Below are 51,949 nucleotides of genomic sequence, written 5' to 3' on the forward strand. Positions count from 1 at the left end.
CCCAATTGCCGTTGCACAATCGGCTGAAAAAGCAGCTGGAATCGTCATCAGGGCGGCTCAGGTCGGATCTTTTCAGCATCGATTTTTTTCCAGGCGGCCGGAAACCGAAGGTGAAGGCGGAATTTTCAACACCCTGCTAGCGCTGGCAGTTGGAAGCACAGCGACTTTCCGCCACCGGTCGGCAGGATCGCGAGCGTCGGCCGGCCGGCGAAGCCGTTTTCAACGATCGCCTGCTGCAGTGAGCGGCCATCGGCAGTGGTCGGTGTACTGCGGAAGCGGGTAATGCCCGGGAAGTAGCGTGGCAGCAAGGTTTCGAGGTCGTGCTGCTCCCGGCACCATGCGCAGCCCGGATCCGAGCAGGGCAGGTCACGCAGGGCGGCTATCGCTTCGCGCGCCTTGGGGAAGCTCAGGCTCACCCAAGGCGGAAGCACCGAATTGCCACCGGCCACGCGCAGCCATGCCAGCGCATAGGCCAGCGATTTGTGCCAAGCGGGATCGGGCAAGCAGTGTTCGATGAGCCAGCGTTCCCCGGTGATGCAGACCTTGCCCGCGGTCGCGCGCTGCCAAGCGGCGGCGGCTTCCAGGAGCGAAGGCTTCAGGGCACGACGCAGGGTTGCGAAGAAGTTCGCCACACCCTTGCCGTTCACTGGCGCCAGCAGGAAATGCAGGCACAGCACTTCGTCGGGATGCTCTGCCACACGCTGCAGCAAGGCTTCGTTCTGGTCGACGAAGAGCTCGTAGGCGAGCTCGGCGTCCCTCACCGGGTCGTTACGCGTGGTCGTGCATAGCTTGTAGTCCTTCACCAGCCGGTGATACGGGTTCTGCGGGAAGGCGACGGGCGAGAGTTCGAGCGTGTCGATGAGCGGCAGACGGTGCAGCGCAAGCTCGGGATGCAGCGCGGCCAACGCGGGCTGGTCGAAGGCGACGACGTTGTGACCGAGGACGAAGGCGGCACCTTCGGTCAGCGCATCGAGCCGGGAAACAAGCTTGGAATCCTTGCCGGAAAGCCTCAGCCGCGCGTCGAGATCGGGCCGGAACACGCCCAGCTCGCGCAGGGCCATGCGGTCCTGGCGAGCGGTTTCGATGTCGAGACACAGGCACCGCGCGCGCGGCGCGGCGGGCGGAACGGCCATGAGCAAATGGTTTGACGGAAATCGATGGGACCAATTTTGTCCGGATGTAAGCACATCGACGTCCGCATATGACATGAGCGGTCGAGGCCCGGGCAGAACGCAACGCGGTGGGTCACAGGATGAGCAGCGAACCGATCCCTTGGTCAAGCTCCATCGGACATGAATTCGCGTCCCGTCCGCTGCGGGAGCGGGCTCAAGCAGTACCTACATCACCGATTAATGATTTAGGATCCCGTCCAGCTTGCATCCGGCACCGGCGCGTGTCGACGTGCATACGGTCCGCCCTTTCCGGAGATCACACCTTGTCCGCCCTGTTCAGCAGCTTCAATCTGAAAGATGTCACCCTGCGCAATCGCATCGCCATTCCTCCCATGTGCCAGTACAGCGCCGTCGACGGCGTCGGCAACGACTGGCACTGGGGCCATTACAGCAGCCTCGGACGCGGCGGCGCCGGCCTCGTGATCGTCGAGGCGACCGCGGTGGCACCGGAAGGCCGGATCACCCCGGCGTGCCTCGGCCTCTGGAACGACGAACAGGCGCAAAGCCTCGCCCGCATCGCGGCCGCAATCAAGGCGGGCGGCGCCGTTCCCGGCATCCAGATCGGCCACGCGGGCCGCAAGGCGAGCGCGAACCGCCCGTGGGAAGGTGACGACCACATCCCCGATGGCGACGCCCGCGCATGGACGCCGCTGGCCCCCTCGGCCCTCGCCTTCGGCGCCCACCTGCCGAAGGTGCCGCGCGCGATGAGCGTTGACGATATCGCCCGCGTCCAAAGCGATTTCGTCGCTGCGGCACGGCGCGCGCGGGATGCCGGCTTCGAATGGCTCGAACTGCACTTTGCCCACGGTTACCTCGCGCAAAGCTTCTTCTCCGTCCACGCCAACCAGCGGACCGATCGATACGGCGGCGACTTCGCCGGACGCAGCCGTTTCCTGCTCGAAACGCTGGACGCAGTCCGCAAGGTGTGGCCGGAACGCCTGCCCCTCACGGCCCGCTTCGGCGTCATCGAATACGACGGCCGCGACGAGGAGACGCTGGCGGAGTCGATCGAACTCACTCGCGCCTTCCGCCGCGGCGGCCTTGACCTGCTCAACGTCAGCGTCGGGTTCTCCACGCCGGAGGCGCAGGTCCCGTGGGGTCCGGCCTTCCTCGCGCCGATTGCCGAACGCGTCCGCCGCGAGGCCGAACTGCCCGTCGCCGGGTCCTGGGGCATCGACGCGCCGGCCACGGCCAACCGGGTCGTTGCCGACCAGCAGATGGATCTCGTGATGATCGGCCGCGCGCATCTCGCCAATCCGCACTGGAGCTACCAGGCGGCCCTGCAACTGAAGGAAGAGAAACCGTCCTGGGTGCTGCCCGCCCCGTACGCGCACTGGCTGGCGAACTACCGCCCGAGCAACTGACCAATGTCCGGGTCAGCGCCAGCGTCATTCGCTTGCCCGGGCCTCTTCACGCAACGTCGAAACGCAAGCCAGAATCGGCGGGTGATCGGAGCCCAAATCCGGGCCGACGGCATGATCGATAATCGAGGGCAACGGTTCGCGGAGGCGGCTCGAGAAGGACGTCGTCATAGACACCTGCCACTGCCCCCATGGGAAGCGGGCGAAGCGGTTGCGGGAACACCCGGCCGGACCTGACCGATGAGTGGAGCGATGAGCAAGGCTTTCGACAGCGTCAAGCGGGGCTTCCGCCGCCATTGCCCTTGCAAGAGGCGAGAACCGGGCGTGAAGATGTATCGCCCTATTGCCCTCCCGCGGCCGACGTAAAAGCGTTACGGCAACGCGTTCATAAGTTCTGGACGACACACAGTAAGCAAGAGCACAGATTCGTCCGGCCCGAGGATATGAAAAAAGCCCTGATTTCATAAGAAAATCAGGGCTTTTTAGTATCTGGCGCGCCCGAGACGATTCGAACGTCCGACCCCTGCCTTCGGAGGGCAGTACTCTATCCAGCTGAGCTACGGGCGCCTTGGGAGATTGACGGGACCGACCCGCAATCGAGCGCGCAAGTCTATACCGGTTCGTACGCGAAGTCCATGCGTCACCGGTGTTGCTAGAACCGAGGCAGAGTGCCGATCTGCCGCGCGTGGATAACGCGCGGCAGCCTTAAGACGGGATGCGCAGTACCTGGCCGGGGTAGATCTTGTCGGGGTGCGTGAGCATCGGCTTGTTCGCTTCGAAGATCGCGTTGTACTTGTTCGCGTCGCCGTAGTACTTCTTCGCGATCGCCGACAGCGTGTCGCCGCTCGCGACCGTATGGAAGCGGCCTTCGGGTTCCTGGCTCGTCATGGTCATCCGGTCTTCGACCCGCTCGACGCCGCGCACGTTGCCGGCAGCGAGCAGGATCTTTTCCTTCGTCGCCTGGTCGGGTGCGGTTCCCGAGACGGTGACGACCGACGACGCGCCGTCGAAGCTCACGGCGAGATCGCCCGGGGCGAGGCCGAGGCTCGTGATGTATTTCTTGATCGCATCGGACGCTTTCGCGTTTGCATCGCCACCGCCGCCCGCGGTGCCTGCCGGCGCTGATGAAGGTTCGGACGCCTTCACGTCGCCGCCGCCGAAAAGCTTTTCCCCTGCATCCTTCACGAACGAAAAGATACCCATGCCTTCCTCCTGTCGTCTGAACGGATCCCGCTGAGCATAGTTCAGCCGCTTCGCGGCGCCGTCGCGCACGGACAACTGTTACAACACCGCCAGCTCGCCGCCACGGGACGATGGCAAATGTGGGAGCGCCGGCCGAGGGTATACTCGCCGCTCAACCCCCAACAAGAAAGGACATGGAAATGTCGAACCACCTCGTCAGCGCGAATCGGCAGCCGCGCATCCTGCCCCTCGTCGCGATCCTCGCGGTCGCAGCGATCGCGGGCTGCGGCAAGAAGGAGGCTGTCGATCCCGAGACGACCGCGACGCTGATCCAACCCGTCGCCAGGCTCGAATTGAAGGTCGTGAAGGTCGCGCCGGGCAGCCGCACGGGCGAGCAGATCTATACCAGCGTGTGCTCGAGCTGCCACGGCGCCGGGGTGCTGGGCGCACCGAAAACCGGCGACAGCGCAGCCTGGGCGCCGCGCATCGCGCAGGGCTTCGAGACGCTGGCGCACAATGCGATCAACGGCATCCGCGGCATGCCCCCGCGTGGTGGCGGCGCCGACCTGACCGATACCGAAGTGCAGCGGGCGGTCGCGTACCTCGCGAACAGCGCCGGCGCGAACTTCACCGAACCCCCGGTCCAGCAATAAATCTCGCCGACGGCGATGAGACGACAATGACGTTCGTCCCCTCAGCGGGATGAGGTTCCGATTGTCGCTGTCCGCATTCATCCTCCGTGTTGCGTTCGGCGCGGTCGTCGCGCTTGCGGCGGGCGCCCAGGCCGCGGAAGCGCCGGTGCGCATCGGCGTGCTCGCGTTTCTCGGCGACGACGCCGCAACGGCGGAGTGGTCGCCGGTCGTCGAGCGGCTCGCGGAGGCGCTGCCGGGACGCAGCGTCGAACTGCTCCAGTTCGATCACCTCGGGCTCGCGGCGTCGGCCGCGGCGGGGTCGATCGATTTCATCATCACGAACCCCGGCCACTACGTCGAACTCGAAGCCGCGATCGGCGCGAGCCGCATCCTGACGCTTGACGCCGCGCCGACGGGTTCGCCCGACCGCGCCATCGGCTCGGCCGTCATCGCATCGTCCGCACGCAGCGACTTGCGCACGCTCGAAGACCTGCGCGGCAAACGCGTCGCGATCGTCGCACGCGAGGGCTTCGGGGGCTATCAGACGGTGCAACGCGAGCTTGCCGCGCTCGGGATCGAGCCGGAGCGCGACTTTGCCGCGCTGACGGTCGTCGGCCTGCCGATGAGTCGGGTGTTCGACGCGGTGACCAATGGCGAAGCCGATGCGGGCATCGTCCGCGCCTGCCTCGTCGAAGAGCAGCCCGCCGGGCTCGAACGGTTCAAGGTCGTCGGCGCGCGCGACGAGCCGGATTTCGCCTGCGCGACGTCGACCCGGCTGTACCCCGATTGGCCGATCGCGACGCTGCGACACACGCCCCCGGCGCTCGCGAAAGACGTCGCGATCGCGCTGCTCGGGATGTCGCGCGACGGGCACGGCATGGCGTGGGCGGTGCCGGCCGACTATCAGGCGGTACATGAGATGTTCCGCGAGTTGCGAATCGGGCCGTACGCGACGCTGCACGAGCCGACGCTGATGATGCTCGCCGAGCGCTACTGGCCATGGGTCGCGGCCTTGGCGCTGCTGCTGTGCGCTTGGATCCTCTACACGGTACGCGTCGAGCATCTCGTCCATGCGCGCACGGCGGCGCTGCGGGCGGCGCTCGACGCACGCGATGCGCTCGAGGCGCGGATGCGCGCGGGGCAGGAGCAGGCGGACCACATGGCGCGCCTGTCGGTGCTCGGCGAGCTCGCCGGCACGCTCGCGCACGAGCTGAACCAGCCGCTCGCGGCGATCGGCAATTACGCGCAGAGCCTGCGCCGCCGCGTCGACAACGCGCGCCTCACCGACGACGCGGTGCGTGAGGCGTCGGGCGAGATCGCCGCGCAGGCCGAACGTGCGGCAGGCATCCTCGGACGCATCCGCGGTTTTGCGAAGAAGCGCGCCGCGGTGCGCGAGAAGGTCGCACCGCGCGAAGTCGTCGCGGAGGCGATCGCGCTGTTTCGCGGCATGCTCGCGAACGCGCCCGACGTCGAACTGGGCGATACGCTGGGAGGCGCGGCGTCGATTGAAGTCGATCCGCCGCAAATCCAGCAGGTGATCCTGAACCTGCTGAAGAACGGCTACGACGCGGCCCGCGGCCTACCGTCGTCGCGCCAACGGCTCGCGGTGACGATCGCGACAAGTGGCGACGGCAACGTCCGCGTTGCCGTGCGCGACTTCGGCGTCGGGCTCGACGACGCCGCGCGCGACCGCTTGTTCGAACCCTTCTTCACGACGAAGCCAGACGGGCTCGGCCTCGGCTTGTCGATCTGCCGCACGATCGCCGAGGCGCACGGCGGTCGACTCGCGGCCGTGCCAGTCGAAGGACCCGGCTCGGAATTCGTCCTGACGCTGCCGCTCGCAACGGCGCCTCCGATTCCCGCGACCATTGCAAGCCCCCATGACCCGCACCGATGACCTCGTGATCCACGTCGTCGACGACGACGCTGCGTTCCGCCGCTCGCTCGTCTTTCTGCTCGAATCCGTCGGCTGGCGGGTCGAGAGCCACGCGTCGGCCGAAGACTTTCTCGCGGCCCGTCCACCGCCGATGGCGGATCTCGGCTGCCTCGTGCTCGACATCCGCATGCCGACGATGAGCGGGCTCGAACTCCAGCAGGCGCTGCACGCGCGCGGTATTCAGCCGCCGATCGTATTCATCACCGGGCATGGCGACGTCGAACTCGCGGTGCAGGCGATGAAGCACGGCGCGAGCGACTTCCTGCAGAAACCGTTCCGCGATCAGGCGCTGCTCGATGCGGTCGCCGCGGCGGTGCGGCGCGGTGCCGAGGAACGGGCGCGCGGGGCACTGCGCAACAACGCGCTCGCGCTGCTCGTCCGCCTGTCGCCGCGGGAACGCGAGGTCGCGCGACTCGTCGCGCAGGGACTGCCGAACAAGGTCGTTGCGCGCGAGCTCGGCATCAGCGAAAAGACGGTGCATGTGCACCGTCAGCACATCATGGAAAAGGTCGAAGTCGGCAGCGCTGCCGAACTCGCCCGCGTGATGCTGCGCGCGGATCCGGCCGCGCTCGACTGAGCAGGCCTCGTACGGATCCGGGCGGCGACGGTCCGCCGTCCCGGCTGTCGCGGGCCTATGGCTTCGACCTTCGGCTGCCGCTCACCCGGTCGACGCTCAACTGGCCGAACGTAACAAGGTCCGAGACGCCGCGCGGACCGGATAATGCGCTCCAGCTTCGAACGCACCCGCATCCGGCATCGGCGCCGCAGGCAGCACGCCGGCCATCGCGGCGCTCGTGCCGTCCCATCGACAGCGCGCAAGTGGATATGCGCGCCGGACAGGGACGGCTGTTGCGGCTCAGCGTCCGCCACCCCCGGTACCTGGGCCCGTGCCGCCCCCCGGCCCCATGCCGCCGCCTCCGGGACCCATACCGCCACCTCCCGGCCCCATACCACCTCCCGGACCCATGCCACCCCCCGGGCCCATACCACCTCCGGGCCCCATCATCCTGCCCGGGCGCATCGGCGGTTCATCGGGGAGTGTGACGCCGCGCTCCTTCGCGCGTGTCACCATCCGCTCGTGATGCTCGGCGCGGATCTGCTCGCGTTCCTCGGGCGTCTTCGCGGCGCGCATCCGGTCGCGGTGTTCGGCGCGCTCCTGCGGCGTCATCAGCTGCGAGCCGTAAATCGGCGTGCTGTCGTCCACCGGCGGCATGCCCCCCGCCGGCTGCGCGAGCACGCCTCCGGAAAGCAGCGCGGCCGCGACTGCGGCGATCAAGGTCTTGCGTTTCATCTGAACCTCCGTCGTCCGATTGGTCGAAGCGATTTCCCGGCGAACCGCCGCGGCGGCGGCCGGGATCCGCTTTCAATATAGATCGCCGGCCTCGCGTTCGTCATCGCGTTACATTCCGTTTTCCTATTTTCGGGCGCAGCGCAAAGTATGGGTTTCCGCGCCGAGTCCTGAGAGTTTCCACCTTCCGATAGGCGCGGTCCGTCGTGGCGTGGCCAAGGTTTCAGATCTTCACGAGTTTCGCCGGCAGGCCGTTGCGCACCGACGTACCCGCTACCGCATCGACCCACACGGCTTCCCCGCTGCGGGTCGGATCGACGAGGCCGAGGTCGTTCAAGCACACGCCCGCGGCGAGGTCGCGCCGCTCGGGCTGGCGCATGTCGCCGATGCGGTGCGCGCGTGCGCCGAGCTCGCGGTGCCCGTAGCCATGCTCGAACGCGAGCACGCCGCGCATCACCCCTTCATGCACGATGACGCGGCAGGTCGCGTCCCCGCCCGGGGTCGAGACGCGCGCGAGGTCGCCGGTCGCAAGGCCGAGCCGCTCGGCATCGGCGGGATGGACGATCACCGGGTTGTCCGGATGCAGCGACGTGATCCTCGTCGCGATGCTGTACGAGTTCTGCAGCGCGGACTTGTAGCTCACCGCGAGCAGCGGCCAGTCGGCCTCGCGATGGACCTCGCGCATCGGCGTACCGTCCGCGAAGGCCGGCGGCTGCCACGTCGCGCAGCCGGAGAAGCGCTTGCCGGTGAGGCTGTTCTTCGCGCCGCCGACGTTGTCGTTCCACAGCCACAGCGCCTTGCCGAAGCGGTTGGTCTGCCACTCGGCGTTTGCCTCGTCCTGCGCCTCCTTCGCGGGCTGGTAACGGCCGCCGCGCGTGTACACGAAGGCAACCTTGCGCCACTCGTCTTCCTTCAACGTCGCCTCGAGCAGCGGGCGCAGGCGTTCGACGCCCGACAGCGCGAGGTCGTCGTCCGTCGCGTCGCCGACCGGCGCCTTGCCGGCGAAGGCGATGTTCGCGCCGCCGCGCAGGTACCAGTGCTCGGGCCGCTCGAGCGGAAAGCGGTTACCGTCCATGTCGGCGAGCCCATCGGGCCCGAAGCCGGGCAGGTTCATCGCCTTCGCGAGCGCGATGAAGAAGGTTTCCATGCCGATCGCTTGGCCGTCGGGCGCGTCGGTGGTTTTGGCGGCCTTCGGCTCGACGACGGGCCAGCGTGCGGTCGTCGCCTTCGTGGGGACGCCGTTCCACGGCGCGGTCCAGCCCCAGCTCTCGTACATCAGCGAGTCCGGCACGATGTAGTCGGCGAACGCGTTGCTCTCGTTGATCAGCGGATCGACCGACACGATCAGCGGCAGCTTCTTCGTGTCGCGCAGGGCCTCCTCGACGAGCGGACGCACGCCGGGGATGCCGTACACGGGGTTCGCGCTCCACAGCACCAGCGCCTTGAGCCCGTACGGGTAGCCGCGCAGCATTGCCGGGAACCATTCGGTGCCGAGCCCCGGCGCGTTTGGGAACCACGCGTCGCGCGCCGGATAGGGCTTGCCTTCGGCCTTGCGCTGCGCGAATTCGGCGGACTTCTCGTAAGGCACGTTGCGGCCGAGCGGCGTGCCTTTCGGCTTGATCGCGCCGGGGAAGGATTCCAGGTCGTAGCGCGGTCCGGCGGCGGCGTCCTTGAAGCCGCCGCCATTGACGACGAAGCCGCCCTTCCAGTTGAGATTGCCGATCAGCGCATTGAGCGTGACGACGGAGTACGCGTTGTAGAAACCGTTGCCGGCCATCATGCCGCCATGCGCAACCGCGCTCGCCTTGCGGCCGTGACGGGTGAACTCGTCGGCGAGGCCGGTGATGACGGCCTCGGGCACGCCGCAGATTTCCGCGTATTCGGCGAGCGTCGCCTTCAGCGCGGACTCGCGCAGGAGTTCGAACGAGGTCTTCACGACGACCGTCCGGTCGCCGGCCGTGACCGTCGCACCGCCCGCTTCGAGTGGCGCGGCACCCGTCGCCGTTGCGGCCGGAACCGGTCCGCCGTCCGCGCCGAGCACGAAATACGGGTCGGCATCCTGGTACTTGTCAGCTTCGGCGATCGGCATACCGATGTCCGAGCCGCGCAGGAAACGGCCTTCGCGCGGGTGGCCCTTCTCGGTGATCACGAGCCAGCTCGCGTTCGTGAAGGACGGCTCACCCGCGGCCTCGGCAGCCGCGACGTTGGGGTTCGCAAGATACGCCGTATTCACGCGCCCGTTCTCGAACATCCAGCGCATCATCCCCATCACCAACGCGCCGTCGGTGCCGGGGCGGATCGGCACCCAGCGGCCCCGCTCTCCTGCGGCGCGGTTGTCGGCGTTGGTCAGCACCGGATCGACGACGACGTACTCGAGCCGGCCTTCCGTGCGGCCCTTCGCGAGCAGCGTGCCGGTGCGCTTGAACGGGTTGCCCGCATTGCCCGGCGCGGTGCCGATGAAGATCACGAACTCGGCGTTCGCGAGGTCTGGCTTCGCGTGCGGCATCTTCTTCAGGTCGCCGAACAACGCCCCCGAGCCCGAGCGGTAGGCGCCACCGCAGTACGAGCCGTGGCCGATGAAGTTGAGCGTGCCGTAGGCCTGATTCCAGAAGCGGCGCGCGAAGGCCTCGCGACCGTCGTTCACGCTGGTCCACACCGCGACCTGGTTGACCTTGGGCCCGAGCTGGGGTGCGGCGGCGTCGATCGGTGCGGAGAGTTCGCGCAGCGCGCCGAAGCCCTCGACATGCCCTTCGCCGAAGAGGTCGCCGCCGTCGACGAGCTCGCGCACGAGCTGCTCGAACGGAATCGGCTGCCACTGGCCGGAGTTGCGCGGGCCGACGCGCTTTAGCGGCGTCAGCACGCGGAACGGCGAATTCATCTGGTCCATCGCCGCGTTGCCGCGGCCGCAAGCGGTCGAGCGACCGGCGAGCCCCTTGTCCTGGTAGCGCGACAGCGCGACGAGGCTTTCGCGCACCGACGCCTTCATCGGCAGCTGCGGCTCGGTCGACAGCGGGCTGTAGGGGTTGCCGGCGACCCGGATCACCTTGCCGCTCGCCTTGTCGATGCGCAGGCGCACGCCACACTGCGTCGTGCAACCGAGGCAGCCGGTGTAGCTGACCTGCTGCTTCGGGTTCGGGTGCAGCTCGCCGGTGGCGGGGTCGACACTGAACTCCGGCTCGGCCGAGCGGCCGTGGATGTTGTGCGCCTTCGGCTCGTCCCCGACGAGACCGGAGACCATGCGGCCCAGCGTCTGGGAGAAGCCGGCGGCAAAGGCGGCAAGCCCGCCGGCGGCGATCAGTTCTCGACGTTCGATTTTCATGATCAGTTCCCTTATGGGGGCGTGGCAATCAAGGACCTCCGTTCGCCCGGAGCTTGTCGAAGGGCAATCGCAGGGCTTCGACAGGCTCAGCCCGAACGGTATTTCGGTATCGGGTTAATCGCTCGAATCACGCGCCGGCGCCGTCCGCCCGGCCGAGCCGGTCGAGCGGCAGCAGGGTCGTCAGCGCGACGAAGAGGAAGATCCACAGGCCGGCGGTGCCGACGATGCCCATCAGGCCTTCGGGCCCGAGCGAAAGCTGGTAGCTGTAATAGCCAGCGCCGGTCTTCGGCACCTCCTGACCGCCGATGAAGATCGTCCAGCGCATCATCCACGCCGAATGCAGCGCGAGCAGGCCGATCAGCAGGCCCGAGCCGGGTCGTCTCCATGCGATGGCGAGCGTGACCACGGTCGCCGCGACCGCCCAGATCGCTGAAACCTGCCAGTTCGCCGACGGCGCGACCTGCGCGAGCGCCTCGGCATGGGTCGGCGACAGGCCGGACAGCCCGAGCGCGAGCCACACCGCGCCGACGACGAGTGCGCCGAACTGCGTCGCCGCCAACGCCGAGGCCATGCGCCGGGTCGCCTGCGCGTCGCCGTGTCCGGGCAGGAAGCGGTTGAACAGCAGCGCGAGGCCGATGCCGCCCGCCAGCGCGGTCACGAAGAACTGCAGCGGCAGCAGCGGCGTGTGCCACAGCGGACGCGCCCGCACGAGCATCACCTCGACGCCGGTGTACAGCGCGACCAGCGCGGCGCCGACGAAGGCGAGCAGCGCCGCGGCGACCAGCGCATTGCGGCTTTCGTGCCCGCCGTACGCGAGGCGCCGCGCCAGTCCGGCGAGCTTGCCTCCCTCGTCGGCATGGCGCGCGAGCAGCGGCCGGAACGCGAGCCATGCGTAGAGGATCAGCCCGGTGAGATACACCGGGATGAAGAACGCGCCCCAGGACATCCACGAGCTCGGCGTGAAATACGCGTAGAAATGCCAGAAGCGGCCGGGCTGATGCAGGTCCGCGAGCAGCGCGACGGGCGCGGTCAGTCCGCACACCAGCGCCGCGAGCAGCGCCAGCCGCGAGATGCCGAGCCAGCCTTCGCGGCGGAACACGAGGCCCGGCAGCGACACCAGGAAGGCGCCGTACGACAGGCCGATGAGGAAGAAGTACTGGACCGCCCACGGCAGCCACGCGACTTCGCGCGCGACGTTGACGGTTTCGACGATGTCCGGATTCATGATCGATCTCCTGTTGCCGCGTCAGCCGTGCGCCTTGCGCGGCTGCCACAGCGTGCCCTGGCCCTCGACCTTGCCTTGGAAGCGCGGGTCGAGCCCGACATAGAACACGCGCGGTTCAGTCCCGAGTTCGGGCTTGAGCACCTTGAGCTCGTCCTTGGCCGCGGTCAGGCGCCGCCGCAACTCGCCGTCGGGATCGTTCAGGTCACCGAAGATGCGCGCGCCACCGACGCAGGTCTCGACGCATGCGGGCAGCAGACCGGCGTCGACGCGATGCGCGCAGAACGTGCATTTGTCGGCCTTGTTGGTCGCGTGGTTGATGAAGCGCGCGTCGTACGGGCACGCCTGCACGCAGTAAGCACAGCCGACGCAACGGTCTCCGTCGACGACGACGATGCCATCCTCGCGCTTGAAGGTCGCGCCGACCGGACACACCGGAATGCACGGCGGCTGGTCGCAGTGATTGCACAGGCGCGGCAGCTGGTACGTGCCGGCCGGCTGGTCGGCGTCCGTCAGCTTGACGCTGTAGGTCGACACGATGGTGCGAAAACTGCCTTCGGGGACGGCGTTTTCCTGGATGCACGACACCGTGCAGGCCTGGCAGCCGATGCATTTGCGCGCATCGACGAGCATCGCCCAGTGGTGCTTGCCGTCGGCCGCGAGCGCGGGCGCCGGGGCGAGCGCGGCGGCGGCCGTGATGACCGGAATACCGCGAAGAAATGACCGCCGCGATGCGCACGCGGCGGACGAGCCAGGGTCTTTCATGACAACGCTCCTGATCGTGGGGAGTCGTCGTCACTGTAGGCCGGTAAAGACCCTTACTGAATCGGGTGTATCGGGCAGGCGGCTAGATGAATCTACCTATTGCCGCGCGTGGGGCTCTGCGTCCCTGCGCGCGGCCGTCGGGTCAACGCCTTACACAGACCTGACCGGAATATTGCATTTCGACCGCGCCCGCACAGTTGACCGTGCCGTCGATGACGAGACGCCCGCCGCCGGTCGGCGAAAAGCGGCCGCGGCCGGACTGCGGGTACGAGACCTCGCGAAACGAGCCGAAGTCAGGGTCGACGCCGGGGACGCCGCAAGACCGAAATGCCGGCGGGCTTTCGAAGACACTCAGGGTGTCGATCTGCGAATGAACAGTGTTGCCGTCAGCGAGCTTGTAGCGGTCGGCGCAGACTATGATGTGGTTGAAGCCGCCGAACGAACGATCTTCGTTGAAGAAAGCCCGACCGTGAAGGCTGCAGTTGAAGGAGCCGCTGCGCGAAAGCACCGCGCTTCCGACGCCCAGCGTCTCGCCGGGCGAAAGCTGGTTGCTGAAAATCTTGCCCGAGACTCCGATCAATTCGGCCGGCGCCTCGCAGGGCCGCTCCTGCGCCTGCGCGCTGCCGAGCGCGAGCGCCATCGCCGCGGCAGCGATCGAGCCTGCAAGGGTCGAACGCTGGCGTCGCCCGGTCATTCCGTATCTGTCGTTTCGTCCCATTTCCATTCCTCCAACCCCCAAAATGGGGCGAACACGCCCCGAGCGGCGTGCCAAGCAATCGCCGCGCCAAGACGTTACATTTCGAATCGAATCATCCAGGTAGCTGAAATCCGCGTGAAGCGGACGGGCGAAACTGTAAATTATTTCGACAATCGCGTCGCTACCGCCTTCCGGGGAAGCGGTTGCAGAAGGACGGGAGTTCGAGTGCGGTGCGGCGGGCGCCGGCGCCGCCGCGGGGCATCCGGCCGTGCGGCGATGGGATTGGGACGAGCGATACGGCGACCGGAAAGAGACGCGGGCCCGCGCCACGCGGGCACTTCAGCGCCCTTCGAGCATCGCCATCAGGTTCGCGATCCGCGCCCGGCCTTCTTCCTTCGACACCGGCGCATTCGACTTGCGGTCGTTGAGTTTCACGTCGCCGCCCATCTCCTCGATGAAGCGCGACGGCTCGCAGGTGCGCGTTTCCTTGCCGGCCTTGCGCCGCTCGCACCACGTGATGTTGAGGCTGCGCTGCGCGCGCGTGATGCCGACGTACATCAGGCGGCGTTCTTCCTCGATCTTGTCCTCGTCGATCGACGACTGGTGCGGCAGCAGCCCTTCCTCGACGCCGATCAGGAACACGTGCTTGAACTCGAGGCCTTTCGACGCGTGCAGCGTCGCGAGCTGCACGCCGTCGAACTCGGCGTCTTCCTTGTCGAGCATCGAGATCAGCGCGATCGTCTGCGTCAGCTCGACGAGATTCTTGCCGTCCTCCTCGCCCTTCCTGCCCAGCCAACCGACGAAGTCGCGCACGTTGCTCCATTTCGACTCCGCCTCGCGCGTGTCGAGATGTTCGAACAGCCACGCCTCGTAGCGGATCGCCGCGAGGAGATCCTCGAGCACGCGCCCGGCCGGTTCGCGGTGCGCGCGGTACTGGATGCGGTTGATGAAGTTCGCGAACTCCTGCACCTGTTCGAGCTGGCGCGCGTTCAGCGCATGCCCCGCGCCTTCCTCGAAGCACGCGGCGAACAGGCTCACGTGGCGGCGGCCGGCGTAGTTGCCGAGCGCCTCGATCGTGACCGCGCCGACGCCGCGGCGGGGCGTCGTGATCGCGCGGATGAACGCGAGGTCGTCGTCCTCGTTCATCAGAAGGCGCAGATACGAGATCAGGTCGCGGATCTCGGCCTTGTCGAAGAACGACTGCCCGCCCGAAATCACGTACGGGATCTTCTGGTTCCGCAGCTGCTGCTCGATCACCCGCGCCTGATGGTTGCCGCGGTACAGGATCGCGTAGTCGCCGAACTTCGTACGGTGCTCGAACTTGTGCGCGCTGATCTTCGACGCGACCCACTCCGCTTCGTGGTCGGCGTCACGGCATGCGGTCACGGCGATCTGCTCACCATCGCCGTGCTCGGACCACAGGCGCTTCTCGAACAGCTTCTCGTTGTTCGAGATCACCGTGTTCGCCGCGGTCAGGATGCGTCGCGACGAGCGGTAATTCTGCTCGAGCTTGATGACCTTCAGCTTCGGATAGTCCTGCTGCAGGAGCTTCAGGTTCTCGACGTCGGCGCCACGCCACGCGTAGATCGCCTGGTCGTCGTCGCCGACCGCGGTGAAGGCGCCGCGCACGCCGGCCAACTGGCGCAGCAGCCGGTACTGCGCGCGGTTCGTGTCCTGGTATTCGTCGACGAGGAGATAGCGCAGCTTGTTCTGCCAGCGCTCGCGCACGTCCGGGTGTTCTTCGAAGAGCCGCACCGGCAGCGAGATCAGATCGTCGAAATCGACCCCCTGGTACGCGCGCAGCGTGCGTTCGTATTCCGAATACAGCAAGGCCGCCGCCGACGCGAGCTCGTCGTCGGCGAGCTGCGCCGCTTCCTCGGGCGTCACCATCGCGTTCTTCCAGCCCGAGATCTGCCACTGCATCGCTTTCGCGCGCGCCTTGTCGGATTCGCGCGAGAGCTCGGCGACGATCTGCACCGTGTCGGACGCGTCGAGGATCGAGAACTGGGGCTTCAGCCCGCAGTGCTTCGCCTCCTGGCGGACGATCTTCACGCCGAGCGCGTGGAAGGTGCACACCGTGAGCCCGCCCGGCGCGCGGCCGCCCATCAACCCGGCGACCCGCTCCTGCATCTCCTTCGCCGCCTTGTTCGTGAAGGTGATCGCGGCGATGTTGGCCGGATTGAGCCCGCACTCGTTGATCAGGTGCGCGATCTTGTGCGTGATGACCCGCGTCTTGCCGCTGCCGGCGCCGGCCAGCACGAGGCTCGGGCCGTCGAGATAGCGGATCGCTTCGCGCTGCGGGACATTCAGGAGGGCGGACATGGCAGAGGCTGCGGGCGGAAAAAAGAGCGCCGTCGGCGAGGGCGGCGCCGGCGGATTTTACCGTATCGCCCGCGCCCGGCCGCCGACGTTACAACCGGCGACGGGCGCGAGCGGCTATCGGCCGAGCGCGCCGAAAACCTTCTTCGCGAGCGCGCCGCCGGCGGAGAGCGGATCCGCACGGATGGCGCGCTCCTCTTCCGCGATCATCAGATAGAGCCCGTCGAGCGCCTTGCGCGTGACGTAGTTCTCGATCTGCGCGTCCTCCGGCTTCATGACGCCGAAACTGGCGACTTGCGAGGCGAGCCGGTTGTACTGGCCGGCGAGCGCGAGCTGCTCGGTGTGCTTCTTGACGATAGGCAGGAAGCGGTCGGTCAGCGCCGCCTGGGTCTTGTCGCGGAAATATGCGGTCACCGAATCGTCGCCGCCGGTGAGCACGCGCTTCGCGTCCTCGACGCCCATCTGCCGCACCGCGCCGACGAGCAGCGTCTTCGCTTCGGGCACCGCGGCCTCGGCGGCGCGGTTCATCGACGTCACGAGCGCGTCGAGGTCCTTGCCGCGCCCGGCCATGCGGATCAGCGGCTCGGCCTGCTCGAGCGCGGACGGCAGCGGGATCCTGACCTTCGGATTGCCGAGGAAGCCACCGTCGCGGCCGAGCAGCTCGACCGCGCGCGACGCGCCTTGCGTCAGCGCCTCCTTCAGACCCCCTGCCGCTTCGGTGGTGGTGAGGTTGTCCAGACCTGCGGCCCACGCGGGCACGCAAACGGCAAACATGAGGACGGCGCGCAAGATCGAACGCATGGAATCCCTCCGGCACGGTGACGACGGAAAAACCAACGCAAGCATACTCGCGCGACGCCATCGCGGACACGAAACCATCACCGGGTCCGCCGACAAGCGGCAGGGGTCACACCGGCGGCGCCCCGGCACTATCCCCTCCGGAGCGGATCACATACAGTGTCCCCTGTGGCTGCCGGCGCGCAACGCTGCGCGCACCGGCAGCGGACTTCGGGGAGAACGCGATGAATGCCAGAGCAGCACGAAACGGCCAGCTCGACGAAACGGACCTGCTCGCGATGCCGGCCGACGAATACATGAACGACGAGCAGCTCGCCTTCTTCCGCGCGCGCCTGCTCGCCCTGCAGGCCGAACTGCGCGAGAACAGCGAACAGACGCGTTCGAATCTGCGCGAGACCGTCGCCACCCCGGACGAAGCGGACCGCGCGACGCAGGAAGAGGAACAGGTCCTCGAACAGCGGATCCGCGACCGCGAGCTCAAGCTGCTGCACAAGGTCGAAGCGGCGTTGCGCCGCATCGACGACGGAACCTACGGCTACTGCGAGGCGACCGGCGAGCCGATCGGCGTCGGCCGGCTGCTCGCCCGTCCGACCGCGACCCTGAGCCTCGAGGAGCAGGAGCGCCACGAGCGCGAGGAACGTTTCTACCGTTGATCAGGCCGGCTCGTCGTTCCCGGGGACCTGTCGGTCGATCAGCATCGCGACGACCCGGGCGACGACCGGCGCCACCGTTTCCCGGTCGATCGTCGGATTGCGCAGGCTGCGCAGCATCAGGCCGTCGAACAGCGCCATCAGGACTTCGACGCGCGCCTGCACTTCCTCCGGCTCGCGGTACAGGTTCCGCTGCGCGAGCGCCGCCCCGAGCAGACTCCCGAGCTTTTCGCGCCCCTGCACGTCGGCATTGCGCACCACCATGGCAAGCTTCGGATTGCGCCCGGCCTCGGCGAGAATCTCCATGCGCAGCGCCGTATCCGACCCCGCGAGCTGACTCTCGACGCCGCACGCGACCTGGTCGAGCATCGCCTGCACGACGTCGTCCGCGCGCTGCATCGCGTCCACTTTCGCGAGCAACTCCGCCTGCTCGCGCTCGACGATCATGCCGATGACGTCTTCCTTGTTCTCGAACAGGTTGTAGATGTGCCCCGGGCTGATTCCCGCGGTCTTCGCGATCTGCGCCATGCTCGCGCCGTGGAAGCCGCTCTTGTGGAAACACTCGGCGGCCGCATCGAGCACCTGCTGACGCCGCGCTTCGAGGCGGTCGGAGTCGGCGAGGCTCATTGCGCTTCGCGTCCCAGCGCGCCGACGACCGGTGTCGAAGCGGAGGTTCCCGCGTCGAGGCCACCGCCGAGCGCGCGGTACAAGGTGACGAGGTTGAGCTGCTGCTCGAGTTCCGCCCCGATGCGCCCCTGGCGCGCGGCATACAGCGCGCGCTGGGCGTCGAGGACGCCGAGGTAGTCGTCGACGCCGCTTTGGTAGCGCGCTTCGGACAGGCGATGCGCCTGCTCGGCCGCGCCGACGAGGTCGGTCTGCGCCTGCAGCTGCTCGCCGAGCGTCATGCGGAAGCCGAGCGCGTCCGAGACTTCGCGGAACCCGACCTGGATCGCCTGTTCGTACTCGGCGACGCGGATGTCGCGTTCCGCCTCCGCGACCTGCAGCCCCGAGCGGTTGCGCCCGTGGTCGAAGATCGGCAGCGTGATCTGCGGCATGAACGCCCAGGTGCCGGAGCCGGCGCCGAACAGATCGGACAGCGCGGCGCTCGCGGTGCCGGCCGACGCAGTCAGCGAGATGCGCGGATAGAACGCGGCGCGCGCGGCGCCGATGTTGGCATTCGCCGCCAGCAGCTGCCGTTCGGCCTGAACGACGTCGGGTCGTTGCAGCAGGACTTCGGACGGCAATCCGGCCGGCAGTTCGGTCAAGGTCGGCGCGACGAGGACGTCGCCGGGCAACCATTCGTCGCGTAGCGGGACGCCGGCAAGCAGCGCGAGCGCGTTGCGGTCGGCGGTGACGAAGCCGGTAAAGCGCGCGACGTCCGCCCGCGCGGCGTCAACCGTCGTCTGCGCCTGCCGCACGTCGAGGTCGGACGATACGCCGAGTTCGAAGCGGCGCCGGATCAGGTCGTACGACGAGCGCTGGCTCGCGAGCGTCGCCTGCGCGAGTTCGAGCCGGCGCTGGTCCGCGGCGAGCTGCAGGTAGGCGCGCGCGACTTCGGCGACGAGGCCGATCTGCGTCGCACGTCGCGCGTCTTCGGACGCGAGGTATTCCTGCAGTGCGGCGTCGCGCAGGCTGCGCACGCGCCCGAAGAGGTCGAGCTCGTAGGCGCTGACGCCGAGTGTGACGCTGTATTGGCGACTGACGCCGGTGCGGCCGCTGGTGGACAGGGTCTCCGGAATTCGCTGCGCCGTCTCGCTCGCACCGGCAGAGACCGTCGGCAGCACGTCGGCCTCGCGGACGCCGTAAAGGCCGCGCGCGCGCTCGATGTTGAGCGCCGCGATGCGCAGGTCACGGTTGCTGCCGAGGGCGGCGTCGATGACGTCGCGCAGCTTCGGATCGGTGAAGAACTCGCGCCAGCCGATCTCGCGCGTCGGAACCGCAGCCGCCGGCCCGGCGTCTGCAACGGCGAAACGGTCCGGCACCGGAAGGGCGGGGCGCTGGTAGTCGGGCGCCATGCTCGCGCACGCGGAGAGCACCGCGGCGCAAAGTGTCGCAAGCAGCAGGTTGGCAGGACGGCTGGCCGGCTTATGCATTGGTGTTCCCCTCGGGAATCGTGTTCGACGCCGCCGCGGGCGCGGCGGGCGTTTCCGTCCGCGTCGCCGGGAACACGCGGCGCACGACGACGAAGAACAGCGGGATGAAGAAGATGCCGAGAAGCATCGCGCTGATCACGCCGCCGAGCACGCCGGTGCCGATCGCATTCTGACTGCCGGAGCCGGCCCCGCTCGAAATCGCGAGCGGCAGCACGCCGAGGCCGAACGCGAGCGACGTCATCAGGATCGGCCGCAAGCGCAGGCGCACCGCTTCGAGCGTCGCGTCCATGAGGCTCTTGCCGTACTGCTCCATCTGCTCCTTCGCGAACTCGACGATCAGGATCGCGTTCTTCGCCGACAGGCCGATCGTCGTCAGCAGGCCGACCTGGAAATACACGTCGTTCGACATTCCGCGCAGGCTCGCCGCGACCAGTGCGCCGAGGACGCCGAGTGGCACGACGAGCATCACCGAGAACGGGATCGACCAGCTCTCGTACAGCGCAGCGAGACAGAGGAACACGACGAGCATCGAAATCGCGTACAGCGCAGGCGCTTGCGAACCCGACAGCCGCTCCTGGTACGACAGCCCGGTCCAGGCGACGCGTACACCTTCGGGGAGCTGTTCGGCGAGCTTCTCGATCGCATCCATCGCCTCGCCGGTGCTGCGGCCCGGCGCCGCCTGGCCGAGGATCTGCACCGCGGACACGCCGTTGTAGCGCTCGAGCCGCGGCGAGCCGCTGTCCCAGCCGACGGTCGCGAACGCCGAGAACGGCACCATCTCGCCCTGGTCGTTGCGAACGCGCCAGTCCTTCAGATCCGCCGGCATCATCCGGAACGGCGCGTCGGCCTGTATGTAGACTTTCTTCACCCGACCGCGATCGATGAAATCGTCGACGTACGAACCGCCCCATGCGCTCGACAACAACTCATTGATCGACGCGACCGATACGCCGAGCGCTCCGGCCTTGGCCTGGTCCACATCGACGCGCAACTGCGCCGTGTCGTCGAGACCGTTCGGGCGCATGCCGACGAGTATCGGGTTTTGCGCGGCGAGCCCGAGGAGCTGGTTGCGCGCCTCCATCAGCCGTTCGTGGCCGATCCCGGCGGCGTCCTGGAGATAGAAGTCGAAGCCGGTCGCGTTGCCCAGCTCGATGATCGCCGGCGGCGCAAACGCGAACGCCAGCGCGTCGCGGTATTGCGAAAACGCGCCCATCGCACGTGCCGCGATCGCCGCAACGCCGTGTTCGTGGCCGGGGCGCTCAGCCCAGTCCTTCAGGCGCACGAACGCGATCGCCATGTTTTCGCCGCGGCCGGCGAAGCTGAAGCCGGCGACCGAAAACACCGATTGGACGGTCTCCTTCTCGCCCTCGAGGAAATGCTGCTCCATGCGCTTGACCACCTCGAGCGTGCGCTGCTGGGTCGCGCCAGCCGGCAACTGGACCTGCGCGAACATCAGGCCCTGATCCTCGTCCGGCAGGAAGGATTGCGGCATGCGCATGAAGAGCACGCCGAGGCCGACGACGATCAGCGCGTAGATGACGAGATAGCGCCCACGCTTGCCGAGCATCCGCCCGACGACGCCTTGATAGCGCGTCGTCGTGCGGTCGAAGCTGTCGTTGAACCACCTGAAGAAACGGCCTTCGCTGTAGTGATGCCCCTTCTCCACCGGCTTCAGTATCGTCGCCGTCAGCGCCGGCGTCAGGATCAACGCGACAAGCACCGACAGCGCCATCGCGGACACGATCGTGATCGAGAATTGCCGGTAGATCACGCCGACCGAACCGCCGAAAAACGCCATCGGCACGAGCACCGCGGACAGCACCAGACCGATCCCGACCAGCGCGCCGGTGATCTGGTCCATCGATTTCCGCGTCGCCTCTTTCGGCGACAGCCCTTCCTCGGTCATCACGCGTTCGACGTTCTCGACGACGACGATCGCGTCATCGACGAGCAGGCCGATCGCGAGCACGATGCCGAACATCGTCAGCGTGTTGATCGTGAAGCCGAGCGCCGCCATCACGGCGAAGGTGCCGAGCAGCACGACCGGCACCGCGATCGTCGGGATCAGCGTCGCACGGAAGTTCTGCAGGAACAGGTACATCACGAGGAAAACGAGGATCACCGCCTCGATCAGCGTTTCCACGACGCCTTTGATCGACACTTCGACGAAGGGCGTGGTGTCGAACGCAATGACGGGCCGCATGCCCTCGGGCATGTTCTCGGCGAGGCGGTCGAGTTCGGCGCGGACCCGGTCTGCGGTGTCGAGCGCGTTCGCGCCGGTCGCGAGCTTGACCCCCAGACCGCCCGCAGCCTTGCCGTTGTACCGCGCGTCGATCGCGTAGCTCTCGGCGCCGATTTCGACCCGTGCCACGTCGCGCAGGTAGACGACGCCGCCTTCCGGCGCCGTGCGCAGCAGGATCGCCTCGAACTGCTGCGGCGTCTGCAGCCGGGTCTGCGCGGTGATCGTCGCGTTGATCTGCTGGCCTCGTTCGGCGGGCGACGCGCCGAGCTGACCGGCCGAGACCTGCGCGTTCTGGGCGCGAATCGCGGCCGCGACGTCCGACGGCGTGAGGTTGTACTGGTTCAGCTTGTTCGGATCCAGCCACACCCGCATCGCGTACTGCGCACCGAATACCTGGACTTCTCCGACTCCCTGGACGCGACTCAGCGGGTCCTGGACGTTTGCCGCCACGTAGTCGGAAAGGTCCGCACGGTCGAGCCGCGGATCGTCGGACACGAAGCCGACGACCATCAGGAAGTTCACGCGCGACTTCACGACGCGCACGCCCTGCCGCTGAACTTCCTGCGGCAGCAGCGGCATCGCCGTCGACAGCTTGTTCTGCACCTGCACCTGCGCGATGTCGGGATCGGTGCCGGCGTCGAAAGTCAGCGTGATCTGCGCGTTGCCCGACGAGTCGCTCGTCGACGACAGATAGGTCAGGCCGTCGAGACCCTGCATCTTCTGCTCGATGACCTGGGTGACGGTGTCCTCGAGCGTCTTCGCGGACGCGCCGGGGTAGACCGCGTTGATCGACACCTGCGGCGGCGCGATCGGCGGGTACTGCTCGACCGCGAGCGTGCGGATCGACAGCGCGCCGGCAAGCATCAGGATGATCGCGATCACCCACGCGAAAATCGGGCGATCGATGAAGAAACGTGGCATCTGGAAATCTCCTGGGTCGCGGAGCCTTACTTCGCCGCAGTCGGCTTGGCGGGCTCGGCCGCAGTCGGCTTGGCGGGCTCGGCCGCGGTGGGCGCCGGCGGGGCCGTCGCGGCCTTCGCAGCGGGCTCGGCGACCTCGGCAGCCATGCCGGGTCGCAGCTTCTGCAACCCGTCGAGGATCAGCCGGTCGCCGGCGGCGAGTCCGTCGGTGACGAGCCACTGGTCACCGACCGCGCGCTCGACTTTCAGCTCGCGCTGCTGAACCTTGCCGTCCTCGCCGAGCAGCAAGGCGGTCGCATTGCCCTTCGGATCGCGCATCACCGCGGCTTGCGGGGCGAGGATCGCATGCTCCGACACGCCTTCCTCGAGCACCGCGTTGACATACATGCCGGGCAGCAGCGTGTGGTTCGGGTTCGGGAACACGGCGCGCAGCGTCACGTTGCCGGTGCCCGGATCGACAGTCGTCTCGGCAAACTGCAAGGTGCCCGCGAGCGGGTATTCGCTGCGGTCCTCCAACACGAGCTTCACGCCCGCCTTGTCGCCCGCGACGCGCTTGAGCCGGCCTGCAGCGAAATCGCGCTGCAGCGCAAGCAGCTCGCTGCTCGCGCGCTGGATGTCGACGTAGATCGGGTCGAGCTGCTGCACGGTGACCATCGTGGCTGCCTGGTTCGCCGTCACGAGCGCGCCGGGCGTCACCGACGAGCGGCCGGCCTGACCCGAGATCGGCGCGCTGACGCGGGTGTAATCGACGTTGATCTGCGCCGCCCTGACCGCCGCCTTCGCGGTGGCGACGTCGGCCTCGGCCTGCTTCAGGGCCGCGGTCGCGTCGTCGCGCGCCTGGCGGCTCACCGCGTTGATGCCGACGAGCTCGTCGAAGCGTTGCGCCTTCAGCCGCGCGGTCGCGACGTTCGCGTCCGCCTTCGCGAGACCGGCCTTCGCGCTCGCGAGCTCGGCTTCGTAAGTCGCCGAGTCGATGCGGTACAGGGTCTGCCCCGCCTTGACGCGGGCGCCTTCGTCGAACAGGCGCTCCTCGACGATGCCGCTGACCTGCGGGCGCACCTCGGCAACGAGATAGGGCGCCGTGCGGCCCGCAAGCTCGGTGCTGAGCGTGACCGGCTGCGGCGCGATCGTCAGGACCGCCACTTTCGGAGGAGGCGGCGCGGCCTGCGCAGCGGCCTTGTTGTCGTTGCCGCCGCAGGCGGCGAGCAGGACCGGAACGCAAATGACGGCGACCGCCAGGGCGCGCGGTGCGGACGGGAATTTCATCTTTGGTCTGCCTTCGGAGTGCAGTGAATGAACGTTCATTCTAAAGATGCGCGCCCTGTTGTGCAATGCAAAAACAGAAGGAGACGCGCGCCGGACAAGGGAATCGGACTGCCGAATGTTGGAGGGCGGACATTACGACCGGTCGAGGCGCCACGCGTTCCGACAGCTTGCCCGTGCACTTGTCACAGGCAAAAAAAAGAGACCCCGCAGGGTCTCCCTCTATCCGGCCCGACTGGTACTCAGACGACGCCCGCGCCGTGCGCCTGCTGGTCCGCCCAGTAGCTCGAGCGCACCATCGGCCCGCAGGCGGCATTCTTGAAGCCCATCGCGAGTGCCTCGGTCTCGAACATCTTGAAGGTATCCGGATGCACGTAGCGCAGCACCGGCAGGTGGCCGGTCGACGGCTGCAGGTACTGGCCGATCGTCAGCATCTCGACGTCGTGCGCGCGCAGGTCGCGCATCACCTCGAGAATCTCGTCGTCGCTCTCGCCGAGGCCGACCATCAGGCCGGACTTCGTCGGCACATCGGGGTGACGCGCCTTGAATTCCTTCAACAGCCGCAGCGAGTACGCGTAGTCCGCGCCTGGGCGCGCCTGCCTGTAGAGCCGCGGCACCGTCTCGAGGTTGTGATTCATGACGTCCGGCGGCGCCTGATCGAAGATCTCGAGCGCAACTTCGAGCCGGCCGCGGAAGTCCGGCACGAGGACTTCGATGCGCGTCTTCGGCGACGCCGCGCGCGTCTCCCGGATGCAGTCGACGAAGTGCTGCGCGCCGCCGTCACGCAGGTCGTCGCGGTCCACGCTGGTGATGACGACGTAGTTGAGCCGCATAGCGCCGATCGTCGCCGCGAGCTCCGTCGGCTCGTTCGCATTCAGCGGTTCGGGCCGGCCGTGGCCGACGTCGCAGAACGGGCAGCGGCGCGTGCAGATGTCGCCCATGATCATGAAGGTCGCGGTGCCCTTGCCGAAGCATTCGTGGATGTTCGGACAGGAGGCTTCCTCGCACACCGTGTGCAGCTTGTGCTCGCGCAGGCTCGCCTTGATCTCGTTGAAGCGCTCGGCTTCCTGCCCCGCGCCGAGGCGGATGCGGATCCATTCGGGCTTCTTCAGGCGCTCGGCCGGAACGATCTTGATCGGGATGCGGGCCGTCTTGTCGGCGCCACGCTGCTTGCGTGCGGTGTCTTCCATCGGGGTCTCTCTAATTTTCTGTCTGTGGGGGTTGGCGTGGATCAGGCCTGCCTGGCATCGACAGGAGCGGCCGGCGGCAGCAGTCGCAGGAAGTGGCCGAGCAGGCGTTCGCCGACGCGATCCACGTCGTCGGCGACGCCGAAATCCTTCAGCCGGATCGTCTCCAGCCCCTCGTAGCCGCAGGGGTTGATCCACGAGAACGGCGCGAGGTCCACGTCGACGTTCAGCGCCAGGCCGTGATAGCTGCGGCCGTTGCGCACGCGCAGGCCGAGCGCGGCGATCTTCGCGCCGTCGATATACACGCCGGGCGCGCCGTCCTTGCGCTCGGCGCGGAGCCCGTAGTCGGCGAGGCAGTCGATGACCGTCTGCTCCATCAGCGACACCAGCTCGCGCACCTTCAGGTGCCGCCGATGCAGGTCCACGAGCAGATACGCGACGAGCTGGCCGGGCCCGTGGTAGGTGATCTGGCCGCCGCGGTCGATCTTCACGAGCGGGATGCCGGTCTCCCGCAGCAGATGTTCCGGCCGCCCGGCCTGACCCAGCGTATATACCGGCGGATGCTGCAGCAGCCAGACTTCGTCCGGCGTCGCGGCGTCGCGCGCATCGGTGAAGGCGCGCATCGCCTGCCACGTCGGTTCGTAGTCGACGAGGCCGAGGCGGCGGACGGTCGCGTCGTGCGCGACCGTAGCCGGGGGCTCAGCGACGCGAGCGGCGGCCGCAGCGGCGACGGTCATCTACAGCACCACCTTGATGAGCGGGTGCGAGCTCAACTCACGGTACAGCGCGTCGAGCTGCGCCTGCGACAGCGCGCGGATCGTGCAGGTCAGCGCAAGGTAATTGCCCTTGCTCGACGGACGCATCTCGACCGACGCCGGGTCGAAGTCCGGTGCATGCCGCACGACGACGCCGACGACCGCCTGCGCGAACTCATCGACGCGTGCGCCCATGATCTTGATCGGGAAATCGCACGGGAATTCGATCAGCGTCTCGCGGCTCATCTCAGCCACCTCGCATCACCGTTGTCTTGAATTGCTGGTACCACGCGTACATCTGCCGTCCGACCGGTCCGGGGCGGCCCGCGCCGACCGGGCGGTCGTCGAACGTCGTGATCGCGAGGACTTCCTTGGTCGACGACGTCATCCAGATTTCCTCCGCGCCGCGCACCTCGTCTTCGAGGATCTCGCGGACCTCGTGCGGCAAGCCGTGGCACGCCGCGAGTTCGAGCACGACGTCGTAGGTCACGCCGGGCAGCATCAGGTGGCTCTTCGGCGGCGCGAGCATCACGCCGTCCTTGACGATGACGATGTTCGACGCCGAGCCTTCCGTCAGAAAACCGTCGCGGAACAGCACCGTCTCCGCGCAACCACTGTCGACCGCCAGCTGGCGCAGCAGGCAGTTCGCGAGCAGCGCCGTGCTCTTGAGGTCGCAACGCAGCCAGCGGAAATCGGCCGCGCTGACGGCGCTGACCCCGTTCTCCAGCTGGACCGCCGGCGCGGTCACGAGTTCGTCGCTCATCAGGAAAACCGTCGGATGCGTCGGCACCGGAAACGCGTGGTTGCGCCGCTCGCCGCAGCCGCGCGACACCTGCAGGTACACCGACTGGTCATCCCACGGGTTGCGCGCGACGATCTCGTCGATGATCGCCGCCCATTCCGACGGCGTATGCGGGTTCGGCAGCCGGATCGCGTCGAGCGTGTTCGCGAGCCGCTGCAGGTGCTGCCCGAGCCGGAAAGGCCGGCGCGAGTAGACCGGGATCACTTCGTAAGCGCCGTCGCCGAACAGGAAGCCGCGGTCGAGCGGCGAGATCCGCGCGTCCGCGAGAGGCCCGTACTTCCCGTTCAGAAAACAGACGCTCATGCCCGCCGCTGCCTCAAAGGCTCTTGATCCACAGCCGGATCGTGTCCCACAGCCGGCCGAAGAAGCCGGCGACCGGGACGTCCTGCAGCGCGACGACCGCATACTCGCCGAGCGACTTGCCGTCGAGGCTGAGCTGCATCGTGCCGAGCTGCTGCCCTTTCTGGATCGGCGCGACGACCGGTTGCTGGCTGACGAGCGAGATCTGGACCTTGTCCGACTGGCCCTTCGGCAGCGACATCACGAAGTCGTCGAGGAAGCCGACCGCGACGTCGTCGTCCTTGCCCTTCCAGACCTGGAAGCGCGACAGCTCCTGCGCGCTCGAATAGAGCTTCACGGTGTCGTAGAACTGGAAACCGTAGTTCAGCAGCTTCAGCGATTCCTGCGCGCGGATCGTGTCCGAGTCGGTACCGAGGACGACCGAGATCAGGCGCCGGGGACCGCGCTGGGCCGACGAGATCAGGCAATAGCCCGCGGTGCTGGTGTGACCGGTCTTCATGCCGTCCACCGTCGTGTCGAGCCACAGCAGACGGTTGCGGTTCGGCTGCGTGATCTTGTTGTACGTGTATTCCTTCTGCGAGTAGTACCGGTAGTACTCGGGGAAGTCGCGGACGATCGCGGTCGCGAGCAGCGACAGGTCGCGCGCGGTGGTGTAGTGCTGCTCGTGCGGCAGGCCGGTCGAATTGACGAAATTCGTGTTCGTCATGCCGAGCCGCTTCGCCTCCGCATTCATCATGTGCGCGAAAGACTCCTCGCTGCCGGCGATCAGTTCCGCGAGCGCGACGCAGGCGTCGTTGCCCGACTGGATGATCACGCCGGGAATCAGCTCACCGACCGTGACGGGACGGGTCGGCTCGATGAACATCCGCGAGCCTTCCATCCGCCATGCCCGCTCGGACACCGGCACGATCTGCTCGAGCGTCAGCGAGCCGCTTTTCAGCGCCGCGAAAGTCAGGTACGCCGTCATCAGCTTCGTCAGCGACGCCGGTTCGATGCGGGCGTCGGGCTCGCGCGCCGCGAGCACCTGCCCTGTCGCGTGATCCATCAACAGCCACGCCTTGGCGGCGAGCGCCGGGGGCGGAACGTTCTGCGCGGAAGCGGAAAAGGAGAGAAGGGCGAACAGCAGGGCAATGAAGAAACGCATGAGTACCTGAACGGGAAGCGCGAAGGGAGGAAGAACGGCGAAGGGAAGAATTATAGAGGCTCGAAGCGGGAAAACCGGCGCACTGCCGATCCCGTACGGGTGAGCCTGTTTCAACGTGTAACGACGAACGGCCGGATCTTGAGCGCTTCCGCGATCTTCCCCGCTTCCGCGCGAGCCTCGTCCGCCGACGCGAAAGGCCCGAGATGGAGCCGGTAGCGACCACCGTCGTCATGCACCGCGAGCCGGTCGGCGAAGGATTCGAACTCGTGGCGCACGAGCCCGAGAAAACCCTCGGCGTTCGCGACCGACGAGAAGGTGCCGAGCTGGAGGAAGACTTTCGGGTCGGCACGCAGTCCCATTCCACCCGGGCGAAGCCCGGAGGACGTCGTCGCGCCGGCGTCGGCCAGCCGTTCGATCGCATCGGCCTCGCGCTCCCGATGCTCGTCGGGCGGCACCTCGTTGAGAAACTGTTTGCGGCCGGGCAACGGCGGGACCGGCGTCGCGGTCGCGACGACTTCGATGTCGCCGGGCACGATCGTCTCGACCTCGACGAGTGCGCTGCCGGCATTCAAGTAGCCCAGTCGATGCGCGGCGGTATACGACAGGTCGATGATGCGTTCCTTGTGGAACGGCCCGCGATCGTTCACGCGCACGACGACCGAGCGACCGTTCGCCGGATTGGTCACGCGGGCGTAGCTCGGGATCGGCAATGTCGGGTGCGCCGCCGTCATCCCGTACATGTCGTAGGACTCGCCGCTCGACGTCGGCTTGCCGTGGAAACGCCGCCCGTACCAGCTCGCCCGGCCGCGCTCGCGAAACGCCGTGACCGACGTGGCCGGCACGTAATCCTCGCCGAACACGTTGTATGGCCGGTTCGCGAAACGATGCAGCGGTTCGACCCGCGGGACGGCGTCGGGCACGTCGTCGAGGTTCGCGGGCACGTTGTCGCCGGGACCGTCGTCCTTGTAATACCCGCCACCGCGCGCCTTGGTCGACGGCGGAGCCTGGCGGGAAGCGGAGGGTTTCACGCTCGGCTGTTCGACGTCGCGCGACGGCACCGAGCCGCAGGCGGCGAGCGCGAGTGCGAGGACGGCGCCGATCAGCGCTGCAACAGGGCGGGAGCGGGTCCCGGAAGCATTTTTTTGTGGCGGCACGGGGACCTCTTTCAGCCTTGTGCGATCGCGCGACTGCGCTGGATGCTCATCAGGATACCGACGCCCAGACACAGCGTGACGAGCGCAGTTCCCCCATAGCTGATGAACGGCAGCGGCACCCCCACGACCGGGAGGATGCCGCTTACCATTCCCATGTTCACGAAAGCGTACGTGAAGAAGATCATCGTGATCGACCCGGCGAGCAGGCGGGCGGCGAGCGACGGCGCCTGCAGCGCGATCGTGAAGCCGCGCAGCAGCAGCAGCAGGTAACTCGCGAGCAGCACGAGCGTGCCGACCAGGCCGAACTCCTCGGCGAGCACCGAGAAGATGAAGTCCGTGTGGCGCTCGGGAATGAACGACAGGTGCGTCTGCGTCCCCTCCATCCAGCCCTTGCCGACCACGCCGCCCGAGCCGATCGCGATCGTCGACTGGATGATGTGGAAGCCCTTGCCGAGCGGATCCTGGGTCGGATCCAGCAGCGTGCAGACGCGGTGCTTCTGGTATTCGCGCAGCACCTGCCAGTCGACATCCGGCTGGCAGATCTGATCTCCGAAGCCGACGATCGCGCCGACGCCGACGATACCGACGAACGCGACCGGGACGATCAGCTTCCACGACAGTCCGGCGAAGAAGATCACGTAGAAACCGGCGGCGGTGACGAGCAGGCTCGTGCCGAGGTCGGGCTGCACGAGGATCAGCCCGACGGGCACGACGAGGAGCACGCCGGCGAGGATGAAGTCGCGCAGCCCGATCTGCCCTTCGCGCTGCTGGAAATACCACGCCAGCATCAGCGGCATCGCGATCTTCATCAGTTCGGACGGCTGGATCCGCGTGATGCCGATGTCGAGCCAGCGCGTCGCGCCCTTCGACGTCTCGCCGAACAGGTCGACGGCGACGAGCAGCAGCACGCCGACCGCGTACAGCGGCAGTGCGAGCGACAGCAGGCGTTGCGGCGAGAGGCGCGCGGCGAGCCACATCGCCGACAGCGCGACGGCGGCATTCCCGAACAGCGACGGAATGCGCTCGGGCGACGCGCTCTGCATCAGCACGAAGGCGTAGCCGAGGATGACCGCGAGCAGCACGAAGAGCACCGGATCGATCGGTCGAAGCGCCGCGCGCAGCAGGTTCAGCGGATGGAAACGTGGATCCGTCATCGCTCGGCCTCCGTGCGCAGCAGGTCCATGTCGGGCCCCGCATCCTGTCCGTGTTCGGCCGATCCGTCGTGCCCTGCGTGCCCGTCGTCCGGGTCGCCGTCGCGCGCGTCGGCGTCTTCGCGCGCCGGTTCGCTGCCGCGGTTGCCGAGCAGGTGGTAGTCGATGACCTGTCGCGCGATCGGTGCCGCCGACTGCGCGCCGAAACCGCCGTTTTCGACCAGGACCGCAAGCGCGATGGTGGGGTTCTCGGCCGGCGCATAGGCGATGAACCACGAATGGTCGCGCAGGCGTTCGGTGACGCGCCCGGCGACGTATTTCGAGCCCTTCAATGAATACACCTGCGCGGTGCCGGTCTTGCCGCCGGCGCTGTACGGCGCACCCGCAAACGCGCGGGCGCCGGTGCCGCTCTTGTTCACGTCAACCATCGCCTGCCGGACCGCGGCGAGATGTTCGGCCTGCAGCGGCAGCCGACGCAGCGGTTCCGGCTCGACGACGCGGCGCCCGCCGCTCACGGTATCGACGACGTCATGCACGACGTGCGGCCGGAAGACATTTCCGCCGTTGACGACGGTCGCCAGCGCGTTCGCGAGTTGCAACGGCGTGTACGCGTTGTAGCCCTGGCCGATACCGACCGAGATCGTCTCGCCGCCGTACCAGCGCTGATGTTCGACCTTGCGGAAGCGCCCGCGCTTCCACTCCGGCGACGGCAGCACGCCTTCGGCCTCACCGGGGATGTCGATGCCGGTGCGCGTGCCGAAACCGAGCGGCCCCATGAAGTTCGCGATGCCGTCGATGCCGAGATCGTTCGCGAGCTGGTAGTAGTAGGTGTTGCACGACACGACGATGGACTTGTGTAGATCGACCGAGCCGTGGCCGCCGATCTTGTCGTCCATGAAGCGGCGCCCGGCGAACATGAAGTAGCCGGGGTCGGCGATCGTCTGTTTCGCGGTGCGCTTGCCGGTCTCGAGCGCTGCGAGCGCCATGAACGGCTTGAACGTTGAGCCCGGCGGATAGGTGCTGTAGATCGCACGGTTGAGGAGCGGATGATCCGGCGAGTCGTTGAGCGCGGTCCAGTCCGCGGTCGAAATCCCGTCGACGAACAGGTTCGGGTCGAAGGTCGGCTTCGACGCGAGCGCAAGAATGCCGCCGTTCCTCGGGTCGATCGCGACGAGCGCGCCGCGGCGATCGCCGAATGCCGCTTCGGCGACCTTCTGCAGCTCGATGTCGAGCGTCAGTTGCAGGTCGCGGCCCGCGGTCGCCGGCGTGCGCGAGATCAGCCGCACCGCGCGGCCGCCGGCATTGACCTCGACCTGCTCGACGCCAGTCACGCCGTGCAGATCGGCTTCGTAGCTCAGCTCGAGCCCGCTCTTGCCGATGTGGTCCGAGCCGCGGTAATTCGCCGTTTCGCCGCGTTCCTCGATCCGTTCCTCGTCGCGCACGTTGATGCGGCCGATGTAGCCGACGATGTGCGACCCCAGTTCGCCTTGTGGATAGTCGCGGAACAGCCGCGCGCGCACTTCGACGCCGGGGAAGCGATAGCGCCGCGCGACGAACCGGGCGACCTCCTCGTCGCTGAGGCGATTGCGGATCGGCACGCTCTCGAAGTTCCGGCTTTCTTCGAGAAGCTTGCGAAAGCGGCGCCGGTCACGCGCATCGATCGTGATGATTTCGCCGAGATCCTCGATCGTCGCATCGAGATCCGCGACGCGCGACGGGGTGATCTCGAGCGTGTACGCGGCGAAGTTGCGTGCGAGCACGACGCCGTTGCGGTCGAGGATCGCGCCGCGGTTCGGCACGATCGGCAGCAGGGCGATGCGATTGTCCTCGGCCCGGGTATGGAAATAGTCGTGCTGCACGACCTGCAGGAAGTAGAACCGCGCCGCGAGCAGACCGAAGCAGACGACGATGAAGAGCCCGGCGACAAGGACGCGGCGGCGGAAGCGCGCGAGTTCCTGTTCTGGCGTGCGAAATTCCGTCATGCCTCAGATCGGCCGGTTGTCGTCCCGGTCCACCGGCTGGAACTGCGGCAACAGCAACACGAAATGCAGCGGAAACCACAACGCGACGCCGGTGAAGCTCGACAGGAAATACCACCAGCCGGGAAACTCCGCGCCGGCGACGAGGCGCACGAGCACCATGATGATCTGCGCCAGCAACAGCAGCGGCAGCACGTGCAGCGCCTGCTGCAGCGGCGAGAACCAGAGCACGCGCCGCGACACCGACATCGCGAGGTAGGCGAGCACCACGTAGGCGAGCGCGTGCTGCCCCATCGCCGCGCCCTGGCCGATATCGACGAGCAGGCCGAAGACGAACGCCGTCCCCATGCCGACCCGCATCGGCTCGCGGATGCACCAGAACGCGAGCACGAGCGGCACCCAGTCCGGCACGCCGGGCAGACGCCCGGTCGGGATGTACGTGAGGCCGAGCGCGACGAACAGGCTCAGGAACACGAAGCCGTTCTTCGCGGGCAGCAGGATGCGGCTCGATCGGTGCGTGGGCTGCAAAGTCTATCCCTGTCGTTTCGGTTGCGCCGCGGCCTCGGCGGGACGCGGCGGAGTCGGTTCGGCGCGGCCGAGCACGAGCACCTGGGTCGTGCGCTCGACCCCGGCGACGGGTTCGCAGACGATAATCGCGAACGTGTCGGACTCGCGATCCACGCTGACGACTTCGGCGACCGGCAGGCCGGCGAGGAACATCCCGTCGAGACCCGAGGTGTCGAGCCGATCGCCCGCCTTCACGTCGACGCCCGACAGCGTGAAGCGCAATTCGAGGCGACCGTGTCCCGCGCCGAACAGCACGCCGCGCAGCCCGTTGCGCGCGACCTGCACCGGCACCGCCTGATCCTTGTCGGTGAGGAGCGTCACTTCGGCCTGCACCGGGTAGACCCGCGTGACCTGACCGATCATCCCCTGAGCGTTGACGACCGCCATTCCGGCCTCGACCCCGTGCTGGCTGCCGCGGTCGAGAATCACCTTGCGCGAAAACGGATCGGGCGCATCGTACAGGATCTCGGCGGCGACGCTGTGCACGCCGACCGCCGGCGCCATCCCCAACAGCTCGCGCAGCTGCGCGTTGTCGCGTTCGACCTGTTCGAAGCGCAGCAGCCGCTGCGCGGCTTCGAGCTGGCTGTGCCGCAGCTCGGCGTTGTCCTTCTGCACTTCGACGAGTGTCGCGAAATACACGCCGGCGTCGCGGATGAAGTCCACGGGGGCGGCGGCGGCCATCTGCAACGGATACGTCGCGACCGACAGTCCCTGTCGCATCACTTCGAGGTAGCGGAAGCGCAGGTCGGCGACGAGCATCGCCAGGCATACCGAGACGAGCACGAACAGCCGCACCAGCGGCGTCGGTCCTTGCTTGAATATCGGCGGAGACTGGTGGCCGACCAGGGACATTGAGCAGCTAGCCGGGCGGCAGGGAAAGGTACGCCCGGGGTTCGTCTTATTCCGATGCGAAGATGGAACCGAGCTTGTCCATCTTTTCGAGCGCCATGCCGCAACCGCGGGCGACGCAGGTCAGCGGCTCGTCGGCGACGATGACAGGCAGACCGGTCTCTTCCATCAGCAGCCGATCGAGGTCGCGCAGCAGCGCACCGCCCCCGGTCAGCACCATGCCGCGGTCGGCGATGTCGGCGCCGAGTTCCGGCGGCGTCTGCTCGAGCGCGATCTTCACCGCGGAGACGATCTGGTTCAGCGGTTCGGTGAGCGCTTCGAGGATCTCGTTCGACGAAATCGTGAAGCTCCTCGGGATGCCTTCGGCGAGGTTGCGGCCCTTGACTTCCATCTCGCGGACCTCGGAGCCGGGAAACGCGGAGCCGATTTCCTTCTTGATGTTCTCGGCGGTCGTGTCGCCGATCAGCATGCCGTAGTTGCGGCGGATGTAATTGACGATCGAGTCGTCGAACTTGTCGCCGCCGACGCGCACCGAGCCGGCATAGACCATGCCGCCGAGCGAGATCACGCCGACTTCGGTCGTGCCGCCGCCGATGTCGACGACCATCGAGCCGGTCGCGTCGGACACCGGCAGGCCGGCGCCGATCGCCGCGGCCATCGGCTCCTCGATCAGATAGACCTGCGACGCACCGGCCGCGAGCGCGGCGTCGCGGATCGCACGGCGCTCGACCTGCGTCGAACCGCAGGGCACGCAGATGATGATGCGCGGGCTGGGCGAGAACATCCGCGAGTCGTGCACCTTCTTGATGAACTGCTTGATCATCTGCTCGGTGACGACGAAATCGGCGATCACGCCATCCTTCATGGGGCGGATTGCAGTGATGTTGCCCGGAGTCTTGCCGAGCATCTGCTTCGCCGCATGGCCGACGGCCTGAATCGTGCGCTTCGCGTTCGGACCGCCTTCGGTGCGGATCGCGACGACCGATGGCTCGTCGAGCACGATGCCTTTGCCGCGCACGTAGATCAGCGTGTTCGCGGTGCCGAGGTCGATCGCGAGATCGTTCGAGAAATAGGAACGCAGAAAACCAAACATGGAGAAGTCCGAGACCGGTGAAGATGGGCGGCTGCAAGCCCGGGCGGGCGGCAAACGAGTATGATAACCTTAAAGGCTTGTGGATTCAGCAGGTTTTGTTAGCCCATGTCGCTCTCCATTGAACAGGTCCAGCGCATCGCGGCACTCGCCCGGATCGAACTCGCCGCCGGCGACGCCGAGGCGACGCGCGACAAGCTCAACGGCATATTCGGCCTGATCGAACAGATGCAGGCCGTCGACACGAGCGGCGTCGAGCCGATGAGCCACCCGCAGGACGTCGCGCAGCGTCTGCGCGCCGATGTCGCAACAGAGCCCAATCGCCGCGACGAGTTCCAGCGCATTGCGCCGCAAACCGAAGCCGGCCTCTATCTCGTACCGAAGGTCATCGAATAAGGAACCACGCGCGCGGGGCGTCGCGGGCTTGCCCGGCGGCGCGCGCGGCGCTCCCCGAATTATGATCAACGCCAGCCTGACCGAACTGCGCGCCGCGCTCGACGCGAAGGACATTTCGAGCGTCGAGCTCGCGACGCTCTTCCTCGACCGCATCGACCGCCTGAACCCGGCGCTGAACGCCTTCATCACCGTCGACCGCGAAGGCGCCCTCGCCGCCGCGCGCGCGGCCGACGCACGAATTGCCGCCGGCAACGGCGGTCCGCTGACCGGCATCCCGCTCGCGCACAAGGACGTGTTCTGCACCGAAGGCGTGCTGACGACCTGCGGCTCGAAAATGCTGTCGAACTTCGTCAGTCCGTACGACGCGCACGTCGTCGAGCTGCTGAAGCGGGCCGGCGTGGTAAGCCTCGGTAAGACGAACATGGACGAGTTCGCGATGGGCTCGTCGAACGAGAACTCGCATTACGGCGCGGTGAAGAACCCGTGGGACGCGAGCCGCGTCCCGGGCGGCTCCTCGGGCGGTTCCGCCGCTGCGGTCGCCGCGCGCCTCGCCCCGATCGCGACCGGCACCGACACCGGCGGCTCGGTGCGGCAACCCGCCGCGCTGACGGGCATCACTGGCATCAAGCCGACTTACGGGGTCGTCAGCCGATACGGGATGATCGCCTACGCGAGTTCGCTGGACCAGGGCGGCGCGTTCGGCGCGTCGGCTGCCGACTGCGCGGCATTGCTGACGGCGATGGCGGGCTTCGACCCGCGCGACTCGACGAGCCTGGAACGTCCCGCCGAGGATTATTCGCGCGAACTCGCCGCGCCCGCCCAGCCCCGGCCGCTCGCCGGCCTGCGCATCGGCCTGCCGAAGGAATTCTTCGGCCCCGGGATGGCCGACGACGTGCGCACGGCGGTCGACGCGGCGCTCGACGAGTACCGCAAGCTGGGCGCGACGACGGTGGAGGTCAGCCTGCCGAACGCGCAGCTCGCGATCCCCGCGTACTACGTGATCGCGCCGGCCGAGGCGTCGAGCAACCTGTCGCGCTTCGACGGTGTGCGCTACGGCCATCGCGCGGCCGAGTACCGCGACCTCGCCGAGATGTACGCGAAGAGCCGCGCCGAAGGCTTCGGCGCCGAAGTCAAGCGCCGCATCCTGGTCGGCACCTACGTGCTGTCGCACGGCTACTACGACGCGTACTACCTGCAGGCGCAGAAGCTGCGGCGCCTGATCGCGCAGGACTTCCAGGCGGCGCTCGGCGACTGCGACGTGATCGCCGGCCCGACGAGCCCGACGACCGCGTGGACGATCGGCGAGAAATCCGACGACCCGGTGCAGATGTACCTGTCGGACATCTACACCATCGCCGTCAATCTCGCCGGCCTGCCCGGCCTGTCGCATCCCTGCGGCTTCGGCGCGGGCGATCTGCCGGTCGGCCTGCAACTCGTGGGCGACTATTTCTCGGAAGCGCGCCTGCTGAACGTCGCGCACCGCTTCCAGCAGGCGAGTGACTGGCACCTGCGCCGGCCGGCCGTCGCGGCCTGAACGGAGTCTGGACATGAGCAGAAACGACTGGGAAGTCGTCATCGGACTGGAAGTCCATGCGCAACTGAACACCGCGTCGAAGATCTTCTCAGCGGCCTCGACCGCGTTCGGCGCGGAACCGAACGTGCAGGCGTGCGCGGTCGATATCGCGCTGCCGGGGGTGCTGCCGGTGCTGAACCGCGGCGCGGTCGAGCGCGCGATCCGCTTCGGCCTCGCGATCGGCGCCGAAGTCGCGCCGAAGAGCGTCTTCGCGCGCAAGAACTACTTCTACCCCGACCTGCCGAAGGGCTACCAGATCAGCCAGTTCGAGCTGCCGGTCGTGCAGGGCGGCACGATCACGATCCGCGTCGGCGACGATGACAAGGCCTACGAGAAGACCGTGCGGCTGACGCGCGCGCACCTCGAGGAAGACGCCGGCAAATCGCTGCACGAAGACTTCCACGGCATGACCGGCATCGACCTCAACCGCGCCGGCACGCCGCTGCTCGAGATCGTCTCCGAACCCGACATGCGCTCGTCGGCCGAGGCGGTCGCGTACGCGCGCTCGCTGCACGCGCTAGTGCGCTGGATAGACATCTGCGACGGCAACATGCAGGAAGGCTCGTTCCGCTGCGACGCGAACGTCTCGGTGCGCCGCCCCGGCGGCCCGCTCGGCACGCGCCGCGAAATCAAGAACCTGAACTCGTTCCGCTTCCTGCAGCAGGCGATCGATTACGAGGTGCAATGGCAGATCGACACGATCGAGGACGGCGGCACGATCCAGCAGGCGACCGTGCTGTTCGACCCCGACACCGGCGAGACGCGGATGATGCGCTCGAAGGAAGAGGCGCACGACTACCGCTACTTCCCCGACCCGGACCTGCTACCGCTCGCGATCTCATCCGAATGTAAGGCGCGCGTGCAGGCGGAACTGCCCGAGCTGCCGGGTGCGATGAAAGCGCGCTTCGTCGAACAGGGGGGCCTGTCGGCCTACGACGCGACGACGCTGACGGCGTCGAAGGAAGTCGCCGACTTCTACCAAGCGACCGTCGATGCTGCGGGCGCCGCGCTCGCGAAACCGTGCGCGAACTGGGTCATGGGCGAGCTCGCCGCGCGGCTCAACAAGGCCGAGCTCGACGTCACCGAGTCGCCGGTCTCGCCGGCGCAGCTCGCCGGCCTCGTCGTGCGCATCGGCGACGGCACGATCTCGAACAACATCGGCAAGAAGGTGTTCGACGCGCTGTGGAACGGCGAAGGCGGAAAGGACGCAAGTTCGGCCGACGCAATCATCGAGGCGCAGGGCCTGCGCCAGATGAACGACAGCGGCGCAATCGAGTCGATCATCAACGAGGTCCTGGCAGCGAACGCGAAGTCGGTCGAGGAATTCCGCGCCGGCAAGGACAAGGCGTTCAACGCGCTCGTCGGCCAGGTCATGAAGGCGACGAAGGGCAAGGCGAATCCGGCGCAAGTCAACGAACTGCTGAAGCGCAAGCTCGAAAGCTGATCGGAGCGCGGGCCGCGCGCCCGCCGTCGTCCCGCGTCCGATCACTATAATGGGGACCGTTCAGGGACCCGACGAAGGGGTGCATGATGTGCCAGCTCCTCGGCATGAACTGCAACGTGCCCACCGACATCTGCTTCTCGTTCACCGGCTTTCGCGCGCGCGGCGGACTCACCGATCAGCACCGCGACGGCTGGGGCATCGCGTTCTTCGAGCAGCGCGGTGTGCGCCTCTTCCTCGACCCGCAGCCGAGCGCGCACTCGCCGGTCGCCGAACTCGTCCGCAACTACCCGATCCGCTCGCTGAACGTCATCGCGCATATCCGCAAGGCGACGCAAGGCGTCGTCCGCCTCGAGAACACGCACCCGTTCCAGCGCGAGCTATGGGGCCGCTACTGGATCTTCGCGCACAACGGCAACCTGCTCGACTACGCTCCCGAACTCTCCGGGCGCTTCGTGCCGGTCGGCTGCACCGATTCCGAGAAGGCGTTCTGCGACATCCTGCAAAGCCTCGCCGCCCGTTTTCCCGACGGCCAGCCGTCGGACGCTGCGCTGCACGCGGAATTGCGCGAACTCGCGATCCGCATCGGCAGCCACGGCGAATTCAACTTCCTGCTGTCGAACGGCGAACTCCTGTTCGCGCACTGTTCATCCCGTCTCGCCTACATCGTGCGCCAGGCACCCTTCACCGTCGCGCACCTGTCGGACCAGGACGTCACCGTCGACTTCAACGAGCAGACGACGCCGAACGATCGCGTCGCGCTGATCGCGACGCTGCCGCTCACCGATAACGAGGTCTGGCAACAGATGACGCCGGGTTCGCTGCTCGCATTCCGCGACGGCGCGCCCGAAGCCTTGGGTGAGACGCGGACGATCGCGGCCCGGCGGGACCCGGCAACCGGCGGCGCGTGACTTCTCCCCTTCGCAGCGCCATGCCGAAAGGCTAGAGTTGCCATCTCCGATCCTGAGCGAGGGCTCGCCGATGGACTGCCCGCTGTGCGTTGCCGATCACGAAACGACGGTCTGGCGCGATGGAAGCTGCCGCGTGATCCGTGTCGATGATCCCGACTACCCCGGTTTCTGCCGCGTCATCTGGCACGAGCACGTCGCCGAAATGACCGACCTGACGACGGTTTCCCAGCGTCACATCCTGAACGTCGTGCTCGCGACCGAAACCGCATTGCGCCAGCTGATGCGCCCCGACAAGATCAATCTCGCGAGCTTCGGCAACGTCGTTCCGCATGTGCACTGGCACGTGATTCCCCGCTTTCGCGACGACCGGCATTTCCCGGAGCCGACCTGGGGTCAGCCGCAGCGCGAAGGCGTCCGGCGGCCTGCGCCTGCGCCCGAAGCCCTCGCCGCCGCGATCGGCGCCGCACTCACCGAACTGACGTCGGGTTGAGCGGCGAGACGCACGCCTTTTCGCACCCGCCGAGCAACGAAGCAGGGACCGAATGGAAAACCCGACTCCGGTTACCGGCCACGACCCGGCCGATTCCCTCGAACTGTTGAACAGGCTCGACTCCGGCGACGCCGACGCCACGCATCGGGCGCTGTCGGAAATCGTCACCGGCTTGCTCGCGGCGCCGCCCGCGCCCGCGCAACACCTCGAAATCCTCGAAGCCGCGCGCGAACGGATCCACGCGGCACAGGCGGAACTCGCGTCGCGCTACGCGGCGCACCCGCTGCCGCCCGACGGCCGGGACAACGCGACGCTCGCGCGCGTCGTCGCCCTGTGGCAGGCGGTGGCACGGGCGTATGCGCGCATCGCCGAGAACGATACGAGCAACGCCGCGCAGTCCGAGCGCGTGCTGCTCCTCGCACAGCGTCGTGTCGACGCGGCGGGCAAGGTGCTGTTCGAATATTTCCGCGCGCACCAGGCGGTGCCGCCCGGGGCGTGGTCCGAGTTGCATGCCGGCTATGCCGCCACCGAATCGCTCGCGCAGGCGAAGGTTCGGGTACCCGATACGCTCAACGAAGTGTGGAAGGCGCAAAGCACCGCCGAAGCCTACGTCGCCGTACTGCTCGTCGACCTCACCAATCCGTTCGGCCGCAGCCCGCGCGAATTCGACTGGGTGTGCCGCTGGGCGCAGCGGTTTGCACCGTACTGCACGCTCGTAGCCGACACTCACGACGACGCGACGCAATCTACAGCCTACGGCCTGGATCTCGCTGCCGATCACGGCCTGCGTCCGCTCAACGTCCTCGCGCCGTCCTCGTCGCTTCGCCGCTTCGACGCCAGGCGCCTCGCGCCGCAGATTCGAGGCGTGCTCGCGCGGTTCAAGGAGGGCGCCGCGCCCGTTTCGCTGGGCCTCGGCGCGGATTGTCCGCCGGAGGCAGCGCACAGGCTGCTGCTCTCGCTGTATCGGCCGTGGGCGCTATCGGCCGCGAGCCGGCGCTTTCCCCGTCGGCGCGGGCGCGGGGAGGCGGATCTGTGCGGCGACTGGCTCGCGATCGGCTACAACGTAGCTGGCGAGCCGTTCGAGCAGCCGGTGTTGTACTCGTCCGGTGCGTGGCAGGACGACAACGCTTGGAGCACGTTCGACGACGTGAAATCCGGTCGCACGGCTGGCGGCGGGCAATCGTCCCGCGACACGGAACGACGCGGTTTCGCCGCCGAACGCTGGGCCGTGTTCGACCAGTCGGTGAGCGGTTTCCGCCTGATCCGGCAACCGCAGCACGAGCGCATCGAGCATCGGCAGCTCGTCGGCATCCGGCCTCCGGACGGCGACCGTTTCCTGCTCGGGCAGGTGAGCTGGCTGATGTTCCGCGAGGACGGCGTAATGGAAGCAGGCATCCAGGTGCTGCCGGGACTGCCCAAAGTCGTCCCGGCCCGGCGCTTCGACCTGTTCCGGGGCCGACACATCGCCTACCAGCCGGCCTTCCTGCTGCCCGGGCTTCCGGCGCTGAGAACGGGTCCGTCGCTCGTTCTTCCCGCCGGCTGGTACCGGCCGCAGGCCGTGATCGAAATCGTCGACGACACGGGGATGGAACTGCGGCTGACGGACATCGTGCTGCGCGGCACGAACTTCGACCAGGTCAGCTTTGAACCGGTGGTTGCGCGAGACGTGCTGCAGGGAAGCGCGCACTGAAGCGGCTGCCCTTGCCGTACTCGCTTTCGACGTGCAGCTCGGCGTCGTGCCGCGACAGGATGTGCTTGACGATCGCGAGCCCGAGTCCCGTGCCCCCCGATTCCCGCGAACGGCCGAGGTCGGCGCGGTAGAAACGCTCGGTGAGCCGCGGAATGTGGCGTGGCTCGATGCCAATCCCGTTGTCCTCGACGGCGAACTCGGCGCCGCCGTCGACGCGTCGCCAGCTCAGCCGGATCGTGCCGCCGGCGGGCGTATAGCGCACCGCGTTGCTCGCGAGGTTCGCGAACGCCGAACGCAATTCCTTCGCGCTGCCGAGCACCACCACGTCCCCGTCTCCGACGGCGATGTCGAGGCTGACCTCGTGTCGCCCGGCCGACAGCAGTCGCGCATCCTCGGCGATATCCAGCACCAGCGGACTGACCGCGACGCGCTGCTCGCCGGCGGATGCGCCCGACTCGAGCGCGGCCAGCGTCAGCAGATCCTCGATCAGCGTCTCCATCCGCAGCGACTGGTCCAGCGCGAGCCGCACGTAGTGTTTCACCTCGTCCGGCCGGAATTCCTCGAGGCCGTCGACCAGCGTCTCGAGAAAACCGATCACGACGGTGAGCGGCGTACGCAACTCGTGGGAGACGTTCGCGACGAAATCACGGCGCATCGTGTCGAGCCGCTCGAGCTGCGAGATGTCGCGCGAAACGACCATCCTTTGCCCGTCGCCGAACGGCACGATCTGAATCATCAACGTCAGCCCGGCCCTGCGGTCGGAGTGCAGCACCAGGGATGCCGCCTGCCCGCCATCGTGCATGAAACGGACGAAGTCGGGCTGGCGCACGAGCTTCGTGACCGGCAGGCCGCAGTCACGCCCAGCCTCGAGACCGAAATGCTGCTCCGCCTTGTGATTCATCCATTCGATGCGGTCGTCGGCCGACAGATACAGGATTCCATCAGGCATCGCCTGGCTCGCGTCGCGGAAGCGCTCCAGCGACGACGCAAGCTGTTCGCGCATCTCGTACGAGAGCCGCGATCGGCGATTGAGGTCGGCAAACACGAGATTCCACGTGCCGCGTGCGGGCGGAATCGGCGTGCCGACCGGAGCGCGCGTCCATTCGACCAAGCGCTGAACGTTGCGCAGATGGTAGCCGTGCATCAGCAGGCCACCGGCGATGAAGGTGATCAGCGCGGCAATCGCGCCGCCGAAGAGACCGGCGACGGCGCTCGCCAGCGCCAGTACCGCAAGCGCAACCGCGGCGCCGGTCCAGATGTAACGGGCAGAACGGGAAATAGCGGTTACTCCTGCGGCACCGGTCGAGGCTATTGCACTGCGCTCGACCCGACCTGCGCCGACAGGCGGTAGCCGCTACCGCGAACGGTCTGGATCAGCTGGTCGAGCCCGGTCGGCTCGAGCGCCGCACGCAAGCGCCGCACATGCACGTCGACGGTGCGCTCCTCGACGAACACATGGTCGCCCCAGACCTGGTCGAGCAGCTGGGCGCGCGAATGGACGCGCTCGGGGTGGGTCATCAGGAAATGCAGCAGCCTAAATTCGGTTGGCCCGAGCGAGACCTGCGCTTCGTCGGCCGTGACCCGGTGCGTCGCGGGATCGAGCCGCAGCGCGCCGATCGCGACGACGTCCTCGGTTGCCTGCGGGCTGCGCCGGCGCAGCACGGCTTTGATGCGGGCGACGAGTTCGCGCGGGCTGAACGGCTTCGTGATGTAGTCGTCGGCGCCGGTCTCGAGCCCGGCCACTGCGTCCTCCTCCTCGCCGCGCGCGGTCAGCATGATGATCGGGATCGCGCGCGTGCGCTCGTCAGCGCGCAGGCGGCGGGCGAACTCGATCCCCGACATCCCGGGCAGCATCCAATCGAGCAGCACGAGATCGGGCAGTGCGCTCTGCACGATGCCGCGGGCCGCTTCGGCATCGGCGGCGCGGACCACGTGGTGGCCGGCACGGCCTAGATTGGCGGCAATCAGTTCCTGGATGGCCGGTTCGTCTTCGACAAGCAGAATGGTGGCGGGCATGTCCGTCCTCCGGGTTGGCAGGCGAAGTGTATTGCACTCGTTTGACGATTTTGTGACACGTCATCTGTTCGCAATGCCCGCGGCGCGAGCCCCTGCGGCTGCGAGCGGCGTCGATTCGGGTATGATTGGCCTCCCGACTGCGTCAGACCTTCGTGAAGCCCATGGCCGGAATCGACGACGACACCCCCACCCCCACCGCGATCACGCTGCACCGAAAATCGAAAATGCTCGAGATCGCGTTCGACGACGGCAGCGAATTCTCGCTGCCCTTCGAATACCTGCGAGTCCATTCTCCGTCGGCGGAAGTGCGCGGCCACGGGCCCGGGCAGGAGGTCCTGCAGGTCGGCAAGCGCGACGTCGACATCCTCGACGTCCAGCCCGTCGGAAATTATGCCGTGAGACCGGTGTTCTCGGACGGGCACGACAGCGGCCTGTATTCGTGGGATTACCTGTACGCATTGGGCCGGGATCACGACGTGCTATGGCAGTGTTACCTCGATCGCCTCGCCGCGGACGGGCGCAGCCGCGACCCCGCCGACAACCCACCCCCCGCACCGAAATCCGGCTGCGGACACAAGCACTGAGCATGAGCGAAAAAACCACCCACTTCGGCTTCGAAACGGTCGCTGAAGGCGAAAAGCAGAAAAAGGTCGCCGAGGTGTTTTCCTCGGTTGCCACCCGCTATGACGTGATGAACGACCTGATGTCGTTCGGCCTGCACCGGCTGTGGAAGGCGTTCACGATTAAGGTCTCCGGCGTCGGGCGCGGCGACCGCGTCCTCGACGTCGCCGGCGGCACCGCGGACTTGTCGCTCGCGTTCGCGAAGCGCGTCGGCACGTCCGGGCAGGTGTGGCTCACCGACATCAACCACTCGATGTTGGCGGTCGGCCGCGATCGCGTGCTCGATCGCGGCTATGCGCTGCCGGTCGCGCAATGCAACGCCGAAAAGCTGCCGTTCCCGGACAACTGGTTCGACTGCGTCACTGTCGCCTTCGGCCTGCGCAACATGACGCACAAGGATGTCGCGCTCGCCGAAATGCGCCGCGTGTTGCGTCCCGGCGGGCGTCTCCTCGTGCTCGAATTCTCGCGCGTGTGGAAACCGCTCGCTCCCGCCTACGACTTCTATTCGTTCAAGGTACTGCCGTGGATGGGCGCGAAGGTCGCAGACGACGCCGACAGCTACCGCTACCTCGCCGAATCGATCCGCATGCATCCGTCGCAGGACGAGTTGAAGGCGATGCTGGAACAAGCGGGACTGAAACGGGTCGATTACTTCAACCTGACGGGCGGTATCGTCGCGGTTCACCGCGGTTACAAGCTCTGAAGCGCGATCCTCCCCGCGCCGCCGTCCCGCCCATGATTTCAACCCGCACGGAGTATCGTCCCGGATGAAAAATCTCCTTCTCGGCCTGATCGCAATCGTGTTCACCTTCGGTCTCGGCATCCACGATGCCGACGCGAAGCGCCTAGGCGGCGGCGGCAGTTTCGGCATGCAGCGCCAGATGACCCCGCAGCAGGCGCCGCGGCAGCCCAGTGCCGCGCCGCAGCGGACGCCGCAAGGTGCCAACGCCACGCCGCAAAAACGCTCCTGGATGGGACCGATCGCCGGCCTCGCCGCGGGCCTCGGCCTCGCCGCTCTGTTTTCGCATCTCGGCCTCGGCGAGGAAATGGGCTCGTTCGTGCTGATCGCGCTACTCGTGTTCGGCGCCCTGATGCTGTTCCGGATGCTTTCGCGGCGGGGGGCCTCCCCGCAGGCCGCGCAGCGGATGGAGTACGCCGGCGCGCCCGGTCCCCGCGAGTCTCCCGCCCCTTCACCAGCTCTCGCCGCCGCCGCGGGCGCCGGTGCGACTCCCGGAGGTCCTGCGATTCCGGCGGATTTCGATGCCGAAGCTTTCGTGCGGCAGGCGAAGGTCCAGTTCATTCGCCTGCAGGCCGCAAACGACGCCGGCGATCTGAACGACATCCGTGAATTCACGTCGCCCGAGATGTTCGCGGAGATCCGGATGCAGCTCTCCGACCGTGGCGCCGCCGCGCAACGCACCGACGTCGTCGAGCTGAACGCCGAAGTCATCGAAGTCGCCGAAGAGCCGCAACGTTATGTCGTCAGCGTGCGCTTCAACGGGCTGTTGCGCGAGGACGAGGGCGCGGCCCCGGCGCCGTTCGATGAAGTCTGGCATCTGACCAAACCGAAGGCCGGCACCGGCGGCTGGGTCGTCGCCGGCATTCAGCAGGTTTCCTGATCTTCCCCTCGCCGGCCCACCGGCTCCCGCAGCGATAATCGATGTCAGTCCCCAACCGCGCCTTCGTCGCCACGATCAACCACCTTCTGGCCCCGGCGACGTGGGCGCGCGACAGGTTGTCGCCGCATGCCGATCGTTACGCGATGGTCAGCGCGACGCCGTTCGAGTTCCTATTCCGCGTCCTCCCAGACGGCTTTCTGGAACCCGCCGAACCCGGGCATGCACCGGATGTGACGCTGTCGATTCCGCTGGCGGCCGTCCCCAGCCTTGCTGCGGGTGATTCGACCCGGGCAATGAACGCGGTACGGATCGAGGGCAACGCCGAGCTCGCCGACGCGCTCGGTTTCGTCTTTCGCCATCTGCGCTGGGATGCAGAGGAAGACCTGTCGCGCGTCACCGGCGACATCCTTGCGCGACGCCTCGCGCTCGGCGCCGACGCGGCGAAATCCGCTCACTTGCGGGCGTGGAGCGCACTCGGCGGGAACGTGGCCGAATACTTCACCGAAGAGCAGAAGATCCTCGTCACCCGCCCTGCGCTCGACGCGTATCGCGAGGAGCTCGCGCGGCTGCGGGACGACGTCGCCCGCCTCGAAAAGCGCGTCGGCCGCTTTGCTCCCCGCACCGCTGAGACTCGGGGCGCCGCACGTGTGACCGCCCGGCGGCATACCTCTTCCGCCTGAGCCTTCCGTTTGCGCCGCTCCCGCGGTGTGGCCGCGGCCCGCGGCGAACATCCGCGCAGCGCTCGGCATCGTCACGCGAGGCTAGGAAAAAAACAAAAAGGGCGCTCCTGTCAGAACGCCCTTTTTCGCTGCTGTCGTCGACTGCCAAGTTACCGGATCAATGTCCGCGCTTGCGCAGTTTCTGGATCGCGGCGATCTGAGCGATCGCCTCGGCGAGTTCCGCCTGAGCTTTTGCATAATCGAGCTCGGAGGACTTATTGCGCAATGTCTCTTCGGCGAGACGCTTGGCCTCGAGCGCTTTCGCCTCATCGAGATCCTTGCCGCGAATCGCGGTGTCGGCGAGCACGGTGACCAGGCCCGGCTGTACTTCAAGGATGCCGCCGGCGACGAAGACGAGCTCTTCTTCGGACTCGTTCTGCCGCTTCACGCGCACCGCTCCCGGCTTGATCCGGGTCATCAGCGGCATGTGGCCGGGCAGGATCCCGAGCTCACCCGCTTCGCCCGGAAGCGCGACGAACTCCGCCAGTCCGGAAAAGATCTGCTCTTCCGCGCTGACGATGTCCACGTGGACCGTCATTACCATCGTGATGTCCTTTTCAAGGCCGCGCGGCACTGAATTGCCGCGCGGCGCGCCTGATTACTGGAGCTTCTTGGCCTTTTCCATGGCCTCTTCGATGCCGCCGACCATGTAGAACGCCTGCTCCGGCAGGTGATCGCATTCGCCATTCACGATCATCTTGAAGCCGTTGATCGTGTCCTTCAGCGGCACGTACTTGCCCGGCGAGCCGGTGAAGACTTCCGCGACGTGGAACGGCTGCGACAGAAAGCGCTGGATCTTCCGCGCGCGGGACACCGCGAGCTTGTCTTCCGGCGACAGCTCGTCCATGCCGAGAATCGCGATGATGTCGCGCAGTTCCTTGTAGCGCTGCAGCGTCTGCTGGACCTGACGAGCGACGTTGTAGTGCTCTTCGCCGACGACCAGCGGGTCGAGCTGACGGGACGTCGAGTCGAGCGGGTCGACCGCGGGGTAGATGCCCAGCGCGGCGATGTCACGCGACAGAACAACGGTCGAGTCGAGGTGCAGGAAGGTGGTCGCCGGCGACGGGTCGGTCAAGTCGTCCGCAGGGACGTACACGGCCTGGATCGAGGTGATCGAGCCGACCTTGGTCGAGGTGATGCGCTCCTGCAGGCGGCCCATTTCTTCCGCCAGCGTCGGCTGGTAGCCCACCGCGGACGGCATCCGGCCCAGCAGCGCGGACACTTCGGTACCGGCCAGCGTGTAGCGGTAGATGTTGTCCACGAAGAACAGGATGTCGCGGCCCTCGTCGCGGAAGCGCTCGGCCATCGTCAGGCCGGTCAGCGCGACGCGCAGACGGTTGCCCGGGGGTTCGCTCATCTGACCGAACACCATCGCGACCTTGTCGAGAACGTTCGAGTCCTTCATCTCGTGGTAGAAGTCGTTTCCTTCACGAGTACGCTCACCGACGCCCGCGAACACCGACAGACCCGAGTGCTGCTTCGCGATGTTGTTGATCAGCTCCATCATGTTCACGGTCTTGCCGACACCGGCACCGCCGAACAGGCCGACCTTACCGCCCTTCGCGAACGGGCAGACGAGATCGATAACCTTGATGCCGGTTTCGAGCAGGTCGACCGACGGCGACAGCTCGTCGAACTTCGGGGCCTTCGCGTGAATCGGGCGCAGCTCATCGGTCTCGATCGGACCGGCTTCGTCGATCGGGCGACCGAGCACGTCCATGATGCGGCCGAGCGTACCGTGACCGACCGGCACCGAGATCGGCGTACCGGTGTTCGCGACCTTCATACCGCGGCGCAGGCCGTCGGACGAACCGAGCGCGATCGTGCGCACGACGCCGTCGCCGAGCTGCTGCTGGACCTCGAAGGTCAGGCCTTCTTCCGCGAACGAACCGGCGGCGCTCTCGAGCTTCAGCGCGTCATACACTTTGGGCATCGCTTCGCGGGGGAACTGGATATCCACCACGGCGCCGATGCACTGAACGATAGTTCCTTGACTCATCGTCGTTTCCTTAAATCAGTTATGCGTTACACCGCGGCGGCGCCGCCGACGATCTCCGACAGCTCCTTCGTGATCGCTGCCTGGCGGGTCTTGTTGTAGACCAGCTGCAGTTCCCCGATCACGTTCTTCGCGTTGTCGGAAGCGGCCTTCATTGCCACCATGCGCGCGCTCTGCTCCGAAGCCATGTTCTCGGCAACCGCCTGATACACCAGCGCCTCGACGTAGCGCACCAGCAGCTCGTCGATGACGACCTGCGGATCGGGTTCGTACAGGTAGTCCCACGACCCTTCCGGGGTGCCGAGCTTCTCGCCCGCGAGGGGCAGCAGCTGCTCGAGAACCGGCTCCTGCTTCATCGTGTTGATGAAGCGCGTGTAGGCGATGTAGACCGCGTCGAGCTCGCCGTTCTGGAACGCGTCGAGCATGATCTTGACCGGGCCGATCATCTTTTCGAGATGAGGCGTGTCACCGAGCTGCACGACGTGCGATACGATCTTCGCCCCCATCCGCTGCAGGAAACCGAAGCCCTTGTTGCCGATGCAGCAGGCCTGGATTTCGGTCGCGCCGGCAGAGTCCCACCCCTTCATCGCATTCAGCGCGACGCGCTGGATGTTGGTGTTGAGACCGCCGCAGAGACCCTTGTCGGTGGTGACCAGAATCAGACCCACGCGCTTGACCTCGTCCTTCTGGACGAGGAAAGCGTGCTTGTAGTCGGTGACGTTGGCCTGGGACAGGTTCGCGGCGAGGCGGCGGATTTTGTCGGCGTAGGGACGGGCGGCGCGCATCCGATCCTGCGCCTTGCGCATCTTGGATGCAGCCACCATTTCCATGGCCTTGGTGATCTTGCGCGTGTTCTGCACGCTCTTGATCTTGGTACGGATTTCCTTACCGCTAGCCATATTCCGTCTCCGTCCGCGGCCTTAGGCCCAGCTCTTCTTGAACTCGTCGATCGCCGCGACCAGTTGCTTCTCGCCGTCGGCGTCGAGCTCCTTGGACGACATGATCTTGGTCACGAGGGCCGGGTTCTTCGTCTTGACGTACTGCTGCAGGCCGTTTTCGAACGCGAGCACGCGACCGACATCGACGTCATCGAAGTAGCCGTTGTTGACCGCATACAGCGTGATCGCCATCTCCGCGATCGACAGCGGCGCGTACTGCGGCTGCTTCATCAGTTCGGTCACGCGGCGGCCGCGCTCGAGCTGCTTGCGCGTCGCATCGTCGAGGTCGGACGCGAACTGGGCGAACGCGGCGAGTTCACGGTACTGCGCGAGGTCGGTCCGGATACCGCCGGAGAGCTTCTTGATGACCTTGGTCTGCGCGGCGCCACCGACGCGGGACACCGAGATACCGGCGTTGATCGCGGGACGGATGCCGGCGTTGAAGAGGTCGGTCTCGAGGAAGATCTGGCCGTCGGTGATCGAGATCACGTTGGTCGGCACGAAAGCGGAGACGTCGCCAGCCTGCGTTTCGATGATCGGCAGCGCGGTCAGCGAGCCGGTCTTGCCCTTGACGGCGCCGTTGGTGATCTTTTCGACGTAGTCGGCGTTGACGCGCGCGGCGCGCTCGAGCAGGCGCGAGTGCAGGTAGAACACGTCGCCCGGGTAGGCTTCGCGGCCCGGCGGACGGCGCAGCAGCAGCGACACCTGGCGGTAGGCCCAGGCCTGCTTGGTCAGGTCGTCGTACACGATCAGCGCGTCTTCGCCGATGTCGCGGAAGAATTCGCCCATGGTGCAGCCGGAGTATGGTGCGATGTACTGCATCGCGGCAGCGTCGGCGGCGGTCGCGGCGACGACGATGGTGTGGTCCATCGCGCCGTGCTCTTCCAGCTTGCGCACCACGTTGGCCACCGAGGACGCCTTCTGGCCGATAGCGACGTAGATGCACTTCACGCCGGTGCCCTTCTGGTTGATGATGGCATCGATCGCGACCGCGGTCTTGCCGGTCTGGCGGTCGCCGATGATCAGTTCGCGCTGGCCGCGGCCGACCGGCACCATGGCGTCGATCGACTTCAAGCCGGTCTGCACCGGCTGGTCGACCGATTTACGTTCGATCACGCCAGGCGCGATGCGCTCGATCGGCATGGTGGTGTCGGCGGCGATGGGGCCCTTGCCGTCGATCGGCTGGCCCAGCGAGTTCACCACGCGGCCGAGCAGCCCGCGGCCGACCGGCACTTCCAGAATGCGGCCGGTGCACTTGGCGACGTCGCCTTCGGTGATGTGTTCGTAGTCGCCCAGGATCACCGCGCCGACCGAGTCACGCTCGAGGTTGAGCGCCACGCCGAAGGTGTTGCCCGGCATTTCGATCATTTCACCCGACATCACGTCGGACAGCCCATGAATGCGGACGATACCGTCGGTGACGGACACGATCGTGCCCTGGGTGCGCAGTTCGCTCGAGGCACCGAGGTTTTCGATCTTGGCTTTAATCAGTTCGCTGATTTCGCTTGGATTCAATTGCATTTCTGTTCTCCGAACCGTCGGGTTCCGATAAATGTGAGGTACTTGTTAATTCGCCTTGCCGCGCGGATTAGCCCTGCAACGCGAAAGACATGCGCTGCAGCCGCCCTTTCACCGAGCCGTCCATCACCTGGTCGCCAATCGCGATCACCGCGCCGCCGATCAGTTCTGCATCGACCGCCACCTGGACGTTCACCGCGCGGTTGAATTTGGCCTTGAGCCCGGCAACCAGATCGTCGATCTGCGCCTGGGTCAGTTCCTGAGCGCTGGTGATGGTGGCTTCGAGGGTGCCCTCGGCACTCGCCTTCAAGGTTTCGAACTGCCCGCTGATCTCGGGCAGTAGCGGCAGGCGGTCGTTTTCGGCCAGCACCTTGATGAAATTGGCGCCGTGCTCGCCGAGGTCGGCTCCGGCCACCTCGATGACCAACTCGGCCACGCGTTCGGACGCCACCGCGGGATCGGCAATCAGGCGCGCCACCTGGGCATCCGCCACGATGAGCGCCAGCGACTGCACGCGTGCCGACCAGCCCGCCAGGTCGTTTTCGCCCTGCGCCAGGCGGAACACCGCTTCGGCGTAAGGGCGTGCCAGGGTAGACAGTTCGCTCATGGTTTACAGCTCGGCTTTCAGCTGGCCCAAGAGGTCAGCGTGCGTCTGCGCGTTGACTTCGCGGCGCAGGATTTTCTCCGCGCCGGCCACGGCCAGCGCGGCGACCTGTTCGCGCAGGCTTTCGCGTGCGCGGTTGGCTTCCTGCTCGATATTGGCCTGAGCAGCAGCGAGCTGGCGATCGCCCTCTTCCTTGGCGGCCATTTTCGCCTCTTCGATGATTTGCGCCGCACGCTTTTCAGCCAGGGCGATCACTTCGGCGGCCTGCGCCTTGGCGTCACGCATGTTGTCGCCGGCCTTCTTGGCGGCCAGCTCCAGCTCGTGCTTGCCGCGATCGGCCGCGGCCAGGCCGTCGGCGATCTGCTTCTTGCGCGTTTCGAGCGCATTCATGATCGGCGGCCACACGAACTTCATGCAGAACCACACGAAGAAGATGAACGTGATGGACTGGCCGATCAAAGTTGCGTTGAAATTCATATCCGCACCTTTTAATGACGGGAGTTAAAGACGGGGGTTGGCGACTGGTTTCGCAGCAACCCGCGAATTAACCGGCAACGGCAAACAGAACGTACATGGCCAG

46 protein-coding genes, 1 tRNA gene and 1 pseudogene are annotated in these 51,949 nt (G+C 67.1%); 15 read left to right on the forward strand and 33 right to left on the reverse strand.

Annotation, left to right across the window (positions count from 1 at the left end):
• Positions 1–137: 137 nt before the first annotated feature.
• Positions 138–1,133 (reverse strand): annotated as a pseudogene (locus ROZ37_RS20030) (RecQ family ATP-dependent DNA helicase); the annotation flags it as partial.
• A gap of 302 nt (positions 1,134–1,435) precedes the next feature.
• Here ROZ37_RS20030 and ROZ37_RS20035 point away from each other — a divergent pair.
• Positions 1,436–2,536, forward strand: a complete 1,101-nt coding sequence (locus ROZ37_RS20035) for an NADH:flavin oxidoreductase/NADH oxidase (RefSeq protein WP_312662308.1) — start codon at positions 1,436–1,438, stop codon at positions 2,534–2,536.
• A 487-nt stretch (positions 2,537–3,023) separates the two neighbouring features.
• Here ROZ37_RS20035 and ROZ37_RS20040 read toward each other — a convergent pair.
• Positions 3,024–3,100 (reverse strand) — tRNA-Arg (locus tag ROZ37_RS20040).
• A gap of 138 nt (positions 3,101–3,238) precedes the next feature.
• A complete protein-coding gene (gene lysM, locus ROZ37_RS20045; protein ID WP_312662311.1) occupies positions 3,239–3,736 on the reverse strand; it encodes a peptidoglycan-binding protein LysM in 498 nt (165 codons plus the stop codon).
• Between the two features lie 179 nt (positions 3,737–3,915).
• On the opposite strand from lysM, the gene ROZ37_RS20050 reads away from it, so the two are divergent.
• Genes ROZ37_RS20050 through ROZ37_RS20060 form a run of 3 tightly spaced genes read left to right on the forward strand, consistent with a single transcriptional unit; the run spans position 3,916 to position 6,860 of the window.
• A complete protein-coding gene (locus tag ROZ37_RS20050) occupies positions 3,916–4,368 on the forward strand; it encodes a c-type cytochrome (protein ID WP_312662312.1) in 453 nt (150 codons plus the stop codon).
• Between the two features lie 49 nt (positions 4,369–4,417).
• Positions 4,418–6,244, forward strand: a complete 1,827-nt coding sequence (locus ROZ37_RS20055) for a PhnD/SsuA/transferrin family substrate-binding protein (protein WP_409449981.1) — start codon at positions 4,418–4,420, stop codon at positions 6,242–6,244.
• On the forward strand, positions 6,228–6,860 hold the full coding sequence (locus tag ROZ37_RS20060; RefSeq protein ID WP_312662314.1) for a response regulator: 633 nt from the start codon (positions 6,228–6,230) through the stop codon (positions 6,858–6,860). Before ROZ37_RS20055 ends, ROZ37_RS20060 begins: the two co-directional genes overlap by 17 nt.
• Before the next feature lie 279 nt (positions 6,861–7,139).
• Here ROZ37_RS20060 and ROZ37_RS20065 read toward each other — a convergent pair whose 3' ends face one another.
• From ROZ37_RS20065 to ROZ37_RS20095, 7 genes are all read right to left on the reverse strand, one after another.
• Entirely contained in the window at positions 7,140–7,574 is a 435-nt protein-coding gene (locus tag ROZ37_RS20065; protein ID WP_312662315.1) for a hypothetical protein, read from the reverse strand.
• A gap of 220 nt (positions 7,575–7,794) precedes the next feature.
• Entirely contained in the window at positions 7,795–10,890 is a 3,096-nt protein-coding gene (locus ROZ37_RS20070) for a molybdopterin dinucleotide binding domain-containing protein (protein ID WP_312662316.1), read from the reverse strand.
• A gap of 127 nt (positions 10,891–11,017) precedes the next feature.
• The gene (gene nrfD / locus ROZ37_RS20075) at positions 11,018–12,115 is read right to left on the reverse strand and encodes an NrfD/PsrC family molybdoenzyme membrane anchor subunit (RefSeq protein ID WP_312662317.1); all 1,098 of its coding nucleotides are present in this window, start codon (positions 12,113–12,115) and stop codon (positions 11,018–11,020) included.
• Positions 12,116–12,136: 21 nt separating this feature from the next.
• The gene (dsrO, locus tag ROZ37_RS20080; protein WP_312662318.1) at positions 12,137–12,877 is read right to left on the reverse strand and encodes a sulfate reduction electron transfer complex DsrMKJOP subunit DsrO; all 741 of its coding nucleotides are present in this window, start codon (positions 12,875–12,877) and stop codon (positions 12,137–12,139) included.
• Between the two features lie 142 nt (positions 12,878–13,019).
• A complete protein-coding gene (locus tag ROZ37_RS20085) occupies positions 13,020–13,517 on the reverse strand; it encodes a hypothetical protein (protein WP_312662319.1) in 498 nt (165 codons plus the stop codon).
• A 396-nt stretch (positions 13,518–13,913) separates the two neighbouring features.
• Positions 13,914–15,896, reverse strand: a complete 1,983-nt coding sequence (locus ROZ37_RS20090) for a UvrD-helicase domain-containing protein (RefSeq protein WP_312662320.1) — start codon at positions 15,894–15,896, stop codon at positions 13,914–13,916.
• A gap of 114 nt (positions 15,897–16,010) precedes the next feature.
• Positions 16,011–16,694, reverse strand: coding sequence for a DUF4197 domain-containing protein (locus ROZ37_RS20095; RefSeq protein ID WP_312662323.1), 684 nt, complete (start codon positions 16,692–16,694; stop codon positions 16,011–16,013).
• Positions 16,695–16,915: 221 nt separating this feature from the next.
• Between ROZ37_RS20095 and dksA the strand changes: the two genes are divergently transcribed.
• Entirely contained in the window at positions 16,916–17,344 is a 429-nt protein-coding gene (gene dksA, locus ROZ37_RS20100; protein WP_312662325.1) for an RNA polymerase-binding protein DksA, read from the forward strand.
• On the opposite strand, the gene ROZ37_RS20105 is transcribed toward dksA, so the two are convergent.
• The 15 genes from ROZ37_RS20105 to ROZ37_RS20175 all read right to left on the reverse strand — a co-directional run bounded on the left by ROZ37_RS20105 (position 17,345) and on the right by ROZ37_RS20175 (position 34,840).
• On the reverse strand, positions 17,345–17,968 hold the full coding sequence (locus ROZ37_RS20105) for a TetR/AcrR family transcriptional regulator (RefSeq protein ID WP_312662326.1): 624 nt from the start codon (positions 17,966–17,968) through the stop codon (positions 17,345–17,347).
• Positions 17,965–19,434: an efflux transporter outer membrane subunit gene (locus ROZ37_RS20110; protein WP_312662328.1), complete on the reverse strand. Its 1,470-nt coding sequence runs from the start codon at positions 19,432–19,434 to the stop codon at positions 17,965–17,967. Before ROZ37_RS20110 ends, ROZ37_RS20105 begins: the two co-directional genes overlap by 4 nt.
• Complete coding sequence (locus ROZ37_RS20115; protein WP_312662329.1) at positions 19,427–22,597, reverse strand: efflux RND transporter permease subunit; 3,171 nt, start codon at positions 22,595–22,597, stop codon at positions 19,427–19,429. Before ROZ37_RS20115 ends, ROZ37_RS20110 begins: the two co-directional genes overlap by 8 nt.
• Positions 22,598–22,623: 26 nt before the next feature.
• Positions 22,624–23,862 carry an efflux RND transporter periplasmic adaptor subunit gene (locus ROZ37_RS20120; RefSeq protein ID WP_312662330.1) on the reverse strand — a complete coding sequence of 413 codons (1,239 nt, stop codon included), beginning with the start codon at positions 23,860–23,862 and terminating at the stop codon, positions 22,624–22,626.
• Positions 23,863–24,101: 239 nt separating this feature from the next.
• On the reverse strand, positions 24,102–25,049 hold the full coding sequence (lipA, locus tag ROZ37_RS20125) for a lipoyl synthase (protein ID WP_312662331.1): 948 nt from the start codon (positions 25,047–25,049) through the stop codon (positions 24,102–24,104).
• Positions 25,050–25,090: 41 nt separating this feature from the next.
• The gene (gene lipB, locus ROZ37_RS20130) at positions 25,091–25,783 is read right to left on the reverse strand and encodes a lipoyl(octanoyl) transferase LipB (RefSeq protein WP_312662332.1); all 693 of its coding nucleotides are present in this window, start codon (positions 25,781–25,783) and stop codon (positions 25,091–25,093) included.
• Complete coding sequence (locus ROZ37_RS20135) at positions 25,784–26,047, reverse strand: DUF493 domain-containing protein (protein WP_312662333.1); 264 nt, start codon at positions 26,045–26,047, stop codon at positions 25,784–25,786.
• Position 26,048: 1 nt separating this feature from the next.
• Positions 26,049–26,906, reverse strand: coding sequence for a D-amino acid aminotransferase (locus ROZ37_RS20140; protein WP_312662335.1), 858 nt, complete (start codon positions 26,904–26,906; stop codon positions 26,049–26,051).
• A gap of 13 nt (positions 26,907–26,919) precedes the next feature.
• On the reverse strand, positions 26,920–28,047 hold the full coding sequence (locus ROZ37_RS20145; RefSeq protein ID WP_312662336.1) for a D-alanyl-D-alanine carboxypeptidase family protein: 1,128 nt from the start codon (positions 28,045–28,047) through the stop codon (positions 26,920–26,922).
• 110 nt (positions 28,048–28,157) lie between these two features.
• Positions 28,158–29,201 carry a septal ring lytic transglycosylase RlpA family protein gene (locus ROZ37_RS20150; protein ID WP_312662338.1) on the reverse strand — a complete coding sequence of 348 codons (1,044 nt, stop codon included), beginning with the start codon at positions 29,199–29,201 and terminating at the stop codon, positions 28,158–28,160.
• A gap of 11 nt (positions 29,202–29,212) precedes the next feature.
• Positions 29,213–30,355 (reverse strand): rod shape-determining protein RodA, encoded by a 1,143-nt coding sequence (gene rodA, locus ROZ37_RS20155; RefSeq protein WP_312662340.1) that lies wholly within the window; start codon positions 30,353–30,355, stop codon positions 29,213–29,215.
• Positions 30,352–32,334: a penicillin-binding protein 2 gene (gene mrdA / locus ROZ37_RS20160; protein WP_312662342.1), complete on the reverse strand. Its 1,983-nt coding sequence runs from the start codon at positions 32,332–32,334 to the stop codon at positions 30,352–30,354. Before mrdA ends, rodA begins: the two co-directional genes overlap by 4 nt.
• 3 nt (positions 32,335–32,337) lie before the next feature.
• Positions 32,338–32,859 (reverse strand): rod shape-determining protein MreD, encoded by a 522-nt coding sequence (gene mreD / locus ROZ37_RS20165; RefSeq protein ID WP_312662344.1) that lies wholly within the window; start codon positions 32,857–32,859, stop codon positions 32,338–32,340.
• A gap of 3 nt (positions 32,860–32,862) precedes the next feature.
• A complete protein-coding gene (gene mreC, locus ROZ37_RS20170) occupies positions 32,863–33,750 on the reverse strand; it encodes a rod shape-determining protein MreC (RefSeq protein WP_312662345.1) in 888 nt (295 codons plus the stop codon).
• Between the two features lie 46 nt (positions 33,751–33,796).
• On the reverse strand, positions 33,797–34,840 hold the full coding sequence (locus ROZ37_RS20175) for a rod shape-determining protein (protein WP_312662346.1): 1,044 nt from the start codon (positions 34,838–34,840) through the stop codon (positions 33,797–33,799).
• 105 nt (positions 34,841–34,945) lie between these two features.
• Here ROZ37_RS20175 and gatC point away from each other — a divergent pair, with 105 nt between their 5' ends.
• The 6 genes from gatC to ROZ37_RS20205 all read left to right on the forward strand — a co-directional run bounded on the left by gatC (position 34,946) and on the right by ROZ37_RS20205 (position 41,338).
• Positions 34,946–35,233 (forward strand): Asp-tRNA(Asn)/Glu-tRNA(Gln) amidotransferase subunit GatC, encoded by a 288-nt coding sequence (gatC, locus tag ROZ37_RS20180; protein WP_312662347.1) that lies wholly within the window; start codon positions 34,946–34,948, stop codon positions 35,231–35,233.
• Between the two features lie 61 nt (positions 35,234–35,294).
• A complete protein-coding gene (gene gatA, locus ROZ37_RS20185; protein WP_312662348.1) occupies positions 35,295–36,767 on the forward strand; it encodes an Asp-tRNA(Asn)/Glu-tRNA(Gln) amidotransferase subunit GatA in 1,473 nt (490 codons plus the stop codon).
• Positions 36,768–36,774: 7 nt separating this feature from the next.
• Positions 36,775–38,250, forward strand: coding sequence for an Asp-tRNA(Asn)/Glu-tRNA(Gln) amidotransferase subunit GatB (gene gatB / locus ROZ37_RS20190; RefSeq protein ID WP_312662366.1), 1,476 nt, complete (start codon positions 36,775–36,777; stop codon positions 38,248–38,250).
• An 86-nt stretch (positions 38,251–38,336) separates the two neighbouring features.
• A complete protein-coding gene (locus ROZ37_RS20195; protein ID WP_312662367.1) occupies positions 38,337–39,158 on the forward strand; it encodes a class II glutamine amidotransferase in 822 nt (273 codons plus the stop codon).
• A gap of 70 nt (positions 39,159–39,228) precedes the next feature.
• Positions 39,229–39,648, forward strand: coding sequence for an HIT family protein (locus ROZ37_RS20200; RefSeq protein ID WP_312662368.1), 420 nt, complete (start codon positions 39,229–39,231; stop codon positions 39,646–39,648).
• A 52-nt stretch (positions 39,649–39,700) separates the two neighbouring features.
• Entirely contained in the window at positions 39,701–41,338 is a 1,638-nt protein-coding gene (locus tag ROZ37_RS20205; protein WP_312662349.1) for a hypothetical protein, read from the forward strand.
• Here the strand turns inward: ROZ37_RS20205 and phoR are convergent.
• Both phoR and phoB read right to left on the reverse strand, forming a co-directional pair.
• Positions 41,286–42,596 (reverse strand): phosphate regulon sensor histidine kinase PhoR, encoded by a 1,311-nt coding sequence (gene phoR / locus ROZ37_RS20210; RefSeq protein WP_409449982.1) that lies wholly within the window; start codon positions 42,594–42,596, stop codon positions 41,286–41,288. The two genes, ROZ37_RS20205 and phoR, sit on opposite strands and share 53 nt — an antisense overlap.
• Before the next feature lie 50 nt (positions 42,597–42,646).
• Positions 42,647–43,354 carry a phosphate regulon transcriptional regulator PhoB gene (phoB, locus tag ROZ37_RS20215; protein ID WP_312662352.1) on the reverse strand — a complete coding sequence of 236 codons (708 nt, stop codon included), beginning with the start codon at positions 43,352–43,354 and terminating at the stop codon, positions 42,647–42,649.
• Positions 43,355–43,515: 161 nt separating this feature from the next.
• Here phoB and ROZ37_RS20220 point away from each other — a divergent pair, with 161 nt between their 5' ends.
• The 4 genes from ROZ37_RS20220 (at position 43,516) to ROZ37_RS20235 (ending at position 46,274) form a co-directional block, all read left to right on the forward strand.
• Entirely contained in the window at positions 43,516–43,938 is a 423-nt protein-coding gene (locus ROZ37_RS20220; RefSeq protein ID WP_312662353.1) for a DUF971 domain-containing protein, read from the forward strand.
• Positions 43,939–43,940: 2 nt separating this feature from the next.
• Positions 43,941–44,678, forward strand: a complete 738-nt coding sequence (gene ubiE, locus ROZ37_RS20225) for a bifunctional demethylmenaquinone methyltransferase/2-methoxy-6-polyprenyl-1,4-benzoquinol methylase UbiE (protein WP_312662354.1) — start codon at positions 43,941–43,943, stop codon at positions 44,676–44,678.
• A 64-nt stretch (positions 44,679–44,742) separates the two neighbouring features.
• A complete protein-coding gene (locus ROZ37_RS20230; RefSeq protein ID WP_312662356.1) occupies positions 44,743–45,594 on the forward strand; it encodes a TIM44-like domain-containing protein in 852 nt (283 codons plus the stop codon).
• Positions 45,595–45,635: 41 nt separating this feature from the next.
• The gene (locus tag ROZ37_RS20235) at positions 45,636–46,274 is read left to right on the forward strand and encodes an SCP2 sterol-binding domain-containing protein (protein ID WP_312662358.1); all 639 of its coding nucleotides are present in this window, start codon (positions 45,636–45,638) and stop codon (positions 46,272–46,274) included.
• 157 nt (positions 46,275–46,431) lie between these two features.
• Here the strand turns inward: ROZ37_RS20235 and ROZ37_RS20240 are convergent, their stop codons facing one another.
• The 6 genes from ROZ37_RS20240 to ROZ37_RS20265 all read right to left on the reverse strand — a co-directional run bounded on the left by ROZ37_RS20240 (position 46,432) and on the right by ROZ37_RS20265 (position 51,846).
• On the reverse strand, positions 46,432–46,857 hold the full coding sequence (locus ROZ37_RS20240; protein ID WP_312662360.1) for a F0F1 ATP synthase subunit epsilon: 426 nt from the start codon (positions 46,855–46,857) through the stop codon (positions 46,432–46,434).
• 54 nt (positions 46,858–46,911) lie between these two features.
• A complete protein-coding gene (gene atpD, locus ROZ37_RS20245) occupies positions 46,912–48,312 on the reverse strand; it encodes a F0F1 ATP synthase subunit beta (protein ID WP_312662361.1) in 1,401 nt (466 codons plus the stop codon).
• 26 nt (positions 48,313–48,338) lie between these two features.
• On the reverse strand, positions 48,339–49,208 hold the full coding sequence (atpG, locus tag ROZ37_RS20250) for a F0F1 ATP synthase subunit gamma (RefSeq protein WP_312662362.1): 870 nt from the start codon (positions 49,206–49,208) through the stop codon (positions 48,339–48,341).
• A gap of 21 nt (positions 49,209–49,229) precedes the next feature.
• Complete coding sequence (gene atpA / locus ROZ37_RS20255) at positions 49,230–50,768, reverse strand: F0F1 ATP synthase subunit alpha (protein WP_312662363.1); 1,539 nt, start codon at positions 50,766–50,768, stop codon at positions 49,230–49,232.
• A 67-nt stretch (positions 50,769–50,835) separates the two neighbouring features.
• On the reverse strand, positions 50,836–51,372 hold the full coding sequence (locus ROZ37_RS20260) for a F0F1 ATP synthase subunit delta (protein ID WP_312662364.1): 537 nt from the start codon (positions 51,370–51,372) through the stop codon (positions 50,836–50,838).
• A gap of 3 nt (positions 51,373–51,375) precedes the next feature.
• Entirely contained in the window at positions 51,376–51,846 is a 471-nt protein-coding gene (locus tag ROZ37_RS20265) for a F0F1 ATP synthase subunit B (RefSeq protein WP_312662365.1), read from the reverse strand.
• Positions 51,847–51,949 lie beyond the last annotated feature (103 nt).

Source organism: Aromatoleum sp., from assembly GCF_032027225.1.
Classification (GTDB): Bacteria; Pseudomonadota; Gammaproteobacteria; order Burkholderiales; family Rhodocyclaceae; genus Aromatoleum.

Bases quoted from the DNA above. Each gene is read 5' to 3' on its own strand.
- ROZ37_RS20085 (WP_312662319.1), bottom strand. From the start codon at position 13,517: ATGGCGCTCGCGCTCGGCAGCGCGCAGGCGCAGGAGCGGCCCTGCGAG.
- mreC (WP_312662345.1), bottom strand. From the start codon at position 33,750: ATGTCCCTGGTCGGCCACCAGTCTCCGCCGATATTCAAGCAAGGACCG.
- ROZ37_RS20200 (WP_312662368.1), top strand. From the start codon at position 39,229: ATGGACTGCCCGCTGTGCGTTGCCGATCACGAAACGACGGTCTGGCGC.
- ROZ37_RS20060 (WP_312662314.1), top strand. From the start codon at position 6,228: ATGACCCGCACCGATGACCTCGTGATCCACGTCGTCGACGACGACGCT.
- ROZ37_RS20205 (WP_312662349.1), top strand. From the start codon at position 39,701: ATGGAAAACCCGACTCCGGTTACCGGCCACGACCCGGCCGATTCCCTC.
- ROZ37_RS20220 (WP_312662353.1), top strand. From the start codon at position 43,516: ATGGCCGGAATCGACGACGACACCCCCACCCCCACCGCGATCACGCTG.
- ROZ37_RS20065 (WP_312662315.1), bottom strand. From the start codon at position 7,574: ATGAAACGCAAGACCTTGATCGCCGCAGTCGCGGCCGCGCTGCTTTCC.
- ROZ37_RS20105 (WP_312662326.1), bottom strand. From the start codon at position 17,968: ATGAGCCTCGCCGACTCCGACCGCCTCGAAGCGCGGCGTCAGCAGGTG.
- phoB (WP_312662352.1), bottom strand. From the start codon at position 43,354: ATGCCCGCCACCATTCTGCTTGTCGAAGACGAACCGGCCATCCAGGAA.
- ROZ37_RS20230 (WP_312662356.1), top strand. From the start codon at position 44,743: ATGAAAAATCTCCTTCTCGGCCTGATCGCAATCGTGTTCACCTTCGGT.
- ROZ37_RS20240 (WP_312662360.1), bottom strand. From the start codon at position 46,857: ATGGTAATGACGGTCCACGTGGACATCGTCAGCGCGGAAGAGCAGATC.
- lysM (WP_312662311.1), bottom strand. From the start codon at position 3,736: ATGGGTATCTTTTCGTTCGTGAAGGATGCAGGGGAAAAGCTTTTCGGC.
- ROZ37_RS20145 (WP_312662336.1), bottom strand. From the start codon at position 28,047: ATGCGTTTCTTCATTGCCCTGCTGTTCGCCCTTCTCTCCTTTTCCGCT.
- ROZ37_RS20050 (WP_312662312.1), top strand. From the start codon at position 3,916: ATGTCGAACCACCTCGTCAGCGCGAATCGGCAGCCGCGCATCCTGCCC.
- dksA (WP_312662325.1), top strand. From the start codon at position 16,916: ATGAATGCCAGAGCAGCACGAAACGGCCAGCTCGACGAAACGGACCTG.
- ROZ37_RS20265 (WP_312662365.1), bottom strand. From the start codon at position 51,846: ATGAATTTCAACGCAACTTTGATCGGCCAGTCCATCACGTTCATCTTC.
- ROZ37_RS20090 (WP_312662320.1), bottom strand. From the start codon at position 15,896: ATGTCCGCCCTCCTGAATGTCCCGCAGCGCGAAGCGATCCGCTATCTC.
- ROZ37_RS20095 (WP_312662323.1), bottom strand. From the start codon at position 16,694: ATGCGTTCGATCTTGCGCGCCGTCCTCATGTTTGCCGTTTGCGTGCCC.
- ROZ37_RS20140 (WP_312662335.1), bottom strand. From the start codon at position 26,906: ATGAGCGTCTGTTTTCTGAACGGGAAGTACGGGCCTCTCGCGGACGCG.
- ROZ37_RS20135 (WP_312662333.1), bottom strand. From the start codon at position 26,047: ATGAGCCGCGAGACGCTGATCGAATTCCCGTGCGATTTCCCGATCAAG.
- ROZ37_RS20235 (WP_312662358.1), top strand. From the start codon at position 45,636: ATGTCAGTCCCCAACCGCGCCTTCGTCGCCACGATCAACCACCTTCTG.
- atpD (WP_312662361.1), bottom strand. From the start codon at position 48,312: ATGAGTCAAGGAACTATCGTTCAGTGCATCGGCGCCGTGGTGGATATC.
- dsrO (WP_312662318.1), bottom strand. From the start codon at position 12,877: ATGAAAGACCCTGGCTCGTCCGCCGCGTGCGCATCGCGGCGGTCATTT.
- ROZ37_RS20070 (WP_312662316.1), bottom strand. From the start codon at position 10,890: ATGAAAATCGAACGTCGAGAACTGATCGCCGCCGGCGGGCTTGCCGCC.
- ROZ37_RS20175 (WP_312662346.1), bottom strand. From the start codon at position 34,840: ATGTTTGGTTTTCTGCGTTCCTATTTCTCGAACGATCTCGCGATCGAC.
- mrdA (WP_312662342.1), bottom strand. From the start codon at position 32,334: ATGACGGAATTTCGCACGCCAGAACAGGAACTCGCGCGCTTCCGCCGC.
- ROZ37_RS20110 (WP_312662328.1), bottom strand. From the start codon at position 19,434: ATGCATAAGCCGGCCAGCCGTCCTGCCAACCTGCTGCTTGCGACACTT.
- lipA (WP_312662331.1), bottom strand. From the start codon at position 25,049: ATGGAAGACACCGCACGCAAGCAGCGTGGCGCCGACAAGACGGCCCGC.
- nrfD (WP_312662317.1), bottom strand. From the start codon at position 12,115: ATGAATCCGGACATCGTCGAAACCGTCAACGTCGCGCGCGAAGTCGCG.
- atpA (WP_312662363.1), bottom strand. From the start codon at position 50,768: ATGCAATTGAATCCAAGCGAAATCAGCGAACTGATTAAAGCCAAGATC.
- ROZ37_RS20055 (WP_409449981.1), top strand. From the start codon at position 4,418: ATGAGGTTCCGATTGTCGCTGTCCGCATTCATCCTCCGTGTTGCGTTC.
- lipB (WP_312662332.1), bottom strand. From the start codon at position 25,783: ATGACCGTCGCCGCTGCGGCCGCCGCTCGCGTCGCTGAGCCCCCGGCT.
- ROZ37_RS20195 (WP_312662367.1), top strand. From the start codon at position 38,337: ATGTGCCAGCTCCTCGGCATGAACTGCAACGTGCCCACCGACATCTGC.
- atpG (WP_312662362.1), bottom strand. From the start codon at position 49,208: ATGGCTAGCGGTAAGGAAATCCGTACCAAGATCAAGAGCGTGCAGAAC.
- ROZ37_RS20260 (WP_312662364.1), bottom strand. From the start codon at position 51,372: ATGAGCGAACTGTCTACCCTGGCACGCCCTTACGCCGAAGCGGTGTTC.
- ROZ37_RS20115 (WP_312662329.1), bottom strand. From the start codon at position 22,597: ATGCCACGTTTCTTCATCGATCGCCCGATTTTCGCGTGGGTGATCGCG.
- ubiE (WP_312662354.1), top strand. From the start codon at position 43,941: ATGAGCGAAAAAACCACCCACTTCGGCTTCGAAACGGTCGCTGAAGGC.
- gatA (WP_312662348.1), top strand. From the start codon at position 35,295: ATGATCAACGCCAGCCTGACCGAACTGCGCGCCGCGCTCGACGCGAAG.
- ROZ37_RS20120 (WP_312662330.1), bottom strand. From the start codon at position 23,862: ATGAAATTCCCGTCCGCACCGCGCGCCCTGGCGGTCGCCGTCATTTGC.
- rodA (WP_312662340.1), bottom strand. From the start codon at position 30,355: ATGACGGATCCACGTTTCCATCCGCTGAACCTGCTGCGCGCGGCGCTT.
- gatC (WP_312662347.1), top strand. From the start codon at position 34,946: ATGTCGCTCTCCATTGAACAGGTCCAGCGCATCGCGGCACTCGCCCGG.